At 40.6% G+C, this 57671-nt stretch carries 57 protein-coding genes, 1 pseudogene, 1 riboswitch and 1 other annotated feature (2 of these 60 running past the window's edge); of the genes and pseudogenes, 34 read left to right on the top strand and 24 right to left on the bottom strand.

Annotated elements, in window-relative coordinates; genetic code table 11:
- Both LC090_RS05545 and LC090_RS05550 read left to right on the top strand, forming a co-directional pair.
- Positions 1-167, top strand: partial view of a hypothetical protein gene (locus tag LC090_RS05545; RefSeq protein ID WP_226656049.1) — the 3' portion only. Its footprint begins 28 nt before the window's first position; 167 of the gene's 195 nt are visible here — the last part of the coding sequence; its start codon lies beyond the left edge, outside the window; its stop codon occupies positions 165-167.
- Between the two features lie 85 nt (positions 168-252).
- Positions 253-996 carry an SDR family NAD(P)-dependent oxidoreductase gene (locus LC090_RS05550; protein ID WP_226656051.1) on the top strand — a complete coding sequence of 248 codons (744 nt, stop codon included), beginning with the start codon at positions 253-255 and terminating at the stop codon, positions 994-996.
- A 61-nt stretch (positions 997-1057) separates the two neighbouring features.
- Here the strand turns inward: LC090_RS05550 and LC090_RS05555 are convergent, their stop codons facing one another.
- Positions 1058-2185, bottom strand: a complete 1128-nt coding sequence (locus LC090_RS05555) for a CapA family protein (RefSeq protein WP_226656054.1) — start codon at positions 2183-2185, stop codon at positions 1058-1060.
- A gap of 170 nt (positions 2186-2355) precedes the next feature.
- A complete protein-coding gene (gene mobA, locus LC090_RS05560) occupies positions 2356-2889 on the bottom strand; it encodes a molybdenum cofactor guanylyltransferase (protein ID WP_226656056.1) in 534 nt (177 codons plus the stop codon).
- 172 nt (positions 2890-3061) lie between these two features.
- Here mobA and LC090_RS05565 point away from each other — a divergent pair, with 172 nt between their 5' ends.
- From LC090_RS05565 to proC, 5 genes are all read left to right on the top strand, one after another.
- A complete protein-coding gene (locus tag LC090_RS05565; protein WP_369522721.1) occupies positions 3062-3790 on the top strand; it encodes a Crp/Fnr family transcriptional regulator in 729 nt (242 codons plus the stop codon).
- 189 nt (positions 3791-3979) lie between these two features.
- A complete protein-coding gene (locus LC090_RS05570) occupies positions 3980-4138 on the top strand; it encodes a cytochrome c oxidase subunit 2A (protein WP_226656058.1) in 159 nt (52 codons plus the stop codon).
- Between the two features lie 15 nt (positions 4139-4153).
- A complete protein-coding gene (locus LC090_RS05575) occupies positions 4154-4627 on the top strand; it encodes a cytochrome c oxidase subunit II (RefSeq protein WP_226656060.1) in 474 nt (157 codons plus the stop codon).
- Complete coding sequence (locus LC090_RS05580; protein ID WP_226656062.1) at positions 4624-6270, top strand: b(o/a)3-type cytochrome-c oxidase subunit 1; 1647 nt, start codon at positions 4624-4626, stop codon at positions 6268-6270. The genes LC090_RS05575 and LC090_RS05580 overlap by 4 nt, the downstream gene beginning before the upstream one ends.
- Before the next feature lie 74 nt (positions 6271-6344).
- Entirely contained in the window at positions 6345-7142 is a 798-nt protein-coding gene (gene proC, locus LC090_RS05585) for a pyrroline-5-carboxylate reductase (protein ID WP_226656064.1), read from the top strand.
- A gap of 38 nt (positions 7143-7180) precedes the next feature.
- On the opposite strand, the gene LC090_RS05590 is transcribed toward proC, so the two are convergent.
- A complete protein-coding gene (locus LC090_RS05590; protein WP_226656066.1) occupies positions 7181-8683 on the bottom strand; it encodes a hypothetical protein in 1503 nt (500 codons plus the stop codon).
- 131 nt (positions 8684-8814) lie between these two features.
- On the opposite strand from LC090_RS05590, the gene LC090_RS05595 reads away from it, so the two are divergent.
- On the top strand, positions 8815-10635 hold the full coding sequence (locus LC090_RS05595; RefSeq protein WP_226656068.1) for a terpene cyclase/mutase family protein: 1821 nt from the start codon (positions 8815-8817) through the stop codon (positions 10633-10635).
- 43 nt (positions 10636-10678) lie between these two features.
- Here the strand turns inward: LC090_RS05595 and speD are convergent, their stop codons facing one another.
- Entirely contained in the window at positions 10679-11071 is a 393-nt protein-coding gene (speD, locus tag LC090_RS05600) for an adenosylmethionine decarboxylase (RefSeq protein WP_224593757.1), read from the bottom strand.
- 180 nt (positions 11072-11251) lie between these two features.
- Between speD and LC090_RS05605 the strand changes: the two genes are divergently transcribed.
- The 5 genes from LC090_RS05605 (at position 11252) to LC090_RS05625 (ending at position 18973) form a co-directional block, all read left to right on the top strand.
- On the top strand, positions 11252-12622 hold the full coding sequence (locus tag LC090_RS05605) for an aldehyde dehydrogenase (protein ID WP_425590625.1): 1371 nt from the start codon (positions 11252-11254) through the stop codon (positions 12620-12622).
- A gap of 98 nt (positions 12623-12720) precedes the next feature.
- Positions 12721-13677, top strand: a complete 957-nt coding sequence (locus tag LC090_RS05610) for an aminoimidazole riboside kinase (protein WP_226656070.1) — start codon at positions 12721-12723, stop codon at positions 13675-13677.
- A 130-nt stretch (positions 13678-13807) separates the two neighbouring features.
- A complete protein-coding gene (locus LC090_RS05615) occupies positions 13808-14854 on the top strand; it encodes a M20/M25/M40 family metallo-hydrolase (RefSeq protein WP_255647988.1) in 1047 nt (348 codons plus the stop codon).
- A 342-nt stretch (positions 14855-15196) separates the two neighbouring features.
- Positions 15197-16948 (top strand): ABC transporter ATP-binding protein, encoded by a 1752-nt coding sequence (locus LC090_RS05620; protein WP_226656073.1) that lies wholly within the window; start codon positions 15197-15199, stop codon positions 16946-16948.
- On the top strand, positions 16949-18973 hold the full coding sequence (locus LC090_RS05625; protein WP_226656075.1) for an ABC transporter ATP-binding protein: 2025 nt from the start codon (positions 16949-16951) through the stop codon (positions 18971-18973).
- Between the two features lie 31 nt (positions 18974-19004).
- On the opposite strand, the gene LC090_RS05630 is transcribed toward LC090_RS05625, so the two are convergent.
- Positions 19005-19559, bottom strand: coding sequence for a DUF3231 family protein (locus tag LC090_RS05630; protein WP_226656078.1), 555 nt, complete (start codon positions 19557-19559; stop codon positions 19005-19007).
- Positions 19560-19652: 93 nt separating this feature from the next.
- Positions 19653-20369, bottom strand: coding sequence for a thermonuclease family protein (locus LC090_RS05635; protein WP_226656080.1), 717 nt, complete (start codon positions 20367-20369; stop codon positions 19653-19655).
- Positions 20370-20442: 73 nt separating this feature from the next.
- On the opposite strand from LC090_RS05635, the gene LC090_RS05640 reads away from it, so the two are divergent.
- On the top strand, positions 20443-20604 hold the full coding sequence (locus tag LC090_RS05640) for a hypothetical protein (protein WP_226656082.1): 162 nt from the start codon (positions 20443-20445) through the stop codon (positions 20602-20604).
- A 411-nt stretch (positions 20605-21015) separates the two neighbouring features.
- Here the strand turns inward: LC090_RS05640 and LC090_RS05645 are convergent, their stop codons facing one another.
- The 3 genes from LC090_RS05645 to LC090_RS05655 all read right to left on the bottom strand — a co-directional run bounded on the left by LC090_RS05645 (position 21016) and on the right by LC090_RS05655 (position 23090).
- Positions 21016-21396, bottom strand: coding sequence for a hotdog fold thioesterase (locus tag LC090_RS05645; protein WP_226656084.1), 381 nt, complete (start codon positions 21394-21396; stop codon positions 21016-21018).
- A 236-nt stretch (positions 21397-21632) separates the two neighbouring features.
- Entirely contained in the window at positions 21633-22577 is a 945-nt protein-coding gene (locus LC090_RS05650) for a 1,4-dihydroxy-2-naphthoate polyprenyltransferase (RefSeq protein WP_425590626.1), read from the bottom strand.
- Between the two features lie 228 nt (positions 22578-22805).
- Entirely contained in the window at positions 22806-23090 is a 285-nt protein-coding gene (locus tag LC090_RS05655; RefSeq protein ID WP_224592923.1) for a hypothetical protein, read from the bottom strand.
- A gap of 274 nt (positions 23091-23364) precedes the next feature.
- On the opposite strand from LC090_RS05655, the gene LC090_RS05660 reads away from it, so the two are divergent.
- The 6 genes from LC090_RS05660 (at position 23365) to menC (ending at position 30819) form a co-directional block, all read left to right on the top strand.
- Positions 23365-24768: an isochorismate synthase gene (locus LC090_RS05660; protein WP_226656086.1), complete on the top strand. Its 1404-nt coding sequence runs from the start codon at positions 23365-23367 to the stop codon at positions 24766-24768.
- A complete protein-coding gene (gene menD / locus LC090_RS05665; RefSeq protein WP_226656088.1) occupies positions 24761-26512 on the top strand; it encodes a 2-succinyl-5-enolpyruvyl-6-hydroxy-3-cyclohexene-1-carboxylic-acid synthase in 1752 nt (583 codons plus the stop codon). Before LC090_RS05660 ends, menD begins: the two co-directional genes overlap by 8 nt.
- Positions 26509-27333: a 2-succinyl-6-hydroxy-2,4-cyclohexadiene-1-carboxylate synthase gene (menH, locus tag LC090_RS05670; RefSeq protein WP_226656090.1), complete on the top strand. Its 825-nt coding sequence runs from the start codon at positions 26509-26511 to the stop codon at positions 27331-27333. The genes menD and menH overlap by 4 nt, the downstream gene beginning before the upstream one ends.
- A 31-nt stretch (positions 27334-27364) precedes the next feature.
- Positions 27365-28180, top strand: coding sequence for a 1,4-dihydroxy-2-naphthoyl-CoA synthase (menB, locus tag LC090_RS05675; protein ID WP_159783948.1), 816 nt, complete (start codon positions 27365-27367; stop codon positions 28178-28180).
- A 75-nt stretch (positions 28181-28255) separates the two neighbouring features.
- Complete coding sequence (locus LC090_RS05680) at positions 28256-29722, top strand: o-succinylbenzoate--CoA ligase (RefSeq protein ID WP_226656092.1); 1467 nt, start codon at positions 28256-28258, stop codon at positions 29720-29722.
- Positions 29719-30819 carry an o-succinylbenzoate synthase gene (gene menC / locus LC090_RS05685; RefSeq protein ID WP_226656095.1) on the top strand — a complete coding sequence of 367 codons (1101 nt, stop codon included), beginning with the start codon at positions 29719-29721 and terminating at the stop codon, positions 30817-30819. The genes LC090_RS05680 and menC overlap by 4 nt, the downstream gene beginning before the upstream one ends.
- Positions 30820-30862: 43 nt before the next feature.
- Here the strand turns inward: menC and LC090_RS05690 are convergent, their stop codons facing one another.
- The 3 genes from LC090_RS05690 to LC090_RS05700 all read right to left on the bottom strand — a co-directional run bounded on the left by LC090_RS05690 (position 30863) and on the right by LC090_RS05700 (position 34618).
- Positions 30863-31159, bottom strand: coding sequence for a DUF3817 domain-containing protein (locus LC090_RS05690; protein ID WP_226656097.1), 297 nt, complete (start codon positions 31157-31159; stop codon positions 30863-30865).
- A gap of 969 nt (positions 31160-32128) precedes the next feature.
- On the bottom strand, positions 32129-32317 hold the full coding sequence (locus LC090_RS05695; protein WP_226656118.1) for a hypothetical protein: 189 nt from the start codon (positions 32315-32317) through the stop codon (positions 32129-32131).
- A 129-nt stretch (positions 32318-32446) separates the two neighbouring features.
- On the bottom strand, positions 32447-34618 hold the full coding sequence (locus LC090_RS05700) for a UvrD-helicase domain-containing protein (protein WP_226656120.1): 2172 nt from the start codon (positions 34616-34618) through the stop codon (positions 32447-32449).
- Positions 34619-34757: 139 nt separating this feature from the next.
- Here LC090_RS05700 and LC090_RS05705 point away from each other — a divergent pair, with 139 nt between their 5' ends.
- From LC090_RS05705 to LC090_RS22240, 3 genes and pseudogenes are all read left to right on the top strand, one after another.
- Entirely contained in the window at positions 34758-34982 is a 225-nt protein-coding gene (locus tag LC090_RS05705) for a hypothetical protein (RefSeq protein WP_226656122.1), read from the top strand.
- A gap of 22 nt (positions 34983-35004) precedes the next feature.
- On the top strand, positions 35005-35343 hold the full coding sequence (locus tag LC090_RS05710; RefSeq protein ID WP_226656124.1) for a hypothetical protein: 339 nt from the start codon (positions 35005-35007) through the stop codon (positions 35341-35343).
- A 152-nt stretch (positions 35344-35495) separates the two neighbouring features.
- Positions 35496-35570, top strand: a pseudogene (locus LC090_RS22240) (YjcZ family sporulation protein); the annotation flags it as partial.
- A gap of 89 nt (positions 35571-35659) precedes the next feature.
- Here LC090_RS22240 and LC090_RS05720 read toward each other — a convergent pair.
- A complete protein-coding gene (locus LC090_RS05720; protein ID WP_226656126.1) occupies positions 35660-36829 on the bottom strand; it encodes an ABC transporter permease in 1170 nt (389 codons plus the stop codon).
- Positions 36830-37046: 217 nt separating this feature from the next.
- On the opposite strand from LC090_RS05720, the gene LC090_RS05725 reads away from it, so the two are divergent.
- The gene (locus LC090_RS05725) at positions 37047-37574 is read left to right on the top strand and encodes an IseA DL-endopeptidase inhibitor family protein (RefSeq protein ID WP_226656128.1); all 528 of its coding nucleotides are present in this window, start codon (positions 37047-37049) and stop codon (positions 37572-37574) included.
- A 146-nt stretch (positions 37575-37720) separates the two neighbouring features.
- Positions 37721-38191, top strand: coding sequence for an RNA deprotection pyrophosphohydrolase (gene ytkD, locus LC090_RS05730; protein WP_226656130.1), 471 nt, complete (start codon positions 37721-37723; stop codon positions 38189-38191).
- Between the two features lie 69 nt (positions 38192-38260).
- On the opposite strand, the gene LC090_RS05735 is transcribed toward ytkD, so the two are convergent.
- The 5 genes from LC090_RS05735 to pckA form a co-directional block, all read right to left on the bottom strand.
- On the bottom strand, positions 38261-39115 hold the full coding sequence (locus LC090_RS05735; protein ID WP_226656132.1) for a cation diffusion facilitator family transporter: 855 nt from the start codon (positions 39113-39115) through the stop codon (positions 38261-38263).
- Between the two features lie 178 nt (positions 39116-39293).
- Positions 39294-40094, bottom strand: coding sequence for an ABC transporter permease (locus tag LC090_RS05740; protein WP_226656135.1), 801 nt, complete (start codon positions 40092-40094; stop codon positions 39294-39296).
- Positions 40075-40851: an ABC transporter ATP-binding protein gene (locus tag LC090_RS05745; protein ID WP_226656137.1), complete on the bottom strand. Its 777-nt coding sequence runs from the start codon at positions 40849-40851 to the stop codon at positions 40075-40077. The genes LC090_RS05740 and LC090_RS05745 overlap by 20 nt, the downstream gene beginning before the upstream one ends.
- Positions 40852-40862: 11 nt before the next feature.
- Entirely contained in the window at positions 40863-41858 is a 996-nt protein-coding gene (locus LC090_RS05750; RefSeq protein ID WP_226656140.1) for an ABC transporter substrate-binding protein, read from the bottom strand.
- Between the two features lie 251 nt (positions 41859-42109).
- Positions 42110-43693 carry a phosphoenolpyruvate carboxykinase (ATP) gene (gene pckA, locus LC090_RS05755; RefSeq protein ID WP_226656142.1) on the bottom strand — a complete coding sequence of 528 codons (1584 nt, stop codon included), beginning with the start codon at positions 43691-43693 and terminating at the stop codon, positions 42110-42112.
- 838 nt (positions 43694-44531) lie between these two features.
- A riboswitch (SAM riboswitch) is annotated at positions 44532-44641 on the top strand.
- Between the two features lie 204 nt (positions 44642-44845).
- Here pckA and metK point away from each other — a divergent pair.
- A complete protein-coding gene (metK, locus tag LC090_RS05760; protein ID WP_224592960.1) occupies positions 44846-46042 on the top strand; it encodes a methionine adenosyltransferase in 1197 nt (398 codons plus the stop codon).
- Between the two features lie 192 nt (positions 46043-46234).
- On the opposite strand, the gene LC090_RS05765 is transcribed toward metK, so the two are convergent.
- The 5 genes from LC090_RS05765 to LC090_RS05785 form a co-directional block, all read right to left on the bottom strand.
- Positions 46235-47563 (bottom strand): nucleotide sugar dehydrogenase, encoded by a 1329-nt coding sequence (locus tag LC090_RS05765; protein ID WP_226656144.1) that lies wholly within the window; start codon positions 47561-47563, stop codon positions 46235-46237.
- 14 nt (positions 47564-47577) lie between these two features.
- Positions 47578-48723, bottom strand: coding sequence for a glycosyltransferase family 4 protein (locus tag LC090_RS05770; protein ID WP_226656147.1), 1146 nt, complete (start codon positions 48721-48723; stop codon positions 47578-47580).
- Between the two features lie 17 nt (positions 48724-48740).
- A complete protein-coding gene (locus LC090_RS05775; RefSeq protein ID WP_226656613.1) occupies positions 48741-49259 on the bottom strand; it encodes a phosphatase PAP2 family protein in 519 nt (172 codons plus the stop codon).
- A gap of 141 nt (positions 49260-49400) precedes the next feature.
- Complete coding sequence (locus LC090_RS05780) at positions 49401-49619, bottom strand: hypothetical protein (protein WP_098444611.1); 219 nt, start codon at positions 49617-49619, stop codon at positions 49401-49403.
- 70 nt (positions 49620-49689) lie between these two features.
- The gene (locus tag LC090_RS05785) at positions 49690-50223 is read right to left on the bottom strand and encodes a gamma carbonic anhydrase family protein (RefSeq protein WP_425590627.1); all 534 of its coding nucleotides are present in this window, start codon (positions 50221-50223) and stop codon (positions 49690-49692) included.
- A 72-nt stretch (positions 50224-50295) separates the two neighbouring features.
- On the opposite strand from LC090_RS05785, the gene LC090_RS05790 reads away from it, so the two are divergent.
- The 3 genes from LC090_RS05790 to LC090_RS05800 all read left to right on the top strand — a co-directional run bounded on the left by LC090_RS05790 (position 50296) and on the right by LC090_RS05800 (position 52565).
- Positions 50296-51108 carry an alpha/beta hydrolase gene (locus tag LC090_RS05790; protein WP_226656149.1) on the top strand — a complete coding sequence of 271 codons (813 nt, stop codon included), beginning with the start codon at positions 50296-50298 and terminating at the stop codon, positions 51106-51108.
- Positions 51109-51125: 17 nt separating this feature from the next.
- Entirely contained in the window at positions 51126-52196 is a 1071-nt protein-coding gene (locus tag LC090_RS05795) for a tetraprenyl-beta-curcumene synthase family protein (RefSeq protein WP_226656152.1), read from the top strand.
- Positions 52197-52262: 66 nt separating this feature from the next.
- Positions 52263-52565 (top strand): hypothetical protein, encoded by a 303-nt coding sequence (locus LC090_RS05800; RefSeq protein ID WP_226656154.1) that lies wholly within the window; start codon positions 52263-52265, stop codon positions 52563-52565.
- A gap of 28 nt (positions 52566-52593) precedes the next feature.
- Here the strand turns inward: LC090_RS05800 and LC090_RS05805 are convergent, their stop codons facing one another.
- On the bottom strand, positions 52594-53166 hold the full coding sequence (locus LC090_RS05805) for a class I SAM-dependent methyltransferase (RefSeq protein ID WP_226656156.1): 573 nt from the start codon (positions 53164-53166) through the stop codon (positions 52594-52596).
- Between the two features lie 210 nt (positions 53167-53376).
- Here LC090_RS05805 and LC090_RS05810 point away from each other — a divergent pair, with 210 nt between their 5' ends.
- The 5 genes from LC090_RS05810 to LC090_RS05830 form a co-directional block, all read left to right on the top strand.
- On the top strand, positions 53377-53586 hold the full coding sequence (locus LC090_RS05810) for a hypothetical protein (protein WP_226656158.1): 210 nt from the start codon (positions 53377-53379) through the stop codon (positions 53584-53586).
- A 157-nt stretch (positions 53587-53743) separates the two neighbouring features.
- Positions 53744-53973 (top strand) — a binding site (T-box leader).
- A 62-nt stretch (positions 53974-54035) separates the two neighbouring features.
- A complete protein-coding gene (leuS, locus tag LC090_RS05815) occupies positions 54036-56450 on the top strand; it encodes a leucine--tRNA ligase (protein WP_226656160.1) in 2415 nt (804 codons plus the stop codon).
- A 225-nt stretch (positions 56451-56675) separates the two neighbouring features.
- On the top strand, positions 56676-56984 hold the full coding sequence (locus LC090_RS05820) for a rhodanese-like domain-containing protein (RefSeq protein ID WP_226656162.1): 309 nt from the start codon (positions 56676-56678) through the stop codon (positions 56982-56984).
- A gap of 25 nt (positions 56985-57009) precedes the next feature.
- On the top strand, positions 57010-57351 hold the full coding sequence (locus LC090_RS05825) for a rhodanese-like domain-containing protein (protein ID WP_226656164.1): 342 nt from the start codon (positions 57010-57012) through the stop codon (positions 57349-57351).
- A 188-nt stretch (positions 57352-57539) separates the two neighbouring features.
- Positions 57540-57671, top strand: the beginning of a protein-coding gene (locus LC090_RS05830; RefSeq protein WP_226656166.1) for a lytic transglycosylase domain-containing protein. Its footprint extends 492 nt past the window's final position; only the first 132 of its 624 coding nucleotides appear in the window; it begins with the start codon at positions 57540-57542; its stop codon lies off the right edge, out of view.

Below are 57671 nucleotides of genomic sequence, written 5' to 3' on the forward strand. Positions count from 1 at the left end.
TAATACGTTCAGCGTTGACCTCATTAATGAACGATTCAAACAAGGAAAGCTATGCGGCCGTATTAGAAAAGTTAGCTCTTACTCCTTCAGTGAATCAGCTTGGTGATTTGGAAGGATTTATGAACGCGGGAGTGGAAAACATCGATTCATCTCAATTTTGCGAGTGATGAGCACATTGAAAGCCGATTTAAATTAGGAGCAAGTCCCTTCCTACCATTACGCTAGAAGCAAAGAATGGAGGGATGGGTCTTAATGGATAAAGTTGTGATCGTGACAGGTGCCACGTCAGGGATAGGTCAGGAAACAGCTCGTTATTTTGCGGAAAAAGGAGCCACAGTCGTTGGGGTAGGGCGTTCTAAAGAACGTGGTGAACAGTTAGAACAAAGTAGTGAAGACCTGTCAGGTTCTATTGACTTCTATCAAGTAGATGTTGGGAAGGAAGAAGAAGTAGAACAGTTTATCAAAAAAATTATGACAACCTATGAAAAAGTGAAAGTTCTGTTTAATAATGCAGGCGTTGCAGATGTCGCTCTCGGCCCGCTTAGTCGCGTTTCTGATGAAGAGTGGGATCGCCTTTTTCATATCAATTTAAAATCCATCTATTATATGGTAAATCATTCCGAACGACTTTTCGGGAAAAACGCAGCTATTGTAAACAATGCAGCGATTGTAGGAACCCATAAGTATCCCTCGGCTCTTCCTGCGTATAGTGCAGCAAAAGCTGGGGTAGTGGCACTTTCGAAATCGATGGCAAGCCGATATGCCAAACGAAAAATCCGTGTGAACGCTATTTCACCAGGGCCAATTGATACCCCTCTTGCAAGAAAGTTATACGGTTCGGAAGAAGGGTTCCAGAAAGCCTTCAAACAGCATCCGAGGGGTTCTTTTGGAACGCCGCTTGAAGTTGCGAAAGCTGTTTATTTTCTATCGAGTGAAGATGCAAGCTATATTAATGGACATAATCTCGTTATTGATGGCGGGTACACGTTATCATAAGAATAGCTGAACTGCACCGAGATGGTTAGAATCTCATTCTAACGACGAAGGTGCAGTTTTCTTATATCGTTGGCACCTTTAAGCTCGGAATCCATTTGCTCATATGATTGTTAATCTCCTCTAATCGTTTAGGCTTCACTTTTTTTAATGGATGAACATGATAGTTTTTGTCAACAAAGGTTGGAGTAAAAGATGGGGAAGTGACGGAGAGCGTTGTATTACCTCTAAACTTTTCTTTCACAAATTCTACTTTTAAAATCCCACCAATATCTTTGTAATCTCCCTTTTGACCGGACAAAAAATTACCTAATGAATAAGCAACAAGAACCTTCCGATTGTCTTTTGTTTCAATCCATTCTAATGGTTGAAGCACATGTGGGTGGTGACCTATAATCAGGTCTGCTCCTGCTTCAGCTAAAAATGAACTCAACTCTAATTGCGTATGATTCGGTAAGCGTTCATATTCAGTTCCAAAATGGATACTTACTACAACACCGTCAGCTTGTTTTTTCGCATCTTGAATATCCCGGTTCATCACATTTTTATCGATGTAGTTTACGAGGTATGGTTTATTAGCAGGAGGGCGAATGCCGTTTGTCCCATACGTATAAGAAAGGAAAGCCAACGTGATGCCTTTATGCTCGATCGTTCGAATTTGTTTGCGGTCTTCTTTAGATGTGTAGCTTCCTGTATAAAGCATGTCGATTTTCTTCCAGTGTTGAATGGCGTTTTGAATCGCCTTCTCACCGCGGTCTAATGTATGGTTATTTGCCATTGAAACGATATCGATCCCTGAGTTTTTGAGGGCATCGCCAACTTCAGTTGGACTGTTGAACGTAGGATATGAAGAAAGTCCTATTGTTGTTCCACCGATGACCGTTTCTTGATTAGCAATGGTCATGTCCGCATCTTGCAGAAGGTTTTGAACGTCTTGAAGCATCGGGTTAAAATTGTATCCTCCTCCTTCCACTGCTTTTTCGTAGACGCGGTCGTGGATGAGAATATCTCCAATTGCTGCCAGTGTGACAGAACTCTTATCAAGAGAAGAATCATTTAGATGTTGTGACACGTTTCGATAAGCGAAGATGTCTGATGCGTTCTTAGGCTCTTGCTTTTGATTAGATAGATAAAAGCTAAACCCTCCAATCGAAATCAGAAGGATGATGAGTAATAGTGGCATATTTTTCATTGTTTTCACCTATATCCATTTATGAATTAAAGCGTTCTCACCGCTATCGTACCACCTTTTTATAAGAAAATCATGCCGATTTAAGAAAGGAAAAGTAATTTGTTGTAAAAGTTTTTTCTTTAAGAAAGGAATAATGGTTTATTCAAATAGACATGGCTCATGAGCCATGTCTATTTGAGGAAGAGAGGATCGGGTTCAATCAAGACTGAGGAAGTGTGAATGTTTTCTAGAAACGAAGAAGCGCTAAGCTCCTCTTTTTGAAGAAAATCTGTCAAATGTGATTTTACGCTTGTCCTGTAAACTCCTTCAAATGGTTTTAGAACGCCGTTGATAATAGGAAGGGCAGCCTCAACATCTAGTTTCAATAAGTTCTTGATCAATTTACTTGCCATACAAATAGAAGGTGCAAGGTTATCTGATTCGATGACCCATGCAACATCCGTTCTAGAAAGCGAAAGCCCAGCGTGCAGTCCCCCTAACGGTCCTTTATTTTGAAAAAAATCTGTAATGACGCGCGTATCAGCTGTTACATGTGGTAGTAACTCTCTAGGCGTATTTGTCACGACGATCATTTCATCCACGACCTTACGCATTTCTCTAATCTGAAACTGAATAAGCGGTTCACTTTGATGTGGTAGAAGGGATCTATGACGACCGTAGACATGATCATTTGGTCCTCCGGCTAAAATAACTCCTGTTAGCATGCTCTTCACCTTCCAATTCGTTTGTTAGTCTAAATGTATCCTGTGTTTGAAAAATAGACTGTAAGGAATGTCACATCTTTTTTTGGAAAATGAGCGAGGTGTGATGTTTATCACACCTGAATGAGAAGTGACCTTCTATAATAGAAGCAACAGAAGCGTTCTAGGAGGGAAAATGATGAAAATCACTTGTCCGGTTACGATGATGAATAAAGGTGGATACAATACACAGTCTTTTACGAAGGAGAATTTTATTAAACTAGAAGAGTTAATGTATGAGCAGCAGGTGAAACGTGGTGAAAAGATCTACTGGGAAGGAAATAACTGCAGTCATCTTTATTATTTAAAGAGTGGAGCGGTGAAACTTACGAAAAGTTCAGATGAGGGAAAGGACCTCGTTCTCTACCATTTTCAGGCAGGCGATCTTTTTGGAGAAATTGAAGATGACTCCCACGTTCTTAATAGCTTTAGTGCAGAAGCGATGACGGATTGCAGTCTTGGGATCATACAACAGAAAGATCTAGAAACCATTCTCTGGCAGAACGGTGACCTTGCTATTGAATTTATGAAATGGATGGGGTATATGCAGCGTTTTACGCAAACGAAACTGCGTGACTTGATGTTTTTTGGCAAACACGGTGCTCTTGCTTCTACACTGATTCGAATTGCGAACACTTATGGTATTGAGGAAGGAAATACGATCCGTTTTACGACAAAATTTACAAATACAGAAATTGCGGATTTAATTGGCGCAACGCGTGAAACAGTGAACCGAATGTTAAATCAGTTAAAAAAGGATGAAATCATTGCTTATGAAAATGGAACGATCATGATAGAGGACCTTGAAAGGCTTAAAGCAATTTGTCATTGTGAGGGCTGCCCTAAAAACATATGTCGGTTATAAAGAGATCAGGAAGTTATCCTGCTCTCTTTTTTTTGAGGTTTATTGGTTAAAAAAGGAAATATATTGAAGGAATTTCGATTCTATTAGCCAAATCCAAAACCTTCCTTTGTTTTGTGAGTTAAGTCACAGATTCTACCCTGATATTCTCCTAAACTAAATCTATACCGAGCATGTAAAGGAGGAGGAACAATGGGGGTTCTTGAGGAGAAAAAAGAAACGGCGCGAAAAATCGTTACGACAAAGGAAGGACCAAACCTGAAAGGAACGATGATCGCTGTTATGTTACTTGGGGGATTTATTGTCCTATCCTGGTTTGGAGTCTACTGGCTTTATATTGTTCGTCTTTAGAAAGGGGGAAACAGCATGCACATGCATAAATTAGAAAGGCTATGGCTTATGATCGGAAGCGGAGCGCTTATTGTTTTTTTATTGGTGATTGGTGTGAACGCTTTTGCGATGGGCCATACGCCACCAAGTGATAGTAATATTCTAGATCCAACTCAAGTCGATTTAACGGCGCCTTTCGATGATCCAGGATTAAAGAAGATTGGTGATAATGAATATGAATTAGTCTTAGTTGCTCAGGCGTTTACTTTTCAATCAAACGATGAATTGAAAATACCTGAAGGTGCAACTGTACATTTTAAAGTAACGAGTAAAGACGTGGTCCATGGCTTTCAAATTCCGAAAACGAATGTGAATATGATGATTACGCCAGGTCATGTTAATACGATTACACATACGTTTGATGAAGCAGGTCAGTTTCTCATTTTATGTAATGAATATTGTGGGGTAGGTCACCAGGCAATGGGTGTCCCTCTGGAGGTGATAAAATGATGAATCAAATGATCGTCGATCGAAATGATGCCAAACTTAGTATGGCACATCTATTTATTGCTTTTGCAGCTGTACTTTTAGGGGGGATTGCAGGACTTTTGCAAACACTTGTAAGAAGTGGAACCATTGTACTTCCTGCAGGGATAGGTTATTACCAGCTGTTAACAGCTCACGGTATCTTACTTGCACTTGTATTTACAACTTATTTTATTATTGGGTTTTTCTATGCCGGAATGAGCAGAACGATGGGGAAGTTCTATGATCAGCCTTATCGAATGGGATGGCTAGGCTACATCGTGATGACGATTGGAACGGTACTTACAACGATAATGATTTTATTAAATGAAGGAACGGTTCTTTATACATTTTATGCCCCGTTAAAAGCTTCTCCATGGTTCTACATTGGTCTTACGTTATTTATCGTTGGTACATGGTTAGCGGGCGGAGCAATGTGTCATCAATACTATATTTGGAAAAAGGTTTCGCATAAAAAGATTTCACCTTTATTTAGCTTTATGGCTGTTATGACGATGGTTTTGTGGTTTGTCGCAACGATTGGTGTCGCTGTTTCCGTTATCTTTCAGTTCATTCCCTGGTCATTCGGGTGGGTGGATGAGATCAACATTCTACTCAGTCGAACGCTTTTCTGGTATTTTGGACACCCTCTCGTGTATTTCTGGCTTCTACCGGCCTACGTGTGCTGGTATGTTATTATTCCTGAAATCATTGGAGGTAAAATTTTTAGTGATTCTTTAGCGCGGTTATCTTTTGTGCTCTTTTTATTGTTTTCGATTCCGGTTGGTTTTCATCATCAGTTACTTGAATCAGGAATATCACCTTTTTGGAAATATTTACAAGTGGTATTAACTTTCATGGTAATCGTTCCTTCTCTCATGACTGCCTTTTCTCTATTTGCTTCATTTGAAATTGCAGGACGGAAAAAGGGAGCGAAAGGATTATTTGGTTGGTTTCGTGCATTACCTTGGAAAGATGCCAGATTCTTTGCTCCGATGGTCGGTATGTTAATCTTCATTCCGGCAGGCGCTGGTGGAATCATTAATGCCAGTAACCAGATGAATCAGATTGTTCATAATACCCTTTGGGTTACAGGGCATTTTCATCTTACCGTTGCTTCAAGTGTGGCGCTTACGTTCTTCGGCATTGCGTACTGGCTAATCCCACACCTGACTGGTCGTGTGCTAACAGGAAGAATGCATCAAATCGCGAATTTGCAAACCGTTCTATGGGCTATAGGTATGTTCTTTATGTCAGGAGCGATGCATACCGTTGGGTTACTTGGTGCACCGAGAAGAACGGCTTATACAACATATCAGGATAATCCTGACGCGTTAGGATGGATTCCTTATGAGGTAACAATGGCAGTTGGTGGCTCCATTCTCTTTATTGCTATTTTACTATTAATTTACATTATAACGGATCTTGCTTTTTTCGCCCCAAAAGGGAAAGAAGATTTCCCGATCGGAGAAGTGGCAGAGGGTGCAGAGAAAACGCCAGCTATATTAGAGAATTGGAGATTATGGCTTGGGATCGCGACTGTACTTATTCTTGTAGCTTATACTGTACCCGTGGTTCATATGATCGAGCATGCTCCACCTGGTTCTCCTGGATATAAATTCTGGTAAACGCCGGCCCTTAGCCGGCGTTTTTCTATTTTGGTAGCTTTTGATATAGTTAAGGAGGAAATTGAGGAGGGATTATGTTGGAAAAACCGAATATCTTGTTTATTGGTGCCGGACGAATGGCCGAGGCTATTTTTTCTGGATTAAACCAGTCGGATGCGATTGGAAAAATTACAATTTCAAATCAGTCGGATCAAACAAAGTTAGCTCACTTGAAAGCAACGTATAAGGTGGAAACGGGTGAATGGCAAGAAGTACTTTCGAATCATGATGTTGTCATTCTAGCGATGCCTCCCGCTGCTCATCCTGATGTGCTTCAAGAGCTTTCTAGTAAAGTAACGAAACATTTTGTTATCACGGTGGCGGCTGGAATTGGCCCTTCTATATTAGAGGCTTCCTTACCAGGTCTGCCAACAGCGTGGATCATGCCGAACACTGCCGCTGATATTGGGGAGTCGATGTCACTGTTTGCTTGTGGCGAATATGTGAAACAAGAACATCGAAAAGTCCTCCAAACGATCTTAGATGCAATTGGTGAATCAGAAGAGTTATCAGAACAACAGATTCATGATCTAACAGCGGTTACGGGTAGTGCCCCTGCTTTTGTCTACCATTTTGCTGAGGCGCTCGAAAAGTCTGCCCAATCCTATGGTTTGTCATCAGAGGTGGCGAGAAAGCTCGTTGTGCAAATGATCTTTGGTTCAGCTTCCATGCTTAAAGATGGACGTGAGGCAGGGGACCTGCGTGATCAAGTAACGACGCCGGGTGGGGCTACAGCTGCTGGCCTTGAAGTTCTAGAAAAAGCTAATTTCACTAAACTCCTTCATGAAGCGGTATTAGCTGTCAATGATAAAGCTGCTGAACAAGCCAAGTAAAAAAGCATGTCCTCCAAGAGGACATGCTTTTTTAGTAGTTAGAGAATATAAGGACCTAATAGGAAGATCAAAATCCCGAGATTTAATCCCAACTGATAGGAGGTACGTTGCATGATGGTCCATTCTTGATCTTGAGCAATGCGACTAATCATATAAGAGGCAACAAAGATAATTAGCGGCCAAACATACGCTGCCCCTGCAAAGGTTAAATAGGACGGCGCAAGATACTGAAAAGGGCCATCAAGTATAGAAGGCAGGAAAATAATCTGAGATGCGACACAAAGGAGAATGATTGTCCATTCTACCCATTTCTTGTCTTGTTCGATTGCAGTCGTATTGGCGAAATAGAAGTACATTAATGCTACGGCAGGAAGGATCAGAAAGCCAAATGAGAAGGCTAACATTGCAAACATGCCGACAATGGCTGTGAACGTATAATAAAGGGCATACGTTAAATCATCGCTCGATAGTGAGCTACTCTTTTTCACAACAGTAGGATCTGTTGAGGCACCGTGTAAGATAAGTCCGCTTTTCTCTTGATCCATCCAGACGAGAGACTGATCCGTAATGGAAACAGGGCGGATGGATAGCTCTTCTGTTGTACTCCTTCGAGAGGCAACCCACTCTCCATCTTTTTGCGTAGCTTCATAAATGCTAATGACGGAGCGTTTAGGTGAAATTTCCCCGTTTGAGCTAAAAAGAAGATGGGCTTCACCGTCTTTTTCTGTTAATGAAAAGTAATTTGGTTTTTCAAAGCTGTCATCTGTTTCCGTATTTTTGATTTTTAAAAGATGAACGTCAGCTTCTTTACCACCCACACTTTCTCCAAGGTATGTATTGATAATGCGTGTACCCTGTCTTGTAGCACCAACAGTATAAGTGAATGTTAGTTTGTCCCCAAGTTCAATCATTTGAAGATTGCTGTAAATTTCTCCTGATGTAAGTGGCGTTTCATACAAAACAATTGGTTCTTTTCCTGCCTTAAGTGTTAGAAACTGATTGGCATCTTCCGATTGAACATAGAGGAATGCTAGCCCATTTTCAGTCAATGTTCCGCTTTTTATGTATTGAGGTAGTTCGGTTTCTGATTTAATTTTGCCATCTGGTGAAATGGTGTATGCCGTGTGCCGGGACCAAGCAATCACTCCATTTTCTGATACGTTGATTCCTTCAATAGCTTTGAGAATTGGTGTTTCGTTTCCATTGGTTGCATAAATCAGTTCATCGCTCTTCTTGTAAATGGCTTGTTGATCATCGACATAAAATGAATAGCCTTCTGGAATCGCGTAGTTGAGTTTTTCTGTACTCGTCTCCAACTGTTCGTTCACGACCACTTTTCGAACGGGATCACCGCTAAAAAAGAGAGTGCTGCTATCTTCCTCACGTTGAACAAACATCTCGCTATCTTCAGCAGCCACATCTAGACTGACTGACCTGCTCCAATCCGTTGCCGGTTTTTCTTGCAGAATGGCTAGCTGATGAAGATACACCAACAGCAAAATGATAAGACCGGTGAGAATGGGTAGTCCTATTTTTTTCATTTTATTCCTCCTTGTTCCTTACATACGATTGAATTTTACACAAGTTTCAAAAAATTTACAATAGTTTTGGGGGTGAATGCTCGAAAGAGTTTGTGAATACAATACGGTAGCTTACTTCAAGGAGGAGCGTAATGAAGAAGAAGAAAATCGAACAAAAAATGAAAGAGTTAACGAGAGAAGCACTTAAACATCAACAGGGAAATGGTGCTTTTCGTTTTTGCTTTGAAAATAGTCTTTTAACAGATGCGATGATGATTGTATTAATACGGATGCTTGATCTTCCAGAAAAAACGTTATTAAATGCTCTTGTTCAACGCCTTTTATCAAAACAATCGAAAGAAGGGTATTGGAAGTTATATGAAGACGACCAGGGCGATCTGTCTGCAACCGTTCAGGCTTATTATAGTCTCTTATATTCAGGTGAAATAACCCCTGAAAAAATTGAAATGAAAAAAGCGAAACACTATATCCAAAAATGGGGAGGGATTGAAAGGGTAGATTCGATGACTGCCATTTTTCTAGCATTAAACGGTCACCTAAAATGGCCTCGCTTAGGTCATATCCCATTGCTCTTTCTACTTATTCCACAGGCTTCCCCAATCTCTTTCTATGACTTAAGCTCTTATGCAAGAGCGCATTTTGCACCTATTCTTTTATGTCAGGATCTTCGTTACTCCATTACAACGAAGTGGACGCCTGATCTTACTGATTTACTTATGAAGGATCGATCCATAACATCCAGTATCGAGCAAGCGTGGAATGCTGTGAGTCAGTTCCCTTCAAACATCCTATACACGGCAAGAAAACAAGCCGAACAATATATGCTTCAGAGAGTAGAAGAAGATGGCACATTATTGAACTATGCAACGGCTACTTTTTTTATGATCTACGCGATGTTGGCACTTGGGTATGAAAAAAACGCTCCTGCCATATTACGTGCTTTTCATGCACTGAAAGGAATGGTTTGGTATTCTGAATCTCATCTTCAAAATTCACCTTCAACAATTTGGGATACTGCTCTTCTCTCCTTAACGTTACAAGAAGCGGACTTAGCCCATACAGCACCAGCTACGTGGCTAGCTAACCATTATTTAGTCAACCATCAGCAGACGAAATATGGGGACTGGTCCATTACAAAAAGAGGAATCGCACCAGGGGGATGGGGATTTTCTGAGGGAAATACCATTCATCCAGATATAGATGATACAACGGCTGCATTAAGGGCATTAAAAGATATGAAAAATGAATCAAAACGTTGGCAACAAGGAGTCAGTTGGGTTCTGGCTATGCAAAACCAGGATGGAGGTTGGCCATCGTTTGAACCGGATCGCGAGGGATTATTATTGAAGGATTTGCCAATTGATGGGGCGAGCTCATCTTTTCCGGATGATTCATCGGCAGATTTAACTGGAAGAACGATTGAGTTTTTATGTAACTATGCCGAACTCAATCGTGAGCATCCTTCAATTAGAAGAGGGGTCAACTGGTTGATTCAAAATCAAGAAAGGGATGGCTCATGGAGAGGCAGATGGGGGATTTGTTACATCTATGGTACCTGGGCAGCTTTAACCGCATTAAAAGCAGCTGGCTATTCTTCTGATTTTCTTCCAGTTCATAAAGGGATTCAGTTTCTAAAAAAAATTCAGAGAGAAGATGGGGGATGGGGAGAGTCCTGTCGAAGTGATCGTCAAAAGAAATATGTTCCTTTACATTTTAGTACGCCATCACAAACTGCATGGGCTGTTGATGCATTATGTATTTGCAAAGAAACAGGTGAATCGCTAAATCGAGGTGTGGATTACCTCCTTAAAGAATCATTTGATATAGAAGAACGAACTTATCCTACAGGGGCGGCGTTACCAGGAAGCTTTTATATCCGGTATCACAGTTATGATGTGATTTGGCCACTCCTAGCGCTTACTCACTATAAAAAGCTACAAATAAATCTGTAAAAAAAGGTACTAGAGAGGCGTACAGTTTCGCCTCTCTAGTGCATCATGGTGATTCCACACCACTTTTTTCAATTTCTTTGACAGTGATTTCTCCTGCACCACGAGGGATTTTAACCGTGTGAATGGTTTTGGCTTCTAACGATCTTGCAATGGCATTCGCTGCTTCGGAAGGGTCAATTTTATCTCCGCAGGTATAGACGTCTACTGAAGCATAGCCATGTTCGGGGAAACTATGAATGGTTAAGTGAGATTCAGCTATAATAACGGCGCCACTTATGCCCTGTGGTTCGAAAGGATGAAAAACAACATCTCTTATCTCCGCTCCTGCTTCAAGGGCCGCGCTAGCGAATGTTTCCTCTATATAGACTAAGTCGTTTAATTTTTCTTTGTTACAGTTCCACATTTCAGCAATGATATGGTGACCAAGTGTTTCGATAATAAATAGCCTCCTTTTAAACTACATCCTTGTATAGTGTTGATTACAGGAATTGCTTTTATGCAGGATATCCCCTCAAAGAGGAAGAAATAAACCTATAGAAAAGCTTTAAGATTGACACGTTATGTTCAAATGTTTAAACTTAAGAACGATAAGAGCGATTTATAAGGAGAGTGTAAGGTGGAACATATTGCTGAAAAAATAACAATGCAAAAGGAATATTACTATACAGGAGAAACAAAATCCTATTCGTTTAGAAAGAAACAGCTTGAAACATTAAAAGAGATTATTAAGGAGTACGAAACTGAAATTTTACAAGCGCTTAAAGATGATTTGCACAAATCAGAATGGGAGGCTTATACGACTGAAATTGGTTTCCTTCTAGAAGAAATTAAGTTTACCTTAAAACATTTAAAAGAGTGGATGACGCCTGAGAAAGTAAAGTCTCCTGTTACTCATTTTGGCTCGAAAAGCATCATCCATCGAGAGCCTTATGGCGTCACCTTAATTATTGCACCTTGGAATTACCCCTTTCAACTTCAGTTAGCTCCACTAGTAGGAGCGATCGCATCCGGCAACTGTGCGGTGTTAAAGCCATCAGAATTAACACCTGCTGTCTCTACTCTTATAAGTAAAATGATTCGTGAAGTCTTTCCTGAAAAGTATATTGCTGTTGTTGAAGGGGGAGTTGAAACAAGTACAGAACTGTTAAAACAACCGTTTGATCATATCTTTTTCACTGGAAGTGTTCCGGTAGGTAAAATTGTGATGGAGGCGGCTGCCAAACAACTCATTCCTGTTACCTTGGAGTTGGGTGGAAAAAGTCCTGCGATTGTTGATAAAGATGCTGATATAACTCTTGCTGCCAAACGAATTATGTGGGGGAAATTCACCAATGCAGGTCAAACGTGTATTGCGCCTGATTATTTGTATGTTCATAGTGACGTGAAAATGGCATTAATTGAACAAATGAACAATGTGCTACTCGAATTCTATGGTGAAGATCCTATTTCAAATGAAAACTACGGTCATATTGTTAGTAAGCGTCATTTTGATCGATTAAAAAGCTTTTTAGCCGATGGAGATGTACTAATTGGAGGACAGCACAAGGAAAGTGATCGAGTCATTGCGCCGACGATTATGGACAATGTCTCTTGGGAAGATTCAGTGATGCAAGAAGAGATTTTCGGTCCGATTTTACCAGTGATGGAATTCACAGATCTTTATCAGATTATTGATGAAGTTCGTCGCCGACCAAAACCGCTTGCACTGTACTTTTTCTCTGAATCTGAAGAAAAGCAAGAAGTGATTAATTCCTCTATTTCCTTTGGTGGTGGGTGCATGAACGATACATTTATGCACATCGTCTCTCCTTATTTGCCATTCGGTGGCGTAGGAGCCAGTGGTACAGGCAGTTACCATGGGAAAGCGAGCTTTGAAGCCTTCTCACATCAGAAAAGCATTGTGAAACAAACAACGAAATTTGATTTTTCATTTCGATATCCATCTGCAAAAAATGGCCTAAAGATCATCAAAAAGATTATGGGGTAAGAACGTTTTCTTCTTTAGTGTTTTACTCTGTCATGGTATGATTACGGAAAAGCTGTTCATTTGGCGCAGCTCTATCATGGACGTAGGAGGAATAAGAAATGAGTAAAGGTGTCATTAGTCTAGGGGAAGCATTAATCGATTTTATTCCTCTTGATAAAGATAATCTGACGTATCAAAAAAGCCCGGGGGGAGCTCCAGCAAATGTAGCAGTTGGTCTTGCTCGACTAGGCGTTAACTCTACTTTCCTTGGAAAAGTTGGCGATGATGTACTTGGACGATTTCTTCAAGAAACGTTAAAAGATTATGGCGTAGATGTCTCTACCATGATTCTAACTGAATCTGCACGAACAGGCGTTGTATTTGTAACGAATGCTGAAAATGGGGAACGGAGCTTTGATTTTTACATAAATCCAAGTGCGGATCGCTTCTTGAACGTGGAAGAAATTAGCGACCAATTATTTGAGCGTCATCGAATTCTTCACTTCGGATCGATTTCCATGATTAGTGAACCATCTCGAACTGCTACGAAGAAAGCAGTTGAAAAAGCGAAGGAGAATGGGTTGCTCATTTCTTATGATCCCAATTTACGACTTGGTCTATGGGAAAGCGAAGATCGTGCAAAAGAAACGATTATTTCTATGTTATCTGAGGCTGACATCTTAAAACTCTCTGAAGAAGAACTTACTTTTATAACGGGTGAAGAAACTGTCGAAGCCGGAATTAAAAAGCTAGCTCATTACCGTATTCCAGTCATATTCATTACGATGGGTGGGGAAGGTAGTCTTGTTTATACACCCGACTATTCACTCAGGGTTCCTGCGATGAAAGTGAAAGCAGTCGATACGACAGGTGCGGGGGATGCATTCGTATCTGGAATTCTTCATGGATTCAACGAATATAAAGGCTCACTCTCAGAGCTATCGCGTGAAGAACTTGAGCGAATGACGCAATTTGCTAGCGTTTCGGGCGCTTTAGCAGCTGCAACAAAAGGAGCCATGACGGCCCTGCCATCGAAAGAAGAAGTGGAAGAAATTTTATTGAAAGAATCGAAATAAACAGGTGCCCCGTACGGTTACGGGGTGCTTTTTTGATTTAAATAGAATCAATCCTATCCAAAACTAGAATGAAAACTAGCTGTAAGATACAATGAAAAAGGAACGAATCAACTATTTGGAGGTGCTTCTTATGAATCAGGAATTTTTACTTGAATTATTATCAACTCCTTCACCATCTGGAGCTGAAATGGAAATCCAGCATAAATGGATGAACTATGTGAAGGAATTTGCTGATGAAATGAAAACAGATCATGCAGGAAATGCGATTGGCATTCTTAATCCCAATGCTGAATATAAAGTTTTACTTGCAGGGCACTGTGATGAAATTGGCTTTATGGTGAAGAAAATCGACAAGGATGGATTTATTCGTGTAGAAAAATTAGGCGGTATTAGCCATAAACCGGCTATAGGCATGAAGGTAACGATTCTTGGTACGCATGGAAAATTAACAGGGGTATTTGGTGTAAATGCTGAGCATCATGGGGGAGCAAAAGAATTCAATTTCGAAGATCTATACATAGACTGTGGTGCGACTTCGAAAGAAGAGATTGAAAAGTATGTTCAAATAGGGGATTTAGCTGTTTACAAACGAGAAGTTGAACACTTATTAAACGACAGGATAAGTGGTAGAGGTCTGGATAATCGCACAGGAGCGTTTATCGTCGCAGAGGTTCTTCGGAAAGTTGCAAAGCGAAATCCTAAAGTAGGAGTATATGCCGTTAGCACAGTCAACGAAGAAACAAACATGGGTGGGGCATATTTTGCTGGTGCAGGTATTCAGCCAACGATGGCGATTGCCTGTGATGTCACGTTTTCGTCTGACTATCCTGGAATTGATGCAAGAAAGCATACAGAGGTCAATCTTGGAGACGGGCCAGTTCTTGCAAAAGGAGCTCCAATCAATATTAAAATCAACCAGCTGCTCGAAAAAGCTGCAAAAAAGCTTAATCTTAACCTGCAGTATGAATTAACACCTAGAATGACCGGAACCGACGCTGATAAACTTCGTCTTACAGGCTACGGTGTTCCCGTTTCGCTCGTATCTCTTCCGCTACGTTATATGCATGCGCCAGTAGAGACGGTCAGTCTAAAAGACATGCAGGAAGAAATTGATTTGTTAGTCGAAATGATCGCTGATTTAACGGGTGAAGAAAGTGTTAATCCGTTAATTAAATAATAATATTGACAAAATTGTGACAATGGTGCTAAGATGACAGAGTGAAAAAATTACGGTAAAGGAGAGTGTGTGTGATGAGACATGGTTTAAAAGAAAGAGTCCAACAAATTTCATGTACTCATAGACGCACTTTGCCAGGGAAGTAACCCCTTTGTCACCAAAAGGAATCGGCACGCGTCTTAGACGTGTGCCTTTTTTATGTCTAATGTGTTGAGACATAGCCGCATGCGGTTATGTCTTTTTTAAATTTCTGAAAATGGTGACAGTGTCTTGAGATGGTTATGGAAATGGCGGTCTCTCAATCATTGAAACAATGGTGGGGAAAAGATTGGAGGGAAGAGAATGTTTTCGATTTTACGCAAGTTGAGTTGGTTTTTTAAGCAGCATTGGAAGCGCTATAGCATTGCCATCGGATTGTTAATTTTAGGTGGAATTCTAGAAGTTATTCCACCTAAATTAATTGGAATGGCGATCGATGAAATTAATGTAGGAAGTTTAACGTGGGAAAGCTTACGACATTATCTATTCTTTTATGCTGCGTTATTAATTGTCGTTTATTTGGTTACGTATGTATGGATGTACCAACTATTTGGAGGTGCTTTTCTAGTTGAAAGAATGCTTCGGTCTCGATTTATGAAACATCTCCTTAAAATGACGCCATCTTTTTACGAAAAAAACCGAACTGGGGATTTAATGGCAAGAGCAACAAATGACCTTAAAGCTGTATCGCTTACAGCGGGATTTGGTATTTTAACTTTAGTCGATTCAACGATCTTTATGTTTCTTATTTTGGTTACGATGGGTGTTTTGATTAGTTGGAAGCTAACGCTAGCAGCTATTCTTCCTCTCCCATTAATGGCTCTTGCAATGAACCGCTACGGGAAGATTATTCATAAACGCTTTACTGCTGCTCAAGATTCATTCGGGCATATGAATGATCAAGTGCTAGAGTCGATTGCAGGGGTGCGGGTAACGCGAGCTTATGTTCAGGAAAGAGCAGATCAACAAAAATTCCAAACCTTAACAGAGGATGTGTACAACAAAAACATTGAAGTAGCAAAGGTAGATGTCCTGTTTGAACCGACGATTAAAGTTCTAGTAGGTATCAGTTATTTAATTGGTTTAGGTTATGGAGCGTATCTTGTTTTTCACAAAGTTCTCACGCTAGGTGAGCTCGTCTCATTCAACGTGTATCTTGGGATGCTGATCTGGCCAATGATTGCGGTGGGCGAACTCATCAATGTTATGCAACGCGGAAATGCCTCATTAAACCGTGTGTTGGATACGTTATCTCACGAAGAAGATGTTAAGGAACATCATTCTCCGAAAAGCATTCATTCACCTGGCACTATTGTATTTGAGGAAGTGCGGTTCACGTACCCATCCTCATCTGTCACAAATTTAGATGATATTTCTTTTACCCTGAAAAAGGGGCAGACGCTAGGCATCGTTGGGCGAACGGGGAGTGGAAAAACAACTTTGCTTAAACAATTGCTAAGAGAATATCCAGTTGGGGATGGGAAGATTAGTATATCTGGAATACCGATCGAGGAGTTTTCTCTTGAAACTCTTCAAAAATGGATTGGATATGTTCCTCAGGATCAAATGTTGTTCTCTCGAACTGTGCGAGAAAATCTTCTTTTTGGTAAGAAAGATGGAACTGACCAAGAGGTTGATCGCGTGCTCCATCTGGCCGATTTTAAGAAAGACATTCACCTTCTTCCTCAAGGGCTAGAAACGCTTGTAGGGGAAAAAGGAGTGGCTCTCTCAGGAGGCCAAAAGCAGCGTGTCTCAATTGCTCGAGCACTCATGATTGACCCAGAGATTCTTATCCTGGATGATGCAATGTCAGCGGTAGATGGGAAAACAGAGGCGCAAATTCTTTCCAATTTACGTAGGGAGCGTACGGGGAAAACGACGCTTATTGCCACACATCGACTCTCGGGTGTAAAGCATGCTGATTGGATTGTTGTGCTAGAAGAAGGCAAAGTCATTGAGGAAGGCACCCATGAAGCCCTTCTTGCTCAAAAAGGATGGTACCGGGAGCAATATGACAGACAGCAGCTTGAAGATTCGCTGAAGGAGGTGCTGTAAATGAATCGACATGTAGGTAAGCGCCTAGTAAAATATGCGCTTGGATTTAAGAAAAGTATTATCATTGCACTTCTGCTCCTAACCGTTGCTGTTACAGCGGAATTATCTGGTCCTTTCATTGCTAAACGGATGATTGATGTTCATATTCTGGGAGTGGAATATCCATGGTATGAATCTGAAGAAGGAGAGGACGCTGTTCGATACGAAGGCGAGTGGTATAAACGGAGTGATCATTTTAAGGAAAATGAAGTGAAAGGAGAGGAAGTAAGGGTTCTTCAAGTTGGTCGTGAGTATTACTTTATTGATGAACCGATCGCTTTTGATGGAGAGAGAGTAATAGAGGAAGATACGCTTACGATTCAAAAAGATGGAGAACAACGATCCTATGAGGCTTCAGAAATAAGCAATGAACAGCTGCTTGCTTTTTATCAACCTCAAGTTGAACCAATGATCTGGCTCATTGCTCTTTACTTTGGACTTCTTGTTTTTGCTTCATTTTTTGAATATGGTCAGGGGCTACTCTTGCAAACTTCAGCCAACCGAATTATTCAAAAAATGAGAACAGATGTCTACGCGCAAATTCAGCGCTTGCACATCAATTACTTTGATAATTTGCCAGCAGGAAAGGTAGTGGCAAGAATTACGAATGATACAGAGGCGATACGTGAACTCTATGTCACCGTGCTCGCAACTTTTTTTACGAGTATTTTTTATATGACTGGAATTTTCATCGCTCTGTTCTTGCTGGATGTAAAGCTTGCCTTTATTACATTAACAATCGTTCCCCTCCTCTTTGTTTGGATCATTGTTTACCGCAAATACGCTTCGAAATTTAATAAAGTGATTCGGACGAGGGTAAGTGACATCAATGCAATGATTAATGAATCCATTCAAGGGATGTCGATCATCAGAGCGTTTAAACGCCAACAAATGACGGAGCAGGAATTTGAAGAGCTAAATGATAGTCACTTTACTTATCAAAATAAGTTATTAAATTTAAATTCCTTAATGTCTCATAACCTCGTAAACATTTTGAGGAATATCTCTTTTGTAGCATTAATCTGGTATTTTGGAGGTGCGTCGCTTACTACAGGTACCATGATTAGTCTTGGTGTTCTCTATGCTTTTGTCGATTACTTAAATCGATTGTTTCAACCAGTTACGAACATGGTCAATCAGCTTGCTAATTTAGAACAGGCATTGGTGGCCGCAGACCGAGTCTTTGAGCTCCTTGATGAAGAAGGGGAAGATGTAGCAGATGGGAGTTTTCCACGCTATGATGGAAATGTCACTTTTGATGATGTTTCATTTGCTTATAAAGAAGAGGAATACGTTCTGAAGAACTTGTCTTTTGAAGCGAAAAAAGGTCAAACAATTGCCTTAGTAGGGCATACTGGCTCAGGAAAAAGTTCAATTATGAATTTATTGTTCCGCTTTTATGATAATCAAAAAGGTAAGATATCCATTGATGGAGAGAACATTCAGGATATTCCAAAGCAGCAGTTAAGGCAGCATATGGCGATTGTTCTTCAAGATCCATTCTTATTCACAGGGACGATTGCGTCAAATGTCAGCCTTGATGATCCAGCGATCTCAAGAGAAAAAGTAGAAAAAGCGTTAAAAGATGTTGGGGCTGAACAGCTACTTCGTTCACTTCCTAATGGTTTTGATGAGCCAGTTATTGAAAAAGGAAGCACGCTTTCGTCAGGTCAGCGTCAGCTCATCTCGTTTGCAAGGGCATTGGCGTTTGATCCGGCAGTGCTAATTCTTGATGAAGCGACTTCAAATGTTGATACCGAAACGGAAATGATTATTCAGAACGCTCTCGATATTTTGAAAAAAGGACGTACGACCTTTATCATTGCGCACAGATTGTCAACGATTCGAGAAGCAGATCAAATTCTTGTTCTTCATCAAGGCGAGATCGTTGAGCGAGGCGATCATGACCAATTGATGCAGCAAAAAGGAAGATATTTTCAAATGTATCAACTTCAACAAGGAAAAAAGGTTGAGCAAGCCGTATAAGAGAAAATGATTAAAAGCCGTAGCTTAAAAACTACGGCTTTTGCGTTGGAGCACCTGGTGGAAGGTAGGGGGGAGGTGATTTTAGCCACCCTCTTTTTTCCATTAATGTTTTAAAATCCGAAGCAAAAAGGAGAATGTGAGTTTGGAACTCAAGAAACATTAAACCCACGTCGGTTCGTATAGACTGAGAAACGGTTGTTGCACAGAGGATATTTACAGAGGCGAGCTTCAGAGAAATCCCATTTGCAATTTCATCGTCTGTTAGCTTCACACCCATTGGAATCGTTTCTGAAGAAGAATCAGGCTTTGCTTCAGAAGTTGGTGGAAGCGGAACCCCTTCTTTTATTAGAAAATGTTTTAGTTTATTCTGGTCCTTAACAGAAGCATCAAATATCTCCTGTGTCTTTTTCTTTAATTGCTCGTCATCAGTAGTATTTAATGCCATCCGATAAAAAACTTGTGCTTCTTTAAAAATTGCAAAAGTCGTCCAACAGTTCATAACTTCCCCAACATGTAACGGCGGTTTTGGCTCATTGTCAGTATGGGATTGTAGTATGCCAAGCATTGATTTTAAAATAGATTTCATCTTCAGCTACCTCCTCTATCCTATAATGGTTCAGGAGGTAATAAATTATGTGCGTTTGTCTAAAAGGAGCTGGTAAATAAACGTTATTGCTATTTACCTAGAAGATGGACGAAAACCAGCCGCTTCTGCTTCCGTTGTGCTACAAAACATTTCTTCTGCTTTCGTCATTTCGTAATAAGAACCTTCAGGAACATGATAGATTTTTTCACCTTTTGAATTAATGTTTCCTTTGATTTGGCACTTTTCGTCTGGGTCTTTTTCTGAAATAGAAGATTCAGGTGTTTCGGTATCTTCGTTAAACCCTTCTTCCTGGACATAGTCTTCCATGCTCCAAATGCCCTTTCCTTCTTCTTGAGCTTGGCGCTGTATTTTTTGAAATTGATCGACATATTTTACGTTTGGTTGATAAATGTACGCGACCCTTGCGAGACCTTCTTCAAGAAGCATTTCGTTAAACATCTGATTACCGATCCATACGTATGCGAGCAGTCTACCGTATTTATCACGTTCTGAAACATCAATCTCGATGCCCACTTTCTTGCCTTCTAACTGTTCTTTTGCAAATTGCGATGCTTCTGGTCCAAATGGCTGAACTGGCTTACTTGGATGTTTCGTCTCTGGTGTATCAACAAGAAGAAGTCTAATCGTTTCTTCTCGATCTTCCATTGTGATCTTTAACGTATCCCCGTCAACTACGCGGTCAACTGTGGCTGGAATTGTGTTTTCTGGAATTTCGGTATTAGAAGAGCTTACAGAACAGGCAGCTAGAAATAATAACATTAAAAGGTAGGGCAATAGGTTAAGTTTCATGGTGAGTTCTCCTTTTCTTACTTTTAGGTCTTAGACATCCTGATTTGTCATATTCTAAAAGGGGGTGATCCAATTGAATCACGGATGTATTTACTGTGAGAAAGAATTGCTCTTCCCGTGGGAAAAAAGAAGAATGGTTTGCGATGCTTGTCATTATGCGATATCAGACACGTATCATGAAGATTACCGAGAAATTGGTGAACGAAAAATAGAACAGAAATCCCGTCAATCGTGACGGGATTCTTTTTGGTTTATAGGTTTGGTTAGGGGGTCCTAGCTGCAGTGGCCAAGTCCTCGATCTCTTTTCATGTCTAACGGAGATATTTCGCTCTTTCACCAGAACACAGAGAGCGTGTTCTCGTTCAAGAGCTCCAATATCTCCGTTTCTAAACGCTCGTCTCCGCTTTTGGTGTCTAGCTGCAGCCTCCAGACCCTCGGTCACTTCACCTTTTCATCTGAACACAAAAACCGTGTTCAAATGAAAAGGTTCCAGTGCCTGCCGGGTCTAAACGGAGGCTTCCGCTTTTCATGTCTAGCTGCGACTCGCAGAAACTGCGATATTTCGCTCTTTCACCAGAACACAGAGAGCGTGTTCTAGTTCAAGAGCTCCAATATCTCCGTTTCTAAACGCTCGTCTCCGCTTTTCTTAATACCTTTTAACGGCTAGGGTGCAGCGGGATATGCAGATTAATTCTTCTTGTTCGTCGACGATGTTGATTTCCCAGACCATGGTTCTTCTACCGATATGAATGGGTTCAGCGATGGCTCGGACGACGCCGTCTTTTTTACTGCGTAGGTGGTTTGCGTTGATTTCCATTCCGAAAGTTGCTTCGTTTTCTTCGTTTAGATTGAGCGTGCCTCCGATGCTAGCTGCTGATTCTGCAAGCGCAACAGATGCGCCACCGTGAAGAAAACCAAGTGGTTGGTGAGTACTTGGGCCGACTGGCATTTCAAGGACTACTTTCTCAGGAGTTAATGTAATGGCTGTAATTCCTAGTGCCTCGAGCATTGTGTTTTCGAATTCCATCAAATTCCTCCAATTCAGCTGTAGCGCCAAGCCCTTAAAGCTAACGCCTTCACTGTTTTCTATGTACTTATTTACAGTATACACGAGCGAACTACTAGAAAAAGTAAAAATTCAACAGAAAATCCGTTCAATTTCATCTAGCTGAGTTCTTCTTTTTGCTTTCGCGAATATAGGGGGAATTACTTTAATGACGTAAAAAAGCCAGAGACTGCGTTCGTCTCTGACTTGAGTGCTTATCAAATAAAGTACGCGAGCAATAAACCAACCGCCATTAATAGTCCAAACTGAGTGTGCATTTGAGCGGTCGCTTGCATAGCTGGCATCATTTGAGCCGCCTCTTTTTTTCCTTCAAACAACCGAATGGCTTTAAATGCTTTAGGTATGCTTAGAATAATTAACAGTAACCACAAAGATGAATCAATTGTAATGATAAGTGCGACAACCCATAGATAAGACACAATAAACATCCATTCTAAAAAGGTCACGGCTTTATCATGTCCAAGTAGAATCGCGAGTGTTTTACGTCCTTTTTCTTTGTCACCTTCTAGGTCACGGATATTGTTCGCCATAAGAATGCCGCCAACAAGAATGGAAATAGGAATCGAAACGAGAATACTTTCAAATGTAATGACGCCTGTTTGAATGAAAAATGAAAGTAAGACTAGAATGAGTCCCATAAAGACGCCGGCGGCAATTTCGCCAAATGGCGTATAGGCAATTGGGTATGGGCCACCAGTATAAAAATATCCTGCAGCCATACAAATGGAACCAATAACTGCAATCCACCATGTTGTCAGGATACAGATGTAAACTCCTAAGAGAATGGCCACTCCAAAGAAAATCAAAGCAAGGTTCAATACCGTTCTAGCACTAACTCCATCTCGTACGATGGCGCCTCCAATTCCTACGCTACCAGCGTGATCAAGACCCCTTTTGAAATCATAGTATTCATTAAACATATTTGTTGCTGATTGAATAAGGATAGAAGCGATCATCATCGCCATAAACAATCCAAAATGTAATGTATGACTTTGAAGGGCAAGCATTGTGCCCAGAAAAACCGGGACGAAGGAAGCTGTTAATGTGTGGGGTCTTAATAGTCGCCACCACACCTGCCATGTTGGTTTTGAAGGCGTCACTTTGTTCAGCTTATCGTTGCTGTTGTTCATACGCTCTTCCATAGAATCATGTCTCTCCCTTAAAATAATAAACTTCTTAAAAATTCCCCATGTAACCATTATAGTTTAAAAAAACGGATAAGGGGTGTCAATCCTTTTGTCAATATCAAGAAGTCTCTGTCAATAGAAAAAGGCTAATTAACTGCTGACGATTCATATGCCTTTAGCTTCTTTCGATCTGAGAAGGGGACAAAAAAAAACGATCACCATGAAGTGATCGCATTTGTGGAATTAATAATAATAGGGGTAAGGATATGGTCGGAAAAACGCGATGCTTCCTAAACCTACGCCTAATAATCCGCCAAGAAATCCGCCTGCAAAAGCGCCGAAGAAAAACATTCCGGGGCCCTCGGGATGTTGTGGTCCATCACAATTGCGATTTAAAGGGCGAATATAGACGAATTCATCATCAACGTCTTCAATATGGCCTCTGTGCAATTGACCGTCATGGCATTTGATTTCAACACATTGTCCAATATGCTGACGACAAACTCCATGATAATAGTGTCTGGACATGTGAGACACTCCCTCATCATTTAGTGTAGAGACGACAATTTCCCATCGTCTACTTTTATCAGTGTATGCTCACCAATTATTTTGCTAAGGGCACTTGCGGAGCATTAAAATGGTTTTTTTAACGCAGATGGGGAATCAATACATAAGAAGGTCGCATAAACGGTCAAACACCTTCGTTGACAGTCTTAGCTACACAGGTGTATCCTTTAATTAACTGTGGCCGAGGCTAACTCGGTCTGCTTTTGCATGGACAGAAAGTTGGGGGGAGAAGTCGGTGTCTACATTACAACATCAAGAACTATTTAGCCTGCTTCATCAAGGTGTTAGTAAGGCAGAAAAGCGGGGAACGTCTGTACTTGTTAGTCAGGTGCTATCAGTAGCTGCTGTCGATCCCCTCTCCTTTTATGCAGCAGGTTCGTTTACTTATAAACATGATCGAACGTTTTGGTCTGATCCAGAGAACGATACGACCATTGTTGGTCTCGGACGAATGAACCAATTTCAAGCCGAGGGCGATCGCTTCCGTACAATAGAAGAAGAGTGGCAGCGGTTTCTTGAGCATTCTGTTATTGAAGGGGCGCCATCACGGCCAGGCGTCGGACCTGTACTGCTTGGTGGTTTTTCCTTTGATCCTCTTGCACCTAAAAGTGGTGAGTGGCGAGGGTTTCCTGAGGGCGGTATGGTCCTTCCTGAAATTATGCTAACTTCCGCACTTAATCAGTCCTGGCTTACAATTAACGCTGTGGTAAGTAAAGACGACGATCCAGAGAAACTCTCAGATGAGCTTCTCGAGCAACATGCTAACCTGTTAAACAAAATAACGGCTGTGCACCCACAGAATGAGTGTGCATTTTCTATAGAAGAAATTAAACCTGTTCAATGGAAAGAAACTGTTCGAAGTGCGGCTCGGAATATACGAGAAGGTCAGCTGGATAAAGTAGTCCTGGCTAGAGAGATTAAGTTGCAATCCACTCAGTCATTTTCTTCTACACGAGCGCTTTCGAATTTAAAAGATCAGCAAAGCGACAGCTATGTGTTTGCATTTGAATACGGAGAAAAATGTTTTCTTGGTGCCTCACCTGAACGGTTAGTAAAACGGGAGGGACATCAGGTATATTCAACGTGCCTTGCTGGATCGATTCAACGAGGAAAATCAGAAGAACAAGATCAAGCGCTTGGACAAGAACTACTTCATGATCAAAAAAATCGAATCGAACACGATTTAGTTGTTCAAATGATTCGAACGGCAATGGAAGAAGAGTGTGAATTTGTTCAAGTTCCATCAACACCTGAAATTTTAAAAACACCTCATATTCAACACTTGTTTACCCCAGTTGTAGCAAGGGCTGGCGCAAAAACAAGTCTTCTACGGATGGTTGAACGATTGCACCCTACACCAGCGCTTGGAGGATATCCTCAGGTGGAGGCGGTAAATGAGATTAAACGAATTGAGAATCTTGATCGTGGCTGGTATGCTGGCCCGGTTGGGTGGGTTGATTATCAGGGAAATGGTGAATTTGCTGTTGCCATTCGATCAGGTTTATTACATGACGATCAGGCTACGCTCTATGCAGGGTGCGGCATCGTTGGAGACTCAGACCCTGATAGTGAATTTGAAGAAACAAAAATGAAGTTTAAACCGATGCTAACTGCACTTGGAGGTAAGAAATATGACTGATCAAGAAATTTTATCAAGCTACGTTGGTTCATTTGTTGATGAGCTTGTCCGATCAGGCGTAAGACATGCGGTTGTTAGTCCAGGATCGCGCTCTACCCCGCTTGCAATGATGATGGCCGAACATCCGTTATTAAAAGTCTGGATGCACATCGATGAGCGATCTGCTGGTTTCTTTGCCCTTGGCATGGCCAAATCGCATCAAGAACCAGTCGCTCTTCTTTGTTCTTCAGGTACAGCTGGAGCGAATTATTATCCAGCAGTAATTGAAGCTGCTCAATCCAATGTTCCATTGATCGTATTGACTGGTGATCGCCCACATGAGCTTCGTGACAATGGAGCCCCACAAGCGATTGACCAAATCAAGCTATATGGCGACTATGTGAAGTGGTTTATGGAAATGGCGATGCCTTCCTCGTCTCCAGATTTAAACCGATATGTTCGAACAGCGGCTTCTCGAGCGACAGCCGTTTCGTCGAGTGTTCCATCTGGTCCCGTGCATCTTAATTTTCCATTTAGAGATCCCTTAATACCAGATCTTGCTTATTCAGGCCTTTTTTCTCACGGCCGGGACGATCATAGTCCGTGGGTAAAGGCTACGGATCATCTACATGTTCTAAGTGAAGAGGTCATAGCAGAGTATGCAAACAAACTGGTTGGAAAGAAAGGCATTATTGTAGTGGGGCCACAAGACAGTGACGAATTAGCTGAGTCATTGTTTTCTTTTGCTGAGAGGTTAGGTTATCCCGTTTTAGCGGATCCCCTTTCAAAGTGTCGCCATACTGAGTCTCCTAACCTTATTGAAGGATATGACGCGTTTCTTAGAGGTGATGTTGATTCGCTTCTTTACCCTGAAGTGGTCATTCGATTTGGTGCAATGCCAGTTTCAAAAGCTTTTATGCTCTTTATGAAGAAAGTAGCTAGTCCTATTCAAATTGTTGTCGATGAGAGAGGCTGGAGAGACCCAACGCTTTCTAGTTCTGATATGCTAACAGTTTCTCCTAGCTCATTCGTGAACAGTCTTCTTCCTGCTGTAGGAAGGGTCGACCTTAAGGAAACAGGTTGGTTAGACAAATGGAAGACCGTTAACCAAATAACTCTTAAATTACTTCACGAAGATTTGGATACTGATGGGCTATTCGAGGGTCACGTGTTTAGAGAATTAGGGAAAGTGATGAGTGAGGGAGAGCTTCTTTTCGTAGGGAATAGTATGCCAATTCGGGACATGGAAAACTTTTTCTTACCAGAAAATTCTCGCCCGACCGTAATGGGAAATCGAGGGGCGAATGGGATTGATGGCATTGTCTCTACAGCCATTGGAGCAAGTACGGCCTATTCTTCTAGCGTTCTAGTTATTGGAGACCTTTCTTTCTACCATGATATGAATGGTCTTCTATTAGCGAAGCTATATGAAATCAACTTAACGGTCATTGTGGTTAACAACGATGGGGGAGGAATATTCTCATTTCTACCCCAACGTGAGCAGAATCATCACTTCGAGCAACTATTCGGAACGCCACATGGTCTAAATTATGAGCATGCGGCGGCTTTATATGAGGCAAGCTTTGAACGTATATCAAATTGGGACGAGTTTAAAGAGGCTTATGTAAAAAGTCAGAACCACCATGGTCTAAGCATTATAGAAGTTCCCACTGATCGTGATTCAAATCTTGTTCTTCATCGCGAAATGTTTGAGAAGGTTTCGAGAGAAACTGCCATCGTGTTACAGGAGTGTTCGAAATCATGATCTATACGATTGAAGGGCAGCCTTTTTACGTTGAAATAGAAGGTGAGGGGGAACCTCTTCTTTTATTGCACGGCTTTACTGGGTCAAGCGCGAATTGGTCTCCGTTAATGAAAGAGTTGGCACGGTACTATAAAGTGATCGCTCTAGATTTAATAGGGCATGGTGCAAGTGGAAAACCAGATGATATGACGCATTATACAATGGAGTCGATGGGAGATTACTTAAAACAGCTCTTACAGGTGCTTCAGATCGATCACGCGCATGTGCTTGGCTATTCCATGGGCGGGCGTTTTGCTCTCTCTTTCACTGTGCAACATCCTGATTGTGTTAAGACGCTTATTCTTGAAAGTAGCTCTCCTGGCCTTGTTACGAAAGAAGAAAGAGAGGAGCGAAGGCAAAAGGATGAACGGCTGGCAAGACGGATTCTAAATGATGGCTTGTCATCGTTTGTTGATTTTTGGGAGAGCGTTCCGTTATTTGCTTCACAAAAGAATCTCCCTTTACATGTTCAAGAGGAAATAAGAAAACAGCGTTTGAGCAATACTGAAAGAGGACTGGCAAACAGTCTTATTGGAATGGGTACAGGGGTTCAGTCTTCTTATTGGGAAGTGTTAGAGAATGTAGCGATTCCCGTCCTTCTTTTAGTAGGAGAGTACGATCGAAAGTTCATTTCAATTGGTAAAAGAATGAAAAATTTGTTCCCTCAAGCTGATTTTGTGCAAATAAATGACGCAGGGCATACAATTCATGTAGAACAACCTGAAATCTTTGTTAAAATGGTAGTAGCTTTTCTAAAAAAGCATGCAGATTCTTATCTGTAAATTTTGGTACATAGGAAAGGAGAATTTCAAAATGATTCAATGGAAGACTGAACGTGAATTTGAAGATATTCTTTATGAAACGTATGATGGGATCGCTAAGATCACAATTAACCGTCCAGAGGTGCGTAATGCATTTACACCAAGAACGGTTAATGAACTAATTACAGCTTTTTCATTTGCGAGAGACGATTCTAATATTGGCGTGATCGTACTTGCAGGAGCTGGAGACAAAGCATTTTGTTCTGGTGGAGATCAAAGTGTTCGAGGTCATGGTGGATACGTTGGCGATGATGAGATTCCTCGTCTAAATGTATTAGATCTTCAACGTCTTATTCGCGTAATCCCTAAACCGGTTATTGCGATGGTATCTGGTTATGCAATTGGTGGAGGCCATGTTCTACACGTTGTATGTGACCTTACAATTGCTGCTGATAATGCGATCTTTGGACAAACTGGCCCTAAAGTTGGGAGCTTTGATGCTGGATACGGCGCTGGATACCTTGCTCGTATCGTAGGGCATAAGAAAGCCCGTGAGATCTGGTACCTATGCCGTCAATATAACGCTCAAGAAGCACTTGATATGGGTCTTGTTAACACGGTTGTTCCTCTTGAACAGCTTGAAGCTGAAACCGTGCAATGGGCTCAGGAAATGCTAGAAAAGTCACCGACAGCCCTTCGTTTCCTTAAAGCTTCTCTTAACGCTGACACAGATGGTCTTGCAGGTCTTCAACAAATGGGTGGAGATGCAACACTTCTTTATTACACAACAGAGGAAGCGAAAGAAGGACGCGACTCATTTAAAGAAAAGCGTAAGCCGGACTTCAAACAGTTCCCACGTTTTCCTTAAATCGATTGTATGTAAACAGCTTGATGGGTACCCATCAAGCTGTTTTTCAAATAGGGAAAGGAAAGGATGATACAGATGGAGACGATGCCAAACTGGCTACATAAACGTGCCTCTATCACGCCTGAGCGATTGGCGCTGATTGATAACGATACACAGCTCACTTATAAGCAATTGCAAGAAAAGGCTGTTACAATGGCACATGCTCTAAAAGCTGAAGGGATTGCAAAAGGAAAGCATGTAGGCTTCTTTATGGAGAATGGGATCGAGGCAGCCGTTTGCTTACATACTCTGATGTATATAGGCGCTGTTATTGTTCCACTAAATCATCGATTAACAGGACCTGAGCTGGCGTTCCAGATGGACGATGCTGAGCTTTCTTATGTGATAACCGACCTATCACTTTCGAAAAAAGCTCACGAAGCATTGAAACCAACTACTGTGAATATCCTTACCTGGCAAGAAATTCGACCGTTTATCTATCAGTTAGAGGGATTAGAAACAACGATTGAGTTGAACCAGCTTCATACGATTATGTACACATCTGGTACAACAGGTAAACCTAAAGGTGTGATGTTAACATATGGGAACCATTGGTGGAGTGCGATTAGTTCAAGTCTTAACATGGGGTTACATATGAATGATCGCTGGTTATGTGCCGTGCCGATGTTTCATATGAGTGGCCTGTCTATTCTATTAAGAAGTGTTATTTATGGCATAACAATGGTTGTTCAAGAGCGTTTTGATCCGCATGTCGTTAATCAATCGATTCAACAAGACGAAATTACGATTGTATCGGTAGTAAGCGCTATGCTAAAGAAAATGCTCGATGACCTGGGGACAAATCAGTACCCAGACACGTTACGCTGCTTGTTGCTTGGCGGAGGTCCAGCTCCTTATCCGCTCTTATCCATTTGCGAAGAAAAGCAGATTCCTGTCTTTCAAACATTTGGAATGACGGAAACAGCATCACAAATCGTGACGCTCTCACCAGAGTATATGCTTCATAAACAGGGATCTGCTGGGAAAGCTCTATTTCCTTCAGAAGTAAAAATTAGCGATAATCATAAAGAGCTTCCAGCATTAGAGCATGGGGAAATACTTGTTAAAGGGCCAACTGTAACAAAGGGATATTGGAAACGAGGTGAAGCGACGAAAGCTGCATTGGAAGATGGCTGGCTTCATACAGGAGATATTGGTTTCCTTGATGAAGAGGGTTTTCTCTTTGTATTAGATCGAAGAAAAGACCTGATTCTTTCTGGTGGTGAAAATGTGTATCCAGCAGAAATTGAAGCGGCGATCCTCGAACATTCTGATATTGAAGATGCTGGTGTGACCGGCATCCAAGATGAGCGCTGGGGAGAAGTTCCGGCTGCTTTCGTTGTTAGTAAAAATTCGTTGTTAACGGATGAGCAATTACTCGATTATCTATCAGAGCGTCTTGCTCGGTATAAATTGCCTAAATCAATAACCTTTGTTAAGGCTCTTCCAAGAAATGGAGCGAATAAACTTCAGCGGAATTTATTAGTGGGAGAAACAGAATGATTATTGAGTCAGTGACGCTTCATCATATAAAAATGAACCTCAAGTCTCCTTTTCGAAATAGCCTTGAAACGGTGTTCGATCGAGAGTTAATTATTGTAGAAGTGAAAGACGCTGAGGGGGAAGTTGGTTTTGGAGAAGGGGTAGCATTTCAAACACCGTGGTATACGGAAGAAACCCTTAACACGTCCTGGCATATGTTAAGAGATGTCATGATCCCCCTTCTTAAATCCCGTTCCATTTCACACCCTTCTGAGGTAGATCGCATGTTATCAGGAATCAGGAGAAACCCAATGGCAAAGTTTGCGATAGAAGGGGCAATATGGGACTTATACGCAAAAAAAGAAGGCATCAGTTTAGCAGAAGCATTAGGTGGCACTTCAAAGAAAATTAAAGCAGGTGTTGCGGTGGGTGCTTCTGATCCTGACACGATGCTTGAAGAAATAAGCAATCGAATTTCGGAAGGCTACGAGCGGATTAAAGTGAAGATAAAGCCTTCTCAAGATGTTTCCATTCTAAGAGCCATAAGAGAACGCTATCCGAATTTATCTTTGATGGCAGATGCAAATTCCGCCTATTCGCTTCAAGAATTGAACCAATTAAAAGCACTCGATGCCTTTAATCTTCTAATGATTGAACAACCTTTAGCTGCTGATGATATTGTGGATCATGCTATACTCCAAAAAGAATTAAAGACTCCGATTTGTTTGGATGAAAGTATTACTTCATTCGATGATGCACGTCGAGCGCTTGATTTAAACAGCTGTCAGGTAATTAATATTAAACCTGGTCGTGTTGGTGGATTAACTGCAAGTAAAAAGATTCATGATTTATGTAAGTCAAAGGGTGTCCCGGTCTGGTGTGGCGGCATGCTAGAATCTGGGATCGGGAGGGCGCACAATATAGCTCTTTCAAGCTTATCTAATTTTATTCTCCCGGGAGATGTCTCAGCTTCTACCCGATATTGGGAAAAGGATATAATTGATCCCGAAGTAGTCGTGAAAGATGGATGCATTGACGTTCCACAAGGGAAAGGTATTGGATATGAGATGGACCGGAATGAACTGGAACGAGTAACAATAGTGAAAGAAGTTTATTGAGTTCATTGGAAAAGGCAGAACCTGTTCAAGGTCCTGCCTCTTTTTATACTTCTGAATTTTTCACAAGACGTGCGTCGAATATAAACGGTCCGAATGGAATGACGGATGAGACAACGGCAAGCGTCGCCTTAATAAAAGACCAGCGCTTTACAATGGTAACGTAAAGGATAACGGCGAGATAAAGAACAAATAATCCGCCGTGTAGCGCTCCAACAATCGATACGGCCATTGGCATGCCCATAAAGTATTTAAGAGGCATCGCGATTCCTAATAGCAATAGAAACGATATTCCTTCTGCATAACCGACCCCTCTGAATAGTTTTAACGGTTGTTTCAACAAATGGAGTTCACTCCTTTATAGTGAGCTATAGTGTCCTGATTCATAGGAACAGAATCATACAATTTACAACCAGTATATCAATCCTCGTCCCTGAATAGAAGTTGAAGTTATCTCGATTTCTTGACAGTTTTCAGTCATGAATTTCGAGTATAGTCATTTGTAGGAAAAAGTGAAATTTTAACTTTAATGAGAAATGACTTCATTTACTTTTTAAGGTTTCTATGAAAAACGTATTATCAGAACATTTAGTACTAACGCAGTGTTTTCACTTCTTTTGGAAGGGAGGATTGCTTATCGCCCTCATTATCGAGTAGAATGAATATGGACCAAAAATCAACTCTGAAGGAGATTTGTATGAACAACAATAAAAAAGCAATCTTTATATACATTCCAAAGTCCAAAGTTGATGAAGCCAAAAAAAACATGAAGAAAAATGATTAATAGATAACAAAAAAGGAAGTCGAGCCTGAGTAATGCAGGCTCGACTTCCTTTAGTTATAAGTAATAGTAAAATTTCAATTGCCTCATAAATAATAAAAAGGTTTAAATAAATGAGATGATCGCTGCGATGACGGCGATTGCGCCAATAATCATAAGGATTGTACGTACCATTGCTATTCCTCCTTGATAAAGTCAATTTAGTTTATCCATAGCTTTATGATTGTTGTCTTCTAGAATAAAGCACTAACAACAAATGCAACAACGACGACAATTCCGATAATAACTAGAACTTGTTTTAACATGTTGACTTCCTCCTTAAATATAGCAATGTTCTTTGCTACTATTGATATACCCTTTACACTTTTTATATCAAACCTTTTTTCATGAATAATAGGTCTAAAAGACTAACGAAAGGATACTGTTTTTCTAATAAGATGCCATAACGGCTAGATTCTATGCACGATTAGTTGTAAATAACTAAAAACCAGCCTTGCCCATATAAGGGGAGGCTGGTTTATATGCGATCTATTATTGATGAAGATTCACTTTCATACGCTCTTGTTGAAAGAATTCCTTTAACTCCGGGTTAAGGTAATCCGGCTCCTTATCATTTAAGTTCAGTCGAATCAGCTTACCTTCAAGGTAGTCCATTATTCCGATAATCGTACCGTTTCCAAGCTGTTTCTGAAAGATGGTTTCGTAACGAATGCTGCTCATCGGAGCCCTCCTGTTGCGCGTTTTTTTCTACTATAGCACGTTTGAAAGGCGAAATCCGTAAGTTAAACGTCTCTTAAATGATTTGTAATCAAAGCGCAACAATGCTTAACACGATGACATCATTCAGACTTATTTAACGGGCTTTTGTGATACAATCATTGGCCGATCACATAACGGACATGATTTTTCAGAAGGTTGTTTTTTCCCTTCAATCTTCATCCATCCTTTGCAGAATTCACTGCTACAAACCCATGCTTTCATTGTTTTGCCCTCTTGCGTTATTTTCTTTTTAAACGCATCTGTTAAAAAGCGAGACACTGGTGTTTGTTTGCCGAGATGTTTTTCCGGAGAACAAATATAAAGTTCTTCTTTGGCGCGTGTAATCGCGACGTAACAAAGTCGACGTTCCTCTTCAAGATCTGCAGTTGGATTTTTCATGTATAGCTGCTTTTGAGAAGCTTCTTTATCCTTCATCGAGCTAAGTGCAGAGACGTGTGGCAATATTGTTTCAGAGGCGCCAATGACATAAACAACAGGGAATTCCAGTCCTTTTGCTTGATGAATCGATAAAAGGGATAGTGCGTTCGTGGCGCTTGCCTTTTGTTTGTGTTCATTGAATCGTTGGATGATCCGATCAACATAAGCTAGAAATTCAGGTATAGTTTCAAAGCGAGAGCTTGAGAACTCTAGCTCGTCCATCATTTCTTTAAGGGTTGTTTTGTGAACCGTTAAGGCTTCGTCGTTTGCACTATCTAGGTGTTTCATATAATCATCCCGTAATAATTGAATGGCTTTCTGTGGTTGATGCCGCTTTGCTTCTTGAATCAGGCGTATACGTCGATCAATTGACTTCTTTTGGAAATCACGAAGCGTTTTCCAAGACTTTAGATGAATCAAAGGAAAATCAACCGGATCTACAAAATCTTCCATCTCAATATGACGCATGCCTGCTTCTTGATTAATAAATAAAGATGGAAGGATAGCGGCTGTTGCATCTAGATTTTGATGTTCATATGCAAGACGAAGATGTTCCATCATGCCTTTAATGACGGACTGTTCATAAAAGACCTGTTTCATTCCCTGCGCATTAAATGGAATATCCTGTTCAATTAATTGTTCAAAGATAGCTCGTGCATTCGTATAGGTTCTCGTCAATATTGCGATATCTTTCCAGTCTCTTTTCTGTTCGCGGATATGACGAAGAACGTATCCTGCTTCATCTTCTGTAGTGGCAGGTCTGAGATAAAACGGTTGTTTTCCATCTTTATTCGTCGCATTCATCGTTTTGGCTCTACGGTAGGTGTTATGTTTAATCACATGATTACCAAGTCCCACGATTGGAGGGGCGGATCGATAATTTGTGTCCAATGTCACAACTTCTGCATCTGGATAGGTTCGATCAAATTCTAAAATAATGGAGCTATTCGCACCATTAAAGGAGTAGATGACCTGATCGTCATCTCCAACGACAAATAAATTGTTCTGTGGAGCAGCGATTTGCTTAATCAGTTCGTATTGGATCGGATTCGTATCTTGAAATTCATCAACTAAAATGTACTGAAACCGATTTTGCATTTTTTGAAGAAGGGACGAGTTTTGATTAAATTCTCGATACATAAAAACAAGAATATCATCAAAATCCATATAGTGATTGGCTGTCTTCCACTCTTCGTATTCCGTATAAGCTTTTTTCAGTTCTTCCGTTTCTTTTTGATCGGGAACATCGCTCGGTTCCATCATTTTAACTTTACAAGATGAAATTGATGAAAGCATAATTTCCGGTAAAGAAGCTTCTGGACTTTTCATCTTTTTTAAAATGTTTTTCATAATGATTTGCTTATGACGATCACTATTTAATATCTTTTGATTATAGCCGAGACTTCTTAATAATTTCAGAAATATGGAATGGAAGGTCCCTGCTGTTAATCTCCCTGAGTCTTGAGGGGAGACACCTGGTAAGCGACTAATCCGCTGACGCATTTCTTCAGATGCTTTTCTGGTGAAAGTAATAAGGAGAATACTAGAAGGGTCTTTCTCCTTTACAGTCATAAGGAAAGCAGTTCGTGCTGTTAAGACGGAGGTTTTTCCGCTTCCAGCCCCTGCAATTGTTAGAAGAGGACCTTCTGTATGTTTGACTGCTCTTGTTTGAGGTTCATTTAGACGTATCCCTTTTTCTTCTAATGCATGAAAAAAAGCCTGTTCTGCTTCATCTTCCAACGGTCTGATAGACGAATGGGGTGTTAATGGAGCAGAAAGGTCCGATTCAGTCACTGCTTGATGCGGTGTTGTTGTAAAATTCATGATCATCACCTGAGTTCTTATGGATTCATCCCCTCATTTTAACACAAAATTGAGCCATTTCGTTTCTCATGAAAAGATTAATGTTGATCTGAAACGGGTAAAGTGACAAACACGATAGGATAAAAAGGAGGAAAGAGCGATGGATAAATTTATTCAGGTAGTAGTCGATCATGATAAGAAACAGTTCCATGTAGAGCCAGAAGCAACGAAAGATACAAATTACGACGAGCGTGTTGAGGAAGCGAAGAAGCAGGGCCGTGACGTGGGGTCTTTTCACTCCCGACTTGACACAGTTGAGAAAACAATTGATGCAGCTCAGCATGAATACAAAGGATATAGCCATTCGGAGGTTAGTCCTGTTTAATTTATCATGGAGGTGAGAAGCAATGGTACGTGAAACGTATTTTGTAACACCAAAAGGTGAGCTTCATGAGACAAATGTTGGTACTCAAATGAATGCATTTGAAATTAGAGCAACGAAAGAAGAAAAAATGGAAATGGAACGTGCGATTGAGAAGTTGCGCTCACAGAAATATGTCCAGCAAAATGATTTCTTTTCATTGAACCATTATAATGAAGATGAAGTAGACAGCCATCGTGATTGGACAGATGAAGCGATTTATAACCTTTATGAAATGATTCATCGGTTAGGAACAAATAAGACAAAAGCGCAAATCGATCAAATGGGTGTTTTATCTGCACTTAATCATAATACGAGAAATTAAGAGGCCAAAGCCTCTTTTTTCTTTGTGAACAACGGTGTTTTAAGTAAAGAATAAGAGTATTTTCTAGAAGAACTCCGCTCATGCCCTTCCTAAATAATCTTAGCCACATAAAGTAATAATGTAGTTAATGAATTTTAAAGAGGGGGATAAAGATGAGCGGCGGAGGATATGGTAAAGGGTTTGCGTTAATTGTTGTCTTGTTTATCTTATTAATTATTGTAGGAGCTGGCGCGTTTGGCGGCGGCTATGGTCCAGGACCAGGCGTCGGCGGAGCAAATTACAATCCTTATTGTTGTTAATGAGAAAGAGGAACTGACTAAGGAGAGTCAGTTCCTCTTTTTTTCGTTCGTTTCTTTCTCATCGTTTGTATGTAAGAAATCAGTAGCCCTTCCAAAAGAACGATGAAAGCTTGGTGAACGGTTGGAAGTTGAATAAGACTATAGAAGAAAGACTGCAAGAGCAATAAACACAAAATCATTTTATCAAAGGAATGGGACATACGATTGTTATGAAGAATGATGAGAAATGTGTCACGGTACTGTTCTTTTTTTATGGCAGTCAATTGTTGGTGGGTTGCCCATATAAACACAGGGACAAATAAATAGGATATGACCTCACTGGAAAGATAGTAAAGAAGGAGCCCACCTAGAAATAGTAATCTTATATAAATCCAGACATACGAGCCTTTACGCAAAAAAGTTCGAACCGAAAGATAAACGCGTGGATCTTTTACATTCATAAAAGTGGGGATCCACCCAAGGTATCTTCTCGTCCGTACGAGATTTTGTAACGAAGGAACGTCAACGAACAGGTTAGCAAATTGCTCAAATCGATTTTTCTGTGATGCTTCAAGTTCAATTAATTTTTCCCACTGTAGCACCATCTTCTTAGGTGAAATGAAAGGAAGAGATATTAGAATAACCAACAAGAGGAGGCAAATCCAAAAAGCTTCTTTCAAAGTAGCATAGAGTGCCACACTGTTGATGATAAACAGATAAGGTCGTACCCACTTTTTCTTTACAAAGTAAGATTGGATAATGACAAGTAAAGACAGGAAACTAAGAACGAGTAGAATGATGCTACCCCATATAAAATCATGCGTTTGAAAGTCTAACCTTATTAATAAAGGGAGAGTGAGTAAACCAGTAAGGAAGATGAGTGAAAGCCATCGTACGTAAGAATAAAAGGCGCTATATTGAATGTATTTCTTCATTCGTCCTTCATAGGCAAGTAGAAAAACCTTATCAGCTGGAAGTAGAAAGAACTTGACTTCAAGTGAACTGATCACTGCGCTAATGATTAGCGCTGTGACTAACAACGATGGAAAATCTTCTGGAATCGTTATTAGAAATCGTTGATAATAGACAGCCCCAATTCCACCTAGGAGAAGTAAGGCAATGAGAAAACCTCCTTGGAAAATATAGCTTAAATAGCTGAATCGATGGCGGAAATATTGACTAAACCTCATTTTCCATAGTTTTGTCAATGATGTTCCTCCTTTCTGTAAACTCACTAAATAAATCGAAACATTTTATTATTTTTATTCGTCTTATTAGTGTAATGGATTTCAATAAATTCGCATCCTGCTTTTTTACAATATAGTAAAAAAGACTTAAATGTCGACTAGTTTGTTTGACACTTGACTTCATGAGGAATGTGATTAATAGAGATGAAATACTACAATAATTAAAAGGATGAGTAATTTGAAAAAATACATAGGAATCGCCATGTTGGTCGGTGCGCTTACATTTACTTCTGGCTGTGGAACGAATTTATCAAAAGTTGCAGAAGAACATTCTCAAATGGTGATGTCTTCAATTGAAACAAAAGCGGAAGCAAAGACGATCTCAGTCGAAAAACCTAATGTCGAACAACTATCAACAGACCTCATGGATCGAATCGTTCAGGAAACAGACGCGAATTACAAGGTAAAGGAATTTCAGTCAATCGAGGAAGTAGAGCAACATTTACAGAAAGTAGCATCAAAAGAACTTGCTTCTCAAATTGCTGATGTTTATTTTGAAGAACGTGATGGTGCTCTTTACCTTATTCCTACAGAACTTTTTCCATGGGTTAATACAGATAAGCCTTATGAATTAAATCAAAAAAGTGAATTTGAGTATCAACTAACTCAGTCAAACGAATCGGACTTATATGGTACTTACACAATTAAGATCAATTTTGTTTATGAAAATAATCACTGGATTATTAAGAACTTTGAGATTCAATAAGACGAACGCACGGTTAAACACCGTGCGTTTTATTATGAGATCTTATAAGTGAAGCAACTCGTATTTCTCTTTTTGAACAAGGGGATTGGACAAGGGCCGGCTACTCTTTTACAATAAAGTAAGAAACTAAAGGACGAGGTTATCAAATGAGCGAATTTAAGTTTACAGACTACTATCATAATCAGGTAACTCTTTCTTTCCTGGACCACCCATACTCTTCAGCTCCTAAGCACGTCTGGGTTATTTGTCGCCTCGATAATCAGTGGTTGTTAACGGAACATGCAAGAAGAGGCATTGAGTTTCCTGGTGGTAAAGTGGAAAAGGGCGAAAATGCGGAAGAAGCTGCCGTTCGTGAAGTCTTCGAAGAAACGGGAGGCGTTGTGAAACGTCTACAATATGTTGGACAGTACCGAGTAGAGGGAAAAGGTGGAACAATTATTAAAAACGTTTACTACGCTGACATCGATCGTCTTGTGAAAAAAGATGACTATATGGAAACGAAAGGTCCTGTTCAGCTGAAATCGCTCCCAGAAGACCTCCACTTAAATGAGCGCTATAGCTTTATGATGAAGGATCAAGTCCTGACGTACAGTTTAAAACATCTTAATTATTTGTAGTAAAAGCAGTAAGTGGAAATGAGAATAGTAGCCAAAAAGCCAGTACATTGTACTGGCTTTTTAGAATAACTAGATGGTTTCTTTTCCTGGTTCCACATGAATAATCGCATTCCGAATGTCGTACTTTTTTTCCAGCTGTGCTTCAATTTTGTCAGTAATTGTGTGTCCTTCTTTAATGTTTAGATGAGGCGCTACTTCTACAACCGCATCAACGATGATCTTATTTCCAGCCATCCTCGCTTTAATATCTACCAGCGTCTCCACACCTTCAATTTCTTGAATGGTTGCTTCAATATCATTTAATTTCTCTTTATCAAAACCATCAGTCAGCATGAGGGAGGAATCCTTAAAAATATCGTAAGCAGTCTTACAGATGATAAGGCCCACAATGAACCCTGTTAAAGGGTCAAGCCAGTGCATGTTAAATCGTGCGCCAATAATTCCAATAAACGCTCCCAGGCTGACAAGGGCATCGGATAGATTGTCTTTTGCTGCAGCCATTAGTCCGTGACTTTCCGTTTTTTTAGCAAGTCTGGAATTATAAAGATAGACGCTTCCCATCACAACCATCCCTAGGAGGGCAACCCAGGCAGATGTTAGTGGCGGAGATGATACTTTCCCATTAATTAAAACGGTGGCCGTATGAAAAAGGACCTGAATACCAATCGCAAACATCACAAAAGATGCGAAGAGGGAAGAAACCGTTTCTGCTCGAGAATGGCCATATGGATGATTAAGATCGGCGGGTTTGAGAGAAATCCTCATTCCGATTAAGACGGCAACTGATGCCACAATATCCGATGCATTGTTCCAGCCGTCTGCTAACAGCGCCTCTGAACCAAAGAGATAACCAGCACCTAATTTTATGATGGAAAGGAAAAGGTAGGCGGCAATGCTAAGCCATACGCCTCTCAGTGCATTCATTTTCTTCACCTGTCTTTAATTAAGAAATATGTTCTTCTATATGCTAGCAGATGGCGTTAGGGTGGGTCTATAGCAATCATTTTGCCAAAGGTAAGACGTGTAGGAACACAACAGGTTTGTAACCTATGGCTAACTAGTTTGCCCACTTACAACAAAAAAAGCCCCTCTTGAAGAGGAGCTAATGTTTGATCAATTTCCGTTCCAGCCATTCAACACCTAGATACATGATAGACGAGAAGATCGCAATCATAAATAAACTTAGTAAAACGAGTGTGAAATTAAATACTTGAAACCCATAGATGATCATATAACCGAGTCCCTGTTTTGACACGAGAAATTCTCCAACAATGACCCCTACCCACGATAACCCCACATTGACTTTCAGTGTAGAGATGATAGCGGGAAAAGAAGCAGGAAGAATCACCTCGCGAAAAACCTGTTTTTTATTTCCGCCAAATGAACGAATAACTTTAATATAATTTGGCTCTACCGTATGAAATGAGTGAAAGATCACGAGTGTTGTGATAATAATTGAAATTGAGGCACCCATTGTAATGATAGAAATGTAGCCTGGTCCAAGTGCAACGATAATAATGGGACCAAGCGCTACTTTAGGCATGGAATTCAATACGACAAGGTACGGATCAGAAATTCTAGACGCTTTCCTTGACCACCATAGAATAGCAGCGAAAAGAGTTCCAAGTAGCGTCCCCAAAATAAATCCTGCTATCGTTTCAAGTAACGTTACCGTTGTATGGAGTACTAATGAACCATCTTGAAGCTTTGTTAAAAAGAGAGAAGCAATCTTTGTTGGATAACTAAATAATAATGGATCAACCCAGGTGTACCGTCCTGCAAGTTCCCATAGTGAGAGAAATACGAATAGAATAAAGATCTGCCAGGTTACTATTTCGTTTTTTTCTCTTTTTAACTTCTTAAGATACTGTTGATGCTGTTTCTTAAGTAGGAGATTGTTCAAGAGAATCAAGCTCCTTCCATATCAATTGGAAATTTGCAGAGAAAGTAGCATCATTTCTAGCATCAAAAGGCAGCATCGTTTGAAGTTGGGAAGGAACATGAAAAATTTTTGCGATTTTACCTGGTCTCGGAGATAAAAGGATGATGCGGTCCGACATTGCAATCGCTTCTCCTATATCATGCGTCACGAGTATAGCTGTTTTTTGATGGGCTTTTAACGTTTTGAAGACAAGATCTTCAAGTTTTAGTTTTGTTTGATAATCAAGAGCTGAGAAAGGTTCATCTAATAGTAGAAGATCTGGATTAGTTGCAAGCGTTCGAACGAGGGCAACCCGCTGTCTCATTCCGCCAGAAAGCTGATCGGGATAGGCGTGACGTACGTCAGAAAGCCCCATGCTCTCGAGTAATGCTAACGTGCTTTCTTTTTTTTCAGGAGTCAATTTGTTTAAGAGCTTTAAACCGATATAACAATTTTCTTCAATCGTTTTCCAGGGAAACAAGTAATCTTGTTGAAGCATATAGCCCATTCGCTCTCCAGGTGATTCGATCATCTTGTTCTGAAGAGAAACGCTTCCTTCTGTTGGCTGTAACAACCCTGAGATAATTGATAACAAAGTGGATTTTCCGCACCCACTGGGACCAAGTAGCGATACAAATTCACCTTCAGAAATGGAAAACGAAAGATCAGATATGGCTTCCTTGGCAGCACTTTTCGTTAAATATACATGTGAGATTGCATTCAGTTGAAGGAAAGACATCGTATTTCCTCCTATTGTTGAGCCTTTTCTGCATAGCTGTTATCGACTAGTTTACTATAATCGACACGCTTTGGAAGTTCGCCAGCTTCATCCATGATATTTTGTAGGTTATTCCACTCTTCTTGGTCTAAAATAGGGTTAGTGGCGAATGAATGTTGGCTTTTATAACGGTCGACTACTGTTGTAATCAGATCCAGGTCTGTATCTTGGAAAAAGGTTTCAATTGATTTTGCGATTTCTTCAGCTGAGTGGGTATCTACCCATAACTGAGCTTCATAAAGTGCTTCAGTAAATCGTTCTGCTACATCCGAATTTTTCGTTAAATAACTTTCTTTAGCCATATAGCTTGTGTATGGTATCTTTCCAGACTCTTTTCCGAACGACGCCACGATGTGCCCGACACCCTGTTCTTCAAAAACACTTGCAGTCGGTTCGAATAGTTGAACATAGTCCCCAGTACCTGATGCAAACGCGCTTGAAATGTTAGCGAAATCGATATTTTGAATGAGGTTTAAATCATTTTGTGGATCAATGCCTTTTTGTTTCAGCACATATTCTCCAGCCATTTGTGGCATGCCGCCTTTTCGCTGCCCTAGAAATGTACTTCCTTTTAAATCTTCCCAATTAAAATGATCGACTTTTTCTCTTGAGACAAGAAAGGTTCCGTCTGTTTGTGTAAGCTGAGCAAAATTTATAACCGGATCATCGGTGCCCTGTGCATACACATAAATGGAGGTCTCAGAACCGACTAAGGCGATATCGGCACCATTTGAAAGCAGAGTGGTCATTGTTTTATCTCCACCCCATGTTGTGGTTAGCTCGACATCAATTCCATGTTTCTCAAAGATTCCTTCTGATAGCGCCACATATTGTGGTGCATAGAAAATCGAACGTGTTACTTCAGCAATGCGTACTTGATCATTTCCAGTATGATTGCCACATGCGGTTAGAAGGAGAAGAAATACACCTATAAAAATACTGCATCGAAATATCCAGCTTTTTTTCATTGTTTAGCCCCCACAGTTGTTACATGAGATAGGCTCATGTTTAAGATACTATAGCCTATGAATTTCGTAACATTGTGTGTTTGGCAAATATAAAAATGATTGAAGAAGGCAAGAGGGAGGAGTGTGTTGTTTTGGGAGGTTTATGATTCTTTGGAAGAATAGTTCGAGCGTTTTAATAGGAAATCACTTGCGAAAAATGCTTAAACTGAAGACAAAAACAAAAAGCACCATTTAGGTGCTTTTTAATAAGTTTACACGTTAGGACCAGCATTTCTAATTTCTTCAGATACGTTTGAGAATTTCTCGAAGTTTTTAACAAATTGAGACGCAAGCTCTTTTGCTTTTACGTCATAGTTATCTTTGTGTTCCCATGTTTGTTTCGGTTGCAGTACTTCAGCTGGAACGCCAGGGCAGTGAGAGGGGATGTGCAAACCGAAAATAGGGTCTGTTATTGTCTCGATGCGATCCAGTTCACCATTTAAAGCAGCTTGAATCATCGCTCTTGTGTAGGATAACTTCATTCGCTTTCCTACGCCATAGCCTCCACCAGACCAACCAGTGTTTACAAGGAAAACCTGAACATCGTGTTCCATGATTTTCTCACCAAGCATTTCTGCATACCTGTGAGCAGGTAACGGTAAAAATGGAGCACCAAAGCAAGTGGAGAAAGTGGCTTCAGGTGAAGTGACTCCTCTTTCTGTTCCAGCGAGCTTACTCGTATATCCAGAAAGGAAATGGAACATTGCTTGTTCCTTCGTTAGCTTGCTGATTGGAGGAAGAACACCGAAAGCATCAGCAGTTAAGAAGATGATCGTATTAGGATGACCTGCTACGCTAGGTATCGCGATATTAGGAATGGCATCAATCGGATATGCCGCTCGTGTATTTTCGGTTAAACTCGTATTATCGTAATCAGGTTCACGGGAATGAGTATCCATCATCACGTTCTCAAGAACCGTTCCAAACCGAATCGCATCCCAAATTTCAGGTTCTTTTTCTTTTGATAAGTTGATGCATTTAGCATAGCAACCGCCTTCAATGTTAAAGACGCCGTTCATGGACCAGCCATGTTCATCATCACCGATAAGAGAACGATGAGCATCAGCAGAAAGTGTCGTTTTACCTGTACCAGATAAACCGAAAAATAGAGCAACGTCTCCTTCTTTACCAACATTGGCGGAGCAGTGCATTGAAAGAATATTGCGCTCAGGTAATAAGTAGTTCATCACAGTGAAAATCGACTTTTTGATTTCACCTGCGTATTCTGTACCACCAATTAACACGGTGCGTTTCTCAAATGATATGATAATAAACGTTTCAGATTTTGTGCCGTCTACTTCAGGGTCTGCTTGAAAACCAGGCGCAGAGATCACAGTAAATCCTGCTTCATGGTCTTGAAGCTCAGATTCATTCGGGCGAATAAAGAGTTGGTGTGCAAAAAGGTTATGCCAGGCATATTCATTAATCACCTGGATGGGTAGTCTTGATGACTGGTCAGCACCAGCAAATCCTTTAAATACATAAAGATCCTTTTTCTCACCAAGATAGTTCAATACTTTTGTGTAAAGGTTTTCAAAACTTTTTTCGGAAATTGACTGATTTGTTTCCCAATTTACTTTGTTCTTTACGGATTCTTCGTTTACAATGAACTTGTCCCCAGGAGAACGTCCGGTGTATTTTCCGGTTTCAACTCGAAGTGCGCCTGTTGAAGAGAGTGTCCCTTCATTTTTAAACAAAGAATGTTCAACCAGTTCAGAAACTGATAAATTCACATGTGGATTGTTCTTATTTAAGATAGCATCTAATAACGGTGAGGAGAAGGAAGCTGTTTTCATACGTTAAACCCATCCTTTATGAAAGATTTCGTTGACTGACTTGTTTAACTCAAAAATAGTATAACACATTCACATAAATATTCTATACTAATCTATGTATTTTTGCTTGAAAAGTGAAAAAAAGGTGAATAACGATTTGGTTAGGTTTAACTGCCCTCTTCTTAATGAAAGAAGGCTTTTTTTATGGGAGAAAATAAGAGGGGATGAAAATGAGCTTTTTAAGTAATTTCACCTTTCAACCTGAACATAAAGACCGTGTTCAAATTGAAAGGCTCCAGTGCCTGCCGGGTCTAACCGGAGGCTTCCGCTTTTCATGTCTAGCTGCAGTGGGCAGGGTCTCGATGGCTTCACCCTACAAAATGAACACAAAGACCGTGTTCTTTTTGTAGGGCTCCAGCGCTTGTCGACCCTAAACGCCCACTTCCGCTTTTCGTGTCTAGCTGTGCGGGCTAAATCCTCCGACTGTTTCACACTTTCGATTGAGACAAAAAGCGTCTCAGTCGAAAGGGCTCCAACATCCTGCGGATTTAGGCAGGCCCGCTCCGCTTTTCGTGTCTAGCTGCAGTGGGCAGGGTCTCGATGGCTTCACCCTACAAAATGAACACAAAGACCGTGTTCTTTTTTATAGGGCTCCAGCGCTTGTCGACCCTAATCGCCCACTTCCGCTTTTCATGTCTAGCTGCGACTCGCAGAAACTACGATATTTCACTCCTTCACAGGAACACAAAAAGCGTGTTCCAGTTCAGGAGTTCCAATATCTTCGTTTCTAACCGCTCGCCTTCGCTTTTCTTCATTGACACATCCTTTTATCTGCGTTATTATATTTCGAGAATGGATACTCTTATCCCGAGCAGGCGGAGGGACAGGCCCGATGAAGCTCAGCAACCAACTCCTATACAACAGGATTAAGGTGCTAACCTGCAAGACAATAGTCTTGGAAGATAAGAGGCGAAAGGCATGAGATACCAGCTCCTTTTCCCTCTAAATAGAAGGAAAGGGCTTTTTTAATGTCGTTGAGGTTGATGACACTATAAAAAAAGGTAAGACGATAAGATATTGAATTCGTTCTCTCGTTTCGGCACAGGATAATAGGGAAATGAGTACCGTATCCATTACAACATAATTAGATAGAACCCTTAAGGAGGTACTTGAGTGAGTAATCGTCGTTTGTTTACTTCTGAGTCAGTTACAGAGGGGCATCCTGATAAAATTTCAGATCAGATTTCCGATGCCATTCTGGATGATATTCTTGCGCATGATCCAAATGCGCGCGTTGCCTGTGAAACTACAGTAACAACTGGTCTTGTATTAGTTTCCGGTGAAATTACAACTTCGCACTATGTAGATATTCCGAAAGTCGTTCGTGAAACCATTCAAACAATCGGATATACACGTGCAAAATACGGATTTGATGCTGAAACATGTGCAGTTCTTTCTTCAATTGATGAACAGTCTGCCGATATAGCTGCAGGTGTAAATGTCGCTCTTGAAGCGCGTGAAGGCACAATGTCCGATGATGAAATTGATGCAATTGGTGCTGGTGACCAGGGACTTATGTTTGGTTACGCATGTAATGAAACAGCGGAATTAATGCCACTTCCGATTTCTCTTGCACATAAATTAGCGCGTCGTTTGAGCGAAGTAAGAAAAGAAGAAATTCTTCCTTATCTTCGTCCTGATGGAAAAACTCAGGTTACAGTGGAATATGATGAAGCTGGAAAGCCAGTTCGCGTGGATACGATTGTTGTATCAACACAGCATCACCCTGAAATTTCACTTGAACAAATTCAGCGTAACATTAAGGAACACGTTGTGAAGCCGGTTGTTCCTGCAGAATTAATTGATGAAGAAACAAAGTATTTCATTAACCCAACAGGACGCTTTGTTATTGGTGGTCCACAAGGTGATGCAGGTTTGACAGGAAGAAAGATTATCGTGGATACTTATGGTGGTTATGCACGTCACGGTGGAGGGGCATTCTCTGGTAAGGATGCAACGAAAGTAGACCGTTCTGCTGCATATGCAGCTCGCTACGTTGCGAAAAACCTTGTAGCAGCAGGTCTTGCAGATCGTTGTGAAGTTCAGCTTGCATACGCGATTGGTGTTGCTCAACCAGTATCGATTGCGATTGATACATTTGGCACTGGGAAAGTGTCAGAGGAACGACTTGTGGAGCTAGTGAGAGAGAACTTTGACCTTCGTCCTGCAGGCATTATTAAGATGCTTGATCTTCGTCGCCCTATTTATAAGCAAACGGCTGCGTATGGTCATTTTGGACGTACGGACATTGAGCTTCCTTGGGAGCAAACGGATCGTTCAGAATCCCTTAAACAGGGTGCTGGAATTTAATAAATAAAAAAAGAGGCCACTGGTCTCTTTTTTTTTGCCTTCATGTATTCAATGGGGAAAAGAATGAGAACGCCACCATATCTGGGAGCCGGAGCGGTGGCGAGAGGTGGGATTGCACCGGCTACTAGCATGCATAAATGGGAAGAGAAGGTGTGACGGAATCGTAAGGGAGGGTCTTCTGTCAGATCATCTTTATTGAATGGATTGTACTGAGATGGATCCCAATCCTTTATAAATGTTCGGTCGTCCAATTGAACAGTAAATCAGATCATAGGTGTTGGCAATGATTCGCATTTCATCGAGCGTATATAAATTATGACCGTCTACGATTAAAGGAAGGTTGAGTCCTTTAATGATCTTTCCCCAATTCAGTTGTTTAACCGATACTAGTTCACTCATTAATAAAAGGGCATCACAACCTTGGACTGATTCGTAAATGGTATTCATTTCGTTATCTTGTTTGCCCCTCGTTTTTTCAGTATCAAACTGTTGAACAAAGGCACCTTCCTCTTTTAGTTTCTTAATGACGAACTTATAAGGGGGAAGGGCTGGTAGAGCTTTCACGGTAGATGAAGTAAAAATAGCAATCTTAGCACCTTGAAGAGTACCTAGGAAATCTTTCAATTTCTGAATCAATAGTTCTGGTTGGTATTGATCGATTTCTTCAATGGCTTTAAACATTCGATTTGCGGAAGAAGATTCTTTGATCATTGAACGAAATGAAGCAAGTTCCACTAAGGTGTCGGTACCTAGAAAAGAAGAGCCGGGATGAAGAGAGTGCTCAGTAAATTGGGGTGTCTTTGGTAATGACCCCTGAATCAATTCGACGTCACCCCCATATTTTTCTGCCGCCACAGCGATCATTGTGAGACACGAGGTTTGCAACGATTGATACGTATGATAAGCGTATCTCATTAATTCTGCACTAGAATGGTCCATATATTGAAGAGACGAAGAGATCGGTTCATAGAATGTTTCCATTGCGCGACACGCTCGAAGCGAAGAACAGCCGATAATGATTTGTGAAGGGTACAAAAAATCCTTTACTGCGGAGCCTTTTCGAATAAAATCTGGATTGCTTACAACATCGAAGGAGCGATCAGATACATCCTGTTGGATGAGAATGTCTTCTACTTTTGATGCTGTTCCTGGAGGGACGTTACTTTTAATAATGAAGGTTTTATGCTTTTTAATTGTGAGGGCGATTTTTCTTATAAAACGAAAGAAACAAGTAAGATCAGGGTTTTCTTGCTCATCAACTGGAATAGGTTCTGTGAACAGAAGAATGTCTGCTTCAGAAGCGGCTGTTAATCGATTAACGGAGAAACTTAATTGACCATCTTTTTTAGCTTCTGCCAACATTTCTAACAATCCTTCTTCTTCCACAGGAATCTCACCTGAATGAAGTGCATCAATTTGACTTCGATCCTCATCGGTACAAACGACATTGTGACCATGTGAGGCAAAAATAGCTGATGCGGTTAATCCAATTTCATTTGTACCAAAAACAGCAAGTTTCATTATTTTTCTCCTTTCTATGCGTATTGAGCAAGTTTTTTAACTCCGATTGCTTTCTCATAGTCCTCTAATAATCGTCCGAAAATCGCCTCCCAAGATTGAGAAAGTGCATAACGTCGTCCCTCATAACCCATCATCCTTCGTTCCGTATCATCTGTTAAGAGTCGTTTGATTGCGTTAATGTATTCGTCCTCTTTATTAGGAGAGCAGAAAAGCCCATTTCGTTCACCCGACACAACATCGGTTAACCCTCCTGCATTTGCAGCTATAACAGGTGTTCCTGAGGCGAGAGATTCTAGTGCGACGTTTCCGAACGTTTCAGTAGCTGATGGAAAGATGAAGAGATCTGAAGTGGCGTATAGCTCTGCTAACTCTGCTCCCTCTTTATAACCGGTAAATGTAACATTTCTAGGAACGTTTTCTCTGAAGTGAGGCATGGCAGGTCCATCCCCTACTACCAACCATCTTGTTTGTTGTTTCAGTTCTTCCGGTAGTTTCCACATGATTTTTTGTAATGTTTCAAGATTTTTTTCTGGAGCTAATCGACTAACAAACAAGAGAATATACTTTTCCTGAAAGTTGTATCGTTCTCTTAGTGATTGATCTTTTCTAACCGGAGAAAAGTGTTCACAGTTAACCCCTCTTCTCCAAAGCTTTAGGTTTTGAAAGCCTTTTTCTTTTAAACGATTACGCGTTTCATTAGAAGGAACAAAGGTGCTAGAGAATGGCTGGTGAAACCACGTTATATACTTCCACATGACAGGGGAAAACCATTCAAGGTGATAATGTTTAAGATAGTCATCAAAATTAGTGTGGTAGGAAGCAACCATTGGGATATGATTCTTTTTTCCGTAGTGCAACCCGCACATGCCGATATTAAACGGTGTTGCAACATGAAGTAGGTCAGGGGAAAACCCTTGAAGCTGGTTGCGTATAAGACTTAATTTAGGAAGGGCAATGCGGCATTCGGGGTATAGGAAAAACTTCATACTTGTAAACCGATGAACATTACTTGTGAACAGGTCTTCATCAGCCTGACAGTCGGGTGCAAAAAGCATATAATCGACATGCTGACGGTCCATATATGTGGTTAACTTACCGAGTGTGCGCGAAACCCCATTGACCTGTGGATAATAAGTGTCAGTAAACAGTGCAAGCTTCATGGATGTTTTTCCCCCTTCTAACCTAATATGAGTGTTGAAAGAATGCCTGATCCACCACCAAGTAAAACACCAACGAGAACATCAGAAGGATAATGATGACCTAAGTAGATCCGTGATAAGGCAACTAGACTCCCGAGAGCAAGAAGGGGGAGAGCCAGTGAAGGAAGATGAAAGACAAACGGTGTAAGAACAGAAAATATAGCTGTTGTATGCCCAGAAGGAAAAGAATGATCTTTCAGAGGATAGACGAGCATCTTTGTTTCTGGCATTGCCAAATATGGACGGTGTCTTGGATAATGCTTTTTAATAAAATGAACAGGTATATGACTTGCAGCAAGACCAAAGGCAGCTTGCAATCCCCAGATTTTTAAAGGAGCGGGTAACAAAGCAAGTAACATAAGCGTGCTTATAATGGTTGCTTTAGCACCACCCGCATGAGTAACAAAACCAAAAAGAGATGTCAGATACCTTGAATGACATGTTAAATTCACGAATCGAAATACGGTACACTCCCGCTCATAAAGCCATCCAACCACTTTACTCAAAAAGAATCCCCCTTCAACCTATGTGTTATCTCAAGCATATAGCAGAATTTTAATGCCACTATTAACGAAATCTTAAGGTATTGTTAAATTCAAACAAAAAAAGATCAGGAATTGCTTCCCTGATCTTTTCCATCAAATTAACGTGAAATAAATAACATAGCCAATAGCTAATGCTGTTGCGATGATGTAAACAAGAAAAATGGGGTTACTAAAAAAAGAAGATTTCACTCGAGCATTTCCTTGATTATCATATTCACCTTTTTGATTTTGTCCAAGCCTGTACGTCATAAATGCGCCAATTAGCAAGGTGATGACGACGAGCACGATCAAGACCATTGTCATTTTGTACACGGAGGCCACCTCGATCCATTAGGATTGTATTGGTAACTTTCCTCAAACAAACGACAAATATGCGCGCTTTCTAGATCGGCTTCTGCTCTTTGTAGTAAGCTGCTTTTTCAACATATTCTCTTCGAATCCGGTTCATGTCTTCCACATCATCTTCTGTTAATCTTCTAACAACCTTTGCGGGTCTGCCGAAAGCCAGAGAGTGAGGTGGAATTTTCTTTCCGGGTGGGACAAGACTTCCAGCACCGATAAAAGAACCCTCACCAATTTCAGATCCGTCAAGAATGATGGACCCCATTCCAATCAGGGCGTTCTTACGAATAACACTACTATGAAGGATAACTTGATGCCCAATCGTAACACCGTCCTCGAGAATGAGCTTTTTATTTGGGCTTTGGTGAAGAACACAATTATCTTGAATATTAACACTTTTACCAATTTCTGTTGGAGCAACATCGCCGCGTATAGTGGTGTTAAACCAGACGCTACTATGTTCTTCGATTGTCACATCACCTGTAATGGTAGTATAATCCGCAATATAGACTGTTTCATGAATCTGAGGTTTTTTATCGTGATAAGCATATAGCAATACAATCCCAACTTTCATTTAGTATAGATGAAATCCTTTTCAAAAGTAGTGTATCAAAAAGACCGGACCTACATAAGGGGGCTTATTTTCATGCGTATAAAAGAAACGGAATATGCAAAAGGGGTTATTGTGTTAGTTCATGGTGCAAATGAACATCATCGCAGATATGATTGGCTCGTTTCAAAGTGGATTGAAGCAGGTTACCATGTCGTGCTTGGCGATCTACCAGGGCAAGGAGAGAGCACAAGAAGACGAGGTCATATTGATTCATTTAACCAATATATTGAAACCATTGATAAGTGGATTAAGAGAGCTCATGACTATCAGCTACCTGTATTTTTATTAGGGCACAGTATGGGAGGGCTTGCTTCCATTCGAACGATTATGGAAAAAAGACCGTCTCTTACCGGAGTGATGTTATCATCTCCTTGTATCGGTCTTATGAACCCTCCCAACAAAGGTGTTGATTTTCTATCCAAAGTATTAAATCCAATTGTTCCTTCGCTGAGATTAAATTCGAAGTTAGAACCGAATATTGGGACTCGGAATCCGGAATTTCATAAACGCGATCAAGAAGATCCTTTAATGGTTCAAAAAGTATCCGTAAGATGGTATCGTGAACTTCTTAAGGCGATGAAAATAGCCAATGAAGGCGCAAAAACGTTTCCTAATTTACCACTACTTGTTTTGCAGGGTGGCGACGATCGAATTGTCGATAAACATGCCGTTATTTCCTGGTTCAATCGAATTCCTTTAACAGAGAAAGCTTATAAAGAGTGGGATGGGTTTTATCATGAAGTGTTCAACGAACCAGACCGTGACGATGTTTTTCAAACGGCTAAATCATTCGTTGAATTAAAGCTTCAATTACTAGAGCGTAAGGAAAATAAGGTAAATAATTAATACAGGAGTGGGATCACTTGAAAGTACCAACTCAACCCTGGACGCTAATGTATAGTATTTATCGACGCGTCTTACCGAGGGTTCACCATGAATTAGAATATTGGAGGAAACGGGCTGAACAAATCCCTAATCCTGAACTTAGAAAGCAGGCGCTAGACAGTATAGATTCAAAAACGTTTCACTGTGAAGGTGGAGGCATTTATGGATTGCTTGCTGGAAAGCAGATCGATCGCTCGATTTCATTTATTGCAGCTTACCAGACGATTAGCGATTATTTGGATAACTTATGTGACCGAAGCACCTCGCTTGATCCAAAAGACTTTAGTGCGCTACATGAGTCGATGATTGAAGCTCTCTCACCTGAAATTGAAGCATCAAATACCTATTATCGATATCGTGAGGAAAAAGATGATGGTGGCTATCTATTAGAGCTTGTTCAAACGTGTCAAAAAGTTATGCGAGAATTACCGAATCAAAAGGAAGTACAGCCAGCTTTACTTGAACTTTGTCATTATTATTGTGATCTCCAGGTACATAAGCATGTGACGGAGGAAGAACGAGTTCCAAGGTTAAAATGCTGGTTTGATCAGCATAAACAACAGCTTCCAGAAATGACATGGAATGAATTCTCAGCATGTGCTGGATCGACTTTAGGGATTTTCTGTCTGGTTTCTTACTCATTAGGCGAAATGATGCCAAGAGGCGGTGCAGTCATGATAAAAGAAGGGTATTTCCCATGGGTTCAGGGCCTTCACATTATGCTGGATTACTTTATTGATCAGGAAGAAGATCGAGCAGGCGGTGATTTGAATTTTTGCTTTTATTATAGAGATAATGATGAGCTCGCCACGCGTGTTGCCCACTTTATTAAGGAAGCAGATAAAAGCGTAGAAAGCCTTCCTCATTCTTCTTTCCATCGCTTAATTAATCGAGGTTTGCTTGGAATCTATCTTGCCGATCGAAAAGTAATGGAGCAGAAAGATGTTCGTTCACTTGCTCGTAAAATCATTCGAATTGGTGGACGATCGAGCATTTTCTTTTACTTTAATGGCTGGGTTTATAGAAGACTTCACAAAGCTTCTCAATAATAAACGTATAAAAATCGCTCATTCGTGAGAAAAGAAGCCTATAGGATTTCGAAAGGGGCTCTTAAGATGAAGAAGCGTTATTACGTCGAGGTTAGTTCTGGTGAAATATTGGAAGATCAAGGCGCATCAAGCTATCATTTTGAAATTGATGCAGATGAGGAAGATATTTATGAGCTTAGTGAGCTTTTTGATGTGACTGATAAAGATAGTCGACTTTCCTTATACCGGGCTCATGTCCCTGCGATGAGTTATCATGAAGATAAAAACAATGATGACTATGATAACCACATGAAAGAAATTTACACCCTGATACACAAATTGGGTAATCAAAAAACAAGAGATCATATTGAATCGATGGGGATTTTATAAAAATAAGGACTGCGCAGAGGCGCAGTCCTTATTTTTTGCTGATAGCAAGAATATAGGGCGGATCATTGATTTGATTAATAAACTGATATTTTAGAACTTGGTAATCAGACTGATTGAGACCTGTGGTAAATTTCGTTACTTTTTCACTTTCCATTTTACCTTCTGGATGTCCTGGATAGACGACTAGAATCAGAAGACCTCCTGAGCGAAGTAACTTCAAAATATCTGATACGGCCTGGATCGTCTCTTCAGGCCTCGTCACAATGGATTTATCTCCCCCGGGAAGGTAGCCAAGATTAAAGATTGCAGCTGAAACATTCCCCACATGGTGTGAGTCAATTTGATGATTAATTGAAGCGTGACTTTCGTGGAATAAAGAAACCTGGCTAGATTGCTCAGCATCTACCAGTCTTTTCTCAGTCGATTTAATCGCTTCTTGTTGGATGTCGAATCCATATACTTTTCCTGACTTTCCAACCGATTCAGCTAGAAAGAGAGTGTCATGTCCATTTCCGCAAGTACCGTCTATCGCGATGTCTCCTTCTGTTAAGACTGCCTCCAGTAGCGTTCTTGTAAAAGGTAAAATACGTTGTAGCGTCATAAGAAGTATTCCTTTCTAACGATATCAATTATTCTTGAATAAATTGGTCTTTTGAATGAGGTTTACAACTGACTGAGGTTAGACTCGTATAAAACATAATTGTTTCTATCTAGTTATGACTTTATCACGTTCGATCTTATTCTCCAAGTTATAGGTTTGGGAATATATGGTTCGAGGTACAGAAGAGTAAACAACAAATGAGGTGATCATATGACAAAAAATGAAAAGCACAAACAAGGCGAAACCAATAATCCCGAGCAATTACCTGATAAGGAAAAGAATCAACTGGACGAGGATGTTACAGAAATGAATGTGGATGCAATCCCGCTAGAAGATTTAAAAGAAGAACAGAGGGAAGAAAAAGATAAGCCGCACTCAAAAGATGATTCGGCGAGTCAGAAAAAGCATCGTAAAGGATAACGTGCCCAGCGTGGGTGCGTTTTTTAGCTGCAGACCTAATAAAAAACAAATCGTACTTGAAATGTATAAATCACGAAAAAAGCGGCTATTCTGATAATGTTCTTGACATTTCTCACAAGTCTTCATACAATACAAATTATATACGTAATTTGTGAAGTAAAAGATAATGATAAGGAATAGTACCAGGGATTCTATTGCTAGAGAGTTAACGGTTGGTGGAAGTTAACATAGAACCTTTGCGAACTCACCTTTGAATCGGAACCTGAATGGAGTAAGGTGACCCGTACGCCTGCGTTAAAGGTCTTAAGTGAGTGCTGTTTTTAGCACTAAGCCGGGTGGTACCGCGGGTAATTGTGAATAGTAGATTCTCAACCTCTCGTCCCTGTTGATAAACAACGGGGATGGGAGGTTTTTTATTTTTCTGTAAGGACTGGAAGGAGAGAATAGAAATGGCATTTGATCACAAAGTAATTGAAAAGAAGTGGCAGCACTTCTGGGAAACAAACAAAACATTTAAAACAGAGAATGATGCACAAGGTGAAAAAGTTTATATACTCGATATGTTCCCTTATCCATCTGGAGCTGGCCTTCACGTAGGGCACCCTGAGGGCTATACGGCAACAGATATTTTATCCCGCATGAAGAGAATGCAAGGTTACAATGTCCTTCATCCTATCGGATGGGATGCATTTGGACTTCCGGCGGAGCAATATGCGCTTGATACAGGAAATAATCCACGTGATTTTACACAAAAGAACATCGATACATTCCGTCGTCAAATTAAAGAGCTTGGTTTCTCATACGATTGGGATCGAGAAATTAATACAACAGATCCACGCTACTATAAATGGACGCAGTGGATTTTTACAAAGCTTTATGAAAAGGGTCTTGCTTATGTAGACGAAGTAGCGGTGAACTGGTGCCCAGCACTAGGGACGGTCCTTGCCAATGAGGAAGTAATCGACGGTAAAAGTGAGCGCGGCGGTCATCCAGTTGTTCGTAAACCAATGAAGCAATGGGTTCTAAAAATCACAGAGTATGCGGATCGCTTGCTTGAGGACCTAGAGGAACTTGACTGGTCTGACAGCATTAAAGAAATGCAGCGAAACTGGATTGGGAAATCCGAAGGTGCTGAAGTGACCTTTACGATTGATGGTCATAAGGACGCCATTGATGTTTTTACAACACGTCCAGATACACTTTTTGGCGCAACTTATATGGTTTTAGCACCTGAGCACCCTCTTGTTGATAAAATTTCAACAAGTGAGCAAATCTCAAAAGTTGAAAGCTACCGTTCAAAAGTTCAAACAAAGAGTGATCTTGAGCGCACAGAGCTTTCAAAAGAGAAGACTGGTGAATTTACTGGCGCATATGCAATCAACCCAATCAATAATGAAAAGCTTCCGATATGGGTAGCGGATTATGTTCTAATGAGCTATGGGACTGGCGCGATCATGGCTGTTCCTGCCCACGATGAGCGTGATTATGAGTTTGCGACTGCTTTTAAGCTTCCAATAAAAGAAGTTGTGGCTGGGGGAGATGTGGCGAAAGAAGCATATATAGAAGATGGGAAGCATGTGAACTCCGATTTCTTAAATGGCCTTGAGAAAGAAGAAGCCATTACAAAAAGCATTGAATGGTTAGAGGGAAAAGGTAAGGGAACGAAAAAGACAACATACCGTCTTCGCGATTGGTTATTTAGCCGTCAGCGGTACTGGGGTGAACCAATTCCAATCATTCATTGGGAAGATGGATCGATGTCTGCAGTTCCGAAAGAGGAGCTTCCAGTTGTCCTTCCAGAAACAACTGAAATTAAACCGTCTGGAACTGGTGAATCACCACTCGCGAATATCGAGGATTGGTTGAACGTTGTTGACCCTAGAACAGGAATGAAAGGTCGTCGTGAAACCAATACAATGCCACAGTGGGCTGGTAGCTGCTGGTATTACCTTCGATACATCGATCCGGATAATGATGAAATGCTAGCTGATCCGAAGAAGCTGGATGAGTGGTTGCCGGTCGATATGTATATCGGTGGTGCAGAGCATGCGGTGCTTCACTTGCTATATGCGCGTTTCTGGCATAAAGTCCTGTATGATATCGGTGTAGTGCCAACGAAAGAACCATTCCAACGCCTTCGCAATCAGGGAATGATTCTTGGTGAAAACAACGAGAAAATGAGTAAATCAAAAGGAAACGTAGTAAATCCAGATGAAATTGTTGAAAGCCATGGTGCAGACACGCTTCGTCTATATGAAATGTTTATGGGGCCATTTGAAGGGTCGATTGCATGGTCAAACAATGGTCTGGATGGCGCTCGTCGTTTCCTTGATCGTGTATGGCGTTTGTTTGGTGAAGGTGATCTAACTAAGTCTTCCATTTCTGAAGAAAATTCGGGAGAAGATATGGAGCGGGTTTACCATGAAACGGTTAAGAAAGTAACCGAAGACATGGAAGCACTTCGCTTTAATACCGCTATTTCTCAAATGATGGTATTTGTAAATGAGGCGTATAAGCAGGAAAAAGTTTCGGTTACTTTAATGGAAGGATTTGTGAAGTTGCTTTCACCTATCGCACCTCACCTTGCGGAAGAACTATGGAGTGCACTAGGTCACAGCGAGTCACTTGCATACGCAAACTGGCCAATGTTTGATGAAAGCAAACTTACAGTAGACGAAGTTGAAATTGTTGTACAGATTAATGGAAAGCTACGTGCTAAGATATCCATTCCTTCAGAAGCCTCTCGTGATGAAATGCAGGAAATTGCGTTAGAGCATGAGAAAATTAAAGGTCAACTTGATGGCAAAACACTTCGCAAAGTTATTGCAGTTCCAGGTAAACTAGTGAATATTGTAGCCAATTAACACCACGCCCTCTCCTAGATGATGGAGAGGGTTTTTTGTATGGAAATGGTGAATGAAAATGGACAGTTTTTTTAGAATAACCCTTTCCTCGAGTGGAGAATACTACTAAGATGAGTAGAAGAGAGATTTCTTGTATTGAACAAACAAATCATGTACGATTGAATTTGTTAAAGTGAATATTATTGAAAAATCATATGAGAATTGTACGAAAGGGGTATGTTTTTTATGAGTAAAGAAATTAAGACAGTTACACCTGAAGAGGTTCAAGAGCTACTTAATAATGGGAAAAACGTTTCGTTAATCGATGTACGTGAAGATGAGGAAGTAGAAGAGGGAATGATTCCTGAAGCAAAGCACATTCGTCTTGGAACACTTCCGGAACGACTTAATGAAATAAATAAAGATGAAGAGCATATTATGATTTGTCGTTCAGGACGCCGTAGTGAACGCGCGTGTGAATATTTGCAAGAAGCTGGTTATGAAGTGAAAAACATGGTTGGCGGTATGATGAAATGGGAGGGTAACGTGAAATAACCCTGCTAAAAAGGAGAGAGTTTGAATGGCGATATGGGGAATGGCTGGTGCGCTAATGGCTGCCTTGACTTTAGGATTATGGCGAGTAGTTTATCCATATTCTTATATGAAGCCGATTCAGTTAGATCGGTTTGATGATGATAAATACTGTCTCATTGATGTGAGAGATTATATTCTTTCACACCGTACGCCTTATGAAAAAGCAAAGAATATTCCGCTTTCTTATTTAGGAAGACAGACGAAAGAAAATGAAGTTTGTGATAAAGAAATCATTGTTCTTGCGGAGGATCGTAAAGCAGCACGACTCGCTGTGAAGATCCTTATGAAACAGCGCAAACAACCCATTTATTACATGACTGTTTCGTAATACTAGCGTCTTTTGGAGCTGGTCTCTAAAAGACGTTTTCCTGAAGTTTTAATCCAAGTAAGTTGATAAGTTTAATAAATCATAGCACTTTTTGATTCGTATTCCAAATAAATTGCTTTAAGAAAAAGCAATTTACTGCTACCCTCAATCTGGTATAATGATGGAAAAGACTACACCGGGGTGTTGAAATGAAGACAGATCTTATACGTGCTATGATGGACTTACAGGCTTTTCGACAGTTGCAGCCAGGAAATACAATAGGTAAGCAACCGACCACTTTTTCCTTTACTGAAATGCTTGAACAAGCTCTCTCTAACCAG

This window comes from Guptibacillus hwajinpoensis (assembly GCF_020524165.1).
In the GTDB taxonomy this organism is placed as follows: domain Bacteria; phylum Bacillota; class Bacilli; order Bacillales; family Guptibacillaceae; genus Guptibacillus; species Guptibacillus hwajinpoensis_D.

Coding starts and splice junctions, on each gene's coding strand:
- LC090_RS05700 (WP_226656120.1), bottom strand. CDS start 34,618: ATGAATTTTACAACAACACCGCATCAAGCAGTGACTGAATCGGACCTT.
- LC090_RS05645 (WP_226656084.1), bottom strand. CDS start 21,396: ATGGAATTCGAAAACACAATGCTCGAGGCACTAGGAATTACAGCCATT.
- LC090_RS05550 (WP_226656051.1), top strand. CDS start 253: ATGGATAAAGTTGTGATCGTGACAGGTGCCACGTCAGGGATAGGTCAG.
- LC090_RS05790 (WP_226656149.1), top strand. CDS start 50,296: ATGCGTATAAAAGAAACGGAATATGCAAAAGGGGTTATTGTGTTAGTT.
- LC090_RS05575 (WP_226656060.1), top strand. CDS start 4,154: ATGCACATGCATAAATTAGAAAGGCTATGGCTTATGATCGGAAGCGGA.
- LC090_RS05615 (WP_255647988.1), top strand. CDS start 13,808: ATGAATCAGGAATTTTTACTTGAATTATTATCAACTCCTTCACCATCT.
- LC090_RS05705 (WP_226656122.1), top strand. CDS start 34,758: ATGGATAAATTTATTCAGGTAGTAGTCGATCATGATAAGAAACAGTTC.
- LC090_RS05810 (WP_226656158.1), top strand. CDS start 53,377: ATGACAAAAAATGAAAAGCACAAACAAGGCGAAACCAATAATCCCGAG.
- menD (WP_226656088.1), top strand. CDS start 24,761: ATGACTGATCAAGAAATTTTATCAAGCTACGTTGGTTCATTTGTTGAT.
- LC090_RS05610 (WP_226656070.1), top strand. CDS start 12,721: ATGAGTAAAGGTGTCATTAGTCTAGGGGAAGCATTAATCGATTTTATT.
- LC090_RS05785 (WP_425590627.1), bottom strand. CDS start 50,223: ATGAAAGTTGGGATTGTATTGCTATATGCTTATCACGATAAAAAACCT.
- proC (WP_226656064.1), top strand. CDS start 6,345: ATGTTGGAAAAACCGAATATCTTGTTTATTGGTGCCGGACGAATGGCC.
- menC (WP_226656095.1), top strand. CDS start 29,719: ATGATTATTGAGTCAGTGACGCTTCATCATATAAAAATGAACCTCAAG.
- LC090_RS05570 (WP_226656058.1), top strand. CDS start 3,980: ATGGGGGTTCTTGAGGAGAAAAAAGAAACGGCGCGAAAAATCGTTACG.
- LC090_RS05625 (WP_226656075.1), top strand. CDS start 16,949: ATGAATCGACATGTAGGTAAGCGCCTAGTAAAATATGCGCTTGGATTT.
- LC090_RS05750 (WP_226656140.1), bottom strand. CDS start 41,858: ATGAAAAAAAGCTGGATATTTCGATGCAGTATTTTTATAGGTGTATTT.
- ytkD (WP_226656130.1), top strand. CDS start 37,721: ATGAGCGAATTTAAGTTTACAGACTACTATCATAATCAGGTAACTCTT.
- LC090_RS05805 (WP_226656156.1), bottom strand. CDS start 53,166: ATGACGCTACAACGTATTTTACCTTTTACAAGAACGCTACTGGAGGCA.
- LC090_RS05770 (WP_226656147.1), bottom strand. CDS start 48,723: ATGAAGCTTGCACTGTTTACTGACACTTATTATCCACAGGTCAATGGG.
- leuS (WP_226656160.1), top strand. CDS start 54,036: ATGGCATTTGATCACAAAGTAATTGAAAAGAAGTGGCAGCACTTCTGG.
- LC090_RS05695 (WP_226656118.1), bottom strand. CDS start 32,317: ATGAGCAGCATTCGTTACGAAACCATCTTTCAGAAACAGCTTGGAAAC.
- LC090_RS05635 (WP_226656080.1), bottom strand. CDS start 20,369: ATGAAACTTAACCTATTGCCCTACCTTTTAATGTTATTATTTCTAGCT.
- LC090_RS05655 (WP_224592923.1), bottom strand. CDS start 23,090: ATGTCCAGACACTATTATCATGGAGTTTGTCGTCAGCATATTGGACAA.
- LC090_RS05580 (WP_226656062.1), top strand. CDS start 4,624: ATGATGAATCAAATGATCGTCGATCGAAATGATGCCAAACTTAGTATG.
- LC090_RS05650 (WP_425590626.1), bottom strand. CDS start 22,577: ATGGAAGAGCGTATGAACAACAGCAACGATAAGCTGAACAAAGTGACG.
- LC090_RS05555 (WP_226656054.1), bottom strand. CDS start 2,185: ATGAAAAATATGCCACTATTACTCATCATCCTTCTGATTTCGATTGGA.
- LC090_RS05765 (WP_226656144.1), bottom strand. CDS start 47,563: ATGAAACTTGCTGTTTTTGGTACAAATGAAATTGGATTAACCGCATCA.
- LC090_RS05710 (WP_226656124.1), top strand. CDS start 35,005: ATGGTACGTGAAACGTATTTTGTAACACCAAAAGGTGAGCTTCATGAG.
- menB (WP_159783948.1), top strand. CDS start 27,365: ATGATTCAATGGAAGACTGAACGTGAATTTGAAGATATTCTTTATGAA.
- LC090_RS05595 (WP_226656068.1), top strand. CDS start 8,815: ATGAAGAAGAAGAAAATCGAACAAAAAATGAAAGAGTTAACGAGAGAA.
- LC090_RS05800 (WP_226656154.1), top strand. CDS start 52,263: ATGAAGAAGCGTTATTACGTCGAGGTTAGTTCTGGTGAAATATTGGAA.
- LC090_RS05590 (WP_226656066.1), bottom strand. CDS start 8,683: ATGAAAAAAATAGGACTACCCATTCTCACCGGTCTTATCATTTTGCTG.
- LC090_RS05825 (WP_226656164.1), top strand. CDS start 57,010: ATGGCGATATGGGGAATGGCTGGTGCGCTAATGGCTGCCTTGACTTTA.
- LC090_RS05820 (WP_226656162.1), top strand. CDS start 56,676: ATGAGTAAAGAAATTAAGACAGTTACACCTGAAGAGGTTCAAGAGCTA.
- LC090_RS05735 (WP_226656132.1), bottom strand. CDS start 39,115: ATGAATGCACTGAGAGGCGTATGGCTTAGCATTGCCGCCTACCTTTTC.
- LC090_RS05565 (WP_369522721.1), top strand. CDS start 3,062: ATGATGAAAATCACTTGTCCGGTTACGATGATGAATAAAGGTGGATAC.
- pckA (WP_226656142.1), bottom strand. CDS start 43,693: ATGAAAACAGCTTCCTTCTCCTCACCGTTATTAGATGCTATCTTAAAT.
- LC090_RS05745 (WP_226656137.1), bottom strand. CDS start 40,851: ATGTCTTTCCTTCAACTGAATGCAATCTCACATGTATATTTAACGAAA.
- LC090_RS05680 (WP_226656092.1), top strand. CDS start 28,256: ATGGAGACGATGCCAAACTGGCTACATAAACGTGCCTCTATCACGCCT.
- menH (WP_226656090.1), top strand. CDS start 26,509: ATGATCTATACGATTGAAGGGCAGCCTTTTTACGTTGAAATAGAAGGT.
- LC090_RS05620 (WP_226656073.1), top strand. CDS start 15,197: ATGTTTTCGATTTTACGCAAGTTGAGTTGGTTTTTTAAGCAGCATTGG.
- LC090_RS05630 (WP_226656078.1), bottom strand. CDS start 19,559: ATGAAATCTATTTTAAAATCAATGCTTGGCATACTACAATCCCATACT.
- mobA (WP_226656056.1), bottom strand. CDS start 2,889: ATGCTAACAGGAGTTATTTTAGCCGGAGGACCAAATGATCATGTCTAC.